We start from the raw sequence: 57,671 nt of genomic DNA, 5'->3' as shown, positions 1-57,671 counted from the left end.
TTGCACTTGCCAAAATGTCAAAATGGAAACTGCTGCAGGGATTCGCGGCTTCGTATATCTGGATTTTTCGCGGGATTCCGGTGCTTGTGCAGCTGATCTTTGTGTACACGGCGCTGCCCCAGTTCGGAATCAGGCTGACCGGGTTCCAGTCAGCGTTCGTCGCGCTCGCGCTGAACGAGGCGGCCTACATGGCGGAAATTGTGCGGTCCGGCCTGGCGTCAGTGGGCAAAGGGCAGCATCGCGCCGCCAATGCCCTCGGCATGAACAGCTGGCAGCGGATGCGCTACGTTGTTCTTCCCCAGGCGTTTCGGGTTATCGTGCCGCCGACCGCCAACCAGTTCATCGGCATGCTGAAGACCTCGGCGATGGCCTCGGTCGTTGGCTACACCGATCTGCTGCTGACTGCTCAGCAGACGGCCAGCGCCAACTTTGATTATGTGGACACGCTGATCGCGGCCGTCATTTATTACCTTGTCTTTACGGCGCTGTTCACGTTCATCCAATCTTACCTGGAGCGGCGGATGGATATAACCCGTTCCCGAAAACGCAAATCCCCATTGTTCTCGCTGATGAAGCGCGGAAAGTCAATTCTATAAGCCTGATAATGGAAGGAGGTCGGACACTGTGCTGCAAATCGAGCGGGTGTTCAAGCAATATCATGACGATCCGATCCTGAAAGAGGTCTCACTCAATATTCAAGAGGGCGAGCGGGTGGTTATTATCGGACCTTCCGGTTCCGGCAAGTCTACGCTGCTGCGATGCATGGCGGGACTTGAGCCCATCGACGGCGGACAGATTCGGTACAACGGACAGGACGTTAACGGATCGCGGCATGCAAGAGCGGAAATCGGCATGGTCTTTCAATCGTTTGATCTGTTCCAGCATCTGAACGCGATTCAGAATATTATGCTGGCTCCGAAGGTGGTGCGCGGCGAAAAAGAGCAGGAAGTTCGCTCGCGCGCGATTCAACTGCTGGAACGGGTACGTTTGAAAGACCGGGCAGAGCATTATCCCGAGCAGCTGTCCGGAGGGCAGCAGCAGCGCATCGCCATTGCGCGGGCGCTTGCCATGAATCCGAAGCTGATGCTGTTCGACGAGCCCACCTCGGCGCTTGATCCCGAGATGACGGCCGAGGTTCTGGACGTTATCTCGGATTTGGCCAAGGACGGCATGACCGTCGTCATCGTTACGCATGAAATGGAATTCGCGCGCCGGGTAGGCGACCGCATTATTTTTATGGACCAGGGACAGGTGGTTGAAGATCTGCCTTCTTCGCAGCTCGAACAAGCCGGCAAGCATCCCCGTCTTATGCAATTCCTTAACCAGATTACACAGTACTGAACATAACATGAGGCTGAAGTGTCAGCCTTTAATTGAACCAGGAATGAATCGTAAGGAGGGGAAACGCTTGGCGACGGTTAAACTGGCGCTGGTGCAGTTCGAAAGCGCGCTGATGGACATCGCCGCGAATGTCCGCAAAGGCCTGGAGTTCGTTGAGCAGGCATCGCGGCAGGGGGCCGATCTGATCGTGTTCCCGGAACTGTGCATCACTGGATATAATACCGACGTGATCGGCGACCGCTATCATGAGCTGGCCGAGGACACAGGCGGTTCGACGGTTCGGGCATTCCGCGAAGCTGCACAGACGCATAACATTAACATCGTGCTTGGGATGGCCCTAAAGCTGGACGAGGGCGGGACCGCCAATGGCGCCGTTATTATTAGGCGAAACGGAGAACTCGCGGGTACGTACAGCAAGGTTCATCTGTGGGAGGATGAGAGGAAGTTTTTTAAACCCGGGGACGTTTGTTCTCCGTATGAACTTGATTTCGGCAAGCTCGGCGTCCTGATTTGTTACGATGCTGGTTTCCCGGAGGCCGCGCGTACTCTAGCTCTGCAAGGGGCGAAGCTGATCGTCACGCCGTCCGCTTTTTCACTGGAAGACAAGCACAGATGGGATATTTATTATCCGGCAAGGGCGCTTGAAAATACCTGCTTTGTGGCTGGCATCAACGGCGTGGGCGGCAGTCTGCGGCTGTTCGGCAACAACAAGCTGGCGAATCCGAAGGGCGAGCTCATCGTCAGCGGCAATCTGAGTGAAGAAGACATGCAGGTGCTGGAGATCGATCTGGATGAAGCGGACGAATGCTCCAAGCTAACACCCTATTTAAGAGATTTAAGAATGGATACTTACGGCTATCAGGCTTGACAACGATGAGTTCAGGGAAAGGGGTAGACGATATTGAGCGCCACATCATTGGTATTTTCCAGGGATGAATTTGATTCCCGCCTGCAAAATGTACAACGCGAGCTTGAACTCAAGGGGCTCAGCGGCATGCTGATTCACACCCCTGAAAATATTTTTTATCTGACCGGCTATCAGAGCCCGGGCTATTATATGTACCAATGCCTGGTCGTGCCGGCTTTCGGCGATCCGGTGCTTGTGCTCCGGCGGGGCGAGCTGTCCAATGTTCAAACCTACAGTTGGCTGCCTGAAAGCCAGGTCAGAACCTATGACGACACGAATGACCCGGTTGCATTGACCGCGGATACAGTCAGAGAGATCGGCATCGCTCCCGGTGCGATTGGCCTGGAGACGGGCTCCTGGTTCCTGCCTGTCCGGAACTACCAGAAGTTTGAGAAAATGCTTGGCGATTTCCGGCTCATGGATGCCCAAGGGACGGTTGAAGCGTTCCGGGTCATCAAATCTCCGGCGGAAATTGCGTACATCCGCGAAGCCTGCGCCGTGGCCGACAGCTCGATGCAGGCAGGGCTTGACGCGATCCGGGCGGGAGTGAATGAAGACGAGGCTGCCGCGGCCATGTTCTCCGCCATGATTAGGTCTGGGGGCGAGTATTTGGGGATGGAGCCGTTTATTTCCTCCGGCTACCGTTCGGGCAACATGCATGCCGCATGGGGGCATAAGGTGATCGGCGACGGGGAGACGCTTCTGCTGGAAGTGGCAGGGGCCCGCAACCGGTACCACGGCGCGCTGATGCGGGCTGCCTATACCGGCACGCCAACCGATGAGATCAAGCGGGTGACCGAGGTGTGCATCGCTTCCTTGAACGCCGCGCTCGAAGTCATCCGTCCGGGCGTTACCGCCGGAGAGGTGGACGAAGCCTGCCGGGGAACGATCGAGCGTGCCGGACTGTATGAGCAGTTCCGCAAACGGACCGGCTACTCGATCGGCGTTGCTTTTGCACCGGACTGGGGAGAAGGCCATATTATGAGCCTTCAGCGGGACGATGACCGCGTGCTGCTGCCGGGCATGGTCTTCCACATTCCGCCGGCCCTTCGCGTTCCGAACCGCTACGGCGTCGGATTCAGCGAGACGATTCTGGTGACGGAGACCGGCTGCGAAGTGCTGACCAAGCTGCCCCGTGAGCTGACGATAGCGAAGGGGGGACAAGCATGAGCGGATCATTCGCAGGAAAGACCGCGCTCGTAGCGGCGGCAAGCAAAGGCCTTGGCCGCGCCGTGGCGTTCGAGCTGGCACGCGGCGGGGCGAAGGTGGCGCTGTTCAGCCGGAACGGCGAAGAGGCTAAAGCCGTGGCTGCGGACATCACCGCCGAAACGGGAATGCCCGCGCTTGGGCTTGCGGCGGATGTCTGCTCCGCTTCCGACCTGTCCCGCTGCGTGGAAGAGACCGTCACCGCTTTTGGCGGACTGGACGTTCTGGTTACCAACGCCGGCGGTCCTCCCGCCGGGAACTTCGAGTCGCTGAAAGAAGAAGACTGGCTGTATGCGTACGAGCTTAACGTGATGAGCGTGGTCCGCCTCGTCTCCTATGCGCTTCCGCATTTGAAGGCGCAGGGCGGCGCGATCGTTAACCTAGCTTCATCCTCGGTCAAGCAGCCGATCCCAGGGCTGACTCTCTCCAATGTGATGCGGACCGGCGTGGCCGGACTTAGCAAAACGCTGGCGGAAGAGCTTGCCCCGTACGGCATTCGGGTCAATATAGTGGCTCCGGGCCGGATCGATACGGATCGGGTCCGCTCCCTGGACCGCATCCGGGCGGACAAGGCAGGGGCTACCCCGGAAGCGATCAAGGCGCAGAGCGAGAAGCAGATTCCGCTCGGGCGCTACGGGCAGCCAGATGAGTTTGCCCGCGTGGTGGCGTTCCTGTGCTCGGACAGTGCAAGCTATGTCACGGGCCAGACGCTGCTCGTGGACGGCGGGATGGTGAAATCGCTATGAGCGAAGGCCTGCGCGCAGTGGAGCCGGTCATCCGCCCCGAACGGACCCTGGAACTTCTGGCCGACCTGATCCGCTTCCAGAGCGTGAACCCGAGCGGCACGGAGGGAGAGGCGGCTGAATATGTCGCCAAGATCATGCGGGAAGCGGGATGCGAGGTCGAGCTTCAGGAGATCGAGCCGGGCCGGCCGAATGTGATCGCCCGCCTGAAAGGCACGGGCGGCGGACGAACCGTTATTCTGAATACGCATATGGATGTCGTTCCTGCCGGCGACGGCTGGAGTTCCGATCCGTTCAGCATGCTCCGCAAAGGCGACCGGGTGTACGGCCGGGGCGTCATGGATGCGAAGGGGCCTTTGGCCGCCATGATGGCCGCTGTCGAAGCGATTGCCGCCTCCGGCGCGCAGCTGCCGGGGGATATCGTGCTGGCGGCGGTCGTGGATGAAGAGGCGGCGAGCCTTGGAGCCCGCAGGCTGCCGGACGATCTTCACGGCGACCTGGCGGTGATCGGTGAAGCGACGAACGGCAGCCTGGCGATCGCGCACCGGGGCAGCATACGTCCCGTGCTCGTCGCCGAAGGGGTATCGGCCCATTCGTCAACGCCTCACCTCGGCGTCAACGCCGTGTCCCTGATGGCGCGGACGCTTGTGGCGCTTGAAGACTTCGCCGAGGAGGAGCTGACGAAGCGGCTTCATCCGTTGACGGGGCAGTCGACACTGTCCGTCACGGTCATTAAGGGCGGAATCAAGGAATCGATGATTCCGGACCGCTGTGAGGCGCTGATCGACCGCCGGCTCATTCCCGGCGAGGCGGAAGAAGACGCGCTGCGGGAGATCGAGCAGATCATCGCCGGTCTTCCCGCGCTGGACGGCCGGGTCCACATCGACCGGCTCGTTCCGACAACAGGGGTGGCATCGGAGACCCGTCCCGATCATCCGATGGTGGGGCTCGCTTCAGCGGCGATCGAACGCGTATACGGACGCAGCCCCGAGCTAACGGGCCTTACGGCCAATTGCGACATGACCCACTTCGTCAAACGGGGAATTCCGTCGGTCATCTACGGGCCGGGCGATTTCAGTGTGGCTCACAAAATCGACGAGTGGGTAACCGTGTCCGAACTGGATAATGCAGCACGGGTCTACGCTTCCATTGCGATGGAAGTCGCAGGCTCGTAACCGATAAACAGAAGAGGTGATTGACGTTGTTGAACCAACATGTTCAGTTGGCGGATTGGGTAGAGCGTGTTCAGCCTTCTCCGACTGCGTTGCTGGAGTCCACAGTGGCAAGGTACCAGCGGGAAGGCCGAACCGTGTACCGCTTGGGACTCGGGCAGCCGGATTTTCCAACGCCTGACCGGGCCAAGGCGTCCGCGATTCAGGCGATACAAGACAATTTCACAGGATATACCGACACGAGCGGCATCCTGCCTCTGCGCGAAGCGATCTGCCGGGCGCTTAAGCGGGATATGGGGCTTAGCTACGACCCCGGAGACATTGTAGTCACCGTCGGCGGCAAGCATGCCTTGTTCAATGCGATTTGCACGCTATGCCGGCCGGGAGACGAAGTAATGATTCCAATTCCGTATTGGGTGTCGTTCCCCGAGCAGGTGAAATTCGCTGGCGCGAAGCCGGTCTTCGTTCAGACCAGCGCTTCCTCCGGTTATAAAGTGACGCCGGAGACGCTTGCGCCTCTGGTGAACGACTCGACCCGTCTGCTGATTCTCAACCAGCCGAACAACCCTTCCGGCGCAGTTTACAGCGCGGAGGAGCTGTCCAGGCTGGCCGAGTTCTGCAGGCAGCGGGATCTTTGGGTCATCAGCGATGAGGTGTATTCGGCGTTTGTGTTCAAGCTGGAAGGATATACGAGCATCGCGTCGTTTCCCGGTATGCGGGAGCGGACCGTCGTGATCAACGCGGTGTCCAAGTCGTACGGGATGACCGGCTGGCGCATCGGTTACTCTGCCGCTCCGGCCGCGGTCACCGAGGCGATGCTTCGCCTGCAGTCCCATACGACAAGCAACCCGTCATCCATCGCCCAGCAGGCGGCGCTGGCTGCCATTGACGGCCCGCAGGAAGATCTTGCGGACATCCGCGAGGAATACGCGGCGCGCCGCGGCATTCTGGTCGAAGGGGTTCGCCGGATCAAAGGACTGGAGTGCAGCGTGCCGGACGGCGCCTTCTATGTATGGGTTGACGCCTCCGCCTGGCGCGGCCAGACCCTGGAGGGACGGACCATTTCCACCGCCGACGACCTGGCGGATATTCTGCTGACGAAGGCCGGGGTTGCCGTGATGCCGGGAACCGGGTTCGGCAGCCCGTATCATATCCGCCTGTCTTACGCCGTTTCCCGTGAGGAGATGGAGAACGGAATCGCGGCGATGGAATCGATTCTTGGGAGCAAATAAAGGAGGAAGTCCACAACATGTCCACAACTGACTTGAAAGATAAGCTTAAAGGAATTTACGTACTGTCCATCACTCCGATGACAGATACGCTGGCTTTCGATCCGGCCGCGCTGCGGCGGAATATCGATCACTTCATTGCCTCAGGCGCTCATGGCATTATCGTCAGCGGTACATACGCGGAATACCCGAGTCTGACAAGCGATGAGCGGAAGCAGCTGTTCACCGCCGCCGCCGACGCGGTTGCCGGCCGGGTTCCGCTGCTGTGCTGCACGGCAGCCAGCGGCACCGGCGAAGCCATCGAGCTTGCGGATGCAGCCAAGCAGGCCGGCGCCGACGGCGTAATGGTGACGCCTCCGTACGTATCGGAGGTCCGTCCGCAGGATATTCTGTATCACTTCGAGCTGCTGAATGAATCGACCGAGCTGCCGATTCTTATCTACAACAGCGCGAGCATCGGCGTCCATCTGTCACCGGAGGAGATCGCCAAGCTGGCCAAGCTGGACAACGTCGCCGGAGTCAAGCAGGGCGCTACCGATCTGCATGCGCTGGTGCGGACCGTCGCTTACGCCGGTAAGGACATCTCGGTCATGTGCGGCTCGGACGGTCTCATCCTCGGTGGACTTGCCTCCGGCTTGCCCGGCTGCACATCCACGAACGCCAACTTCATGACTTCCGAGTTCGTCGCGCTGTACAACGAATTCCAGCAAGGCGAAAATGCCCGTGCCATTGAGCGGTACTACCGCTGGCAGCCGATCCGCGATCTGGCCCGCAAATACGGACAGCCCGCAATGGTCAAAGCCGCGATGGAGCTCATCGGACTGTCTTCAGGACCGGTCCGGGCGCCTTTCCGCACGCTGGGGGAAGAAGCCAGAGCGGATATCGCGCGCACTTTGAAGCAGACAGGCATCACCCTGTAAGTGCACCCTGTAAGTGCCTGACAAGATAGCCTCGCTGATAGCCAATTTGGCCTTCAGCGAGGCTTTTTTTTATAGGGAGGAAACTCATCAAGCAGCCAGAAACATGGGGCGAAAAATTGTGCAAAAAAATTATTGACTAAACAGTCTAAAAAAGATATGATGGAATCACAAGGAGGTGGTCAACTAATTGGGGTACAAAATTTTAACTCTAGATGCAAGGTATTATTTTTTTAAACATTACAGACTGAATAGTCAAAATAAAAGGAGGAAATAAAAATGAACAACAACAAACTTACTGCAGGAGCCATTCGCGAGCGGGCACAAGAGACATTTCGGAATCACTTGAAATATCTGTCTGGTGGAGATATTGAAGCATGGGTCAATCTTTGGCACGAAGACGGTATCCTGGAATTCCCTTATGGACCGGCAGGATTTCCCGAATTCAAACAAGGCAAAGCCGACATGTACGAATATATGCTGAACTTCCCGAAACACTTTGAGGTGCAGTTTACAGAGCTGGAGTTCCATCCGGCTGTCGACCCCGAGCTTGTCATTGCGGAGTTCAAATCCGCCGGGAAGCACAGAGAGACGGGGAACCCTTACAATCAGACGTATATCAGCGTGGTCGAAACGAAAGACGGCCTCATTACGCGCTACCGGGATTTCTGGAATCCGCTGGTCGCGATCGAATCGGTTGGCAGCATGAACGAAGTCGTTCAATTTTCCGGGAATTAAAAATAATATTGACTGAGTGATCTGGAAAAGATAAGATGAATGTCACAAGGGAGGAGTGCTCGTAAAAAATGGCAAGAAGTAAAGAATTTGATACATCGCTTGTTCTGCACAAGGCTATGGAGGTATTCGGGCACTACGGCTACGAAGGCACTTCGCTGCAAAATTTACTCGATGGGTTAGGCATAGCGCGCCAAAGCCTGTACGATACTTACGGAACCAAGCGGGATCTCTTCATCAAGGCTGTTAAACATTATGTAAATGAGAAATCGGATGCGGTCATTTCATATTTGGAACGTCCAGGTTCGGTTAAGCAGGCGATTGCTGATATTTTCCATGAAATTGTGGCTGTTCTGCAAGATGGGGAGCGCCGGAAGGAATGCTTCATTATGCACAGCGCCATTGATCAGGTTCCTCATGATCCGGAAATCGCAGCGTTTTTTGAACGGGATATGACACGTTTGGTAGAAGCCTTTTATGAAGCGCTGGTTCGCGCCCGAAATCAAGGTGAACTAAGCGGAAACCGTGATTTGCTTGCTCTTGCACGGTATTTGTACCATGAAAGATATTCGCTGACCCAAGTGGCTAAATTAACCACCGATCCTAAAGTTTTGGATGATATTGCTGCCGTTACTCTTTCTAAGCTGGACAATTAATGGAGCGTAAAAAAGACGCTTCATTATATTTTCGAATTTTTAGATCAAATGGTCTATAATGTGATGGGCTCTTATGTGAGTGGAATTCGGGGGTAGAGTCGACAATGTTGACCCTATTCCCGCTAAATTAATTAGACTGAAAGGTCTGATAACGAAAAGGAGCGGATTTCATGAATTCGACTAGACACAAAGGATTGGCTTTGACGATCCTGGCACTGTCCCAATTAATTTTGGCGCTTGATTACACAATTATTTTTGTAGCTCTGCCTTCACTTGCAGCAGACTTAGGCTTTAGCGCGAACCAGCTGCAGTGGGTCATCAGCGCGTTTTCCCTGGCCTTTGGAGGTTTCCTCCTTATCGGTGGCAGATTGTCTGATTTGCTGGGCAGACGGCGAATGTTCATCATTGCCATGGGGATCTTCGGTTTAGGCTCTCTGCTTGGCGGCCTGGCAGACTCTCAGCTGTTCCTCATAATCGCAAGGGGACTCCAAGGCATTGGCGGAGCGCTGCTGTCGCCGGCTACATTGTCACTGATCATGTCCAACTTTGAAGAAGGCCCAGAACGCAACCGTGCATTAGGCATTTGGGCGGCAATGGGTGGAGTGGGCATGTCCATTGGGTTATTGCTTGGCGGCGTGTTAACAAGCTTTATCGGCTGGGAAGCCACCTTTTTTGTCAATGTTCCAATTGCTATTTTCGTTATTATCCTCGCTCCGATCACGCTTGTGGAGAGCAAGGCGGCATCTGCAAAACGCCATTTTGACGCAATAGGCGCGATTTCCGTAACGGCCGGCATGATCTTGATAGTAAATTATCTTATTCAAGCCCCGGTCGTTGGCTGGATTCATCCATCAGCGATTATTCCTGGCATTGTTGGCGCTATTCTGCTTCTTCTGTTCGTGGTCATTGAAAAACGCACAAAAGATCCTTTGATCCCCTTCAGACTGTTTCGGATTCGGAGTTTGACTGGGGCCGCGATTACCGCAGCGTTGTTCTCCGCATCATTCGGTACGTTATACTATTTCCTCACGCTCTACACGCAAGAGGTGTTGCATTACTCAGCCATTCAATCCGGATTAAGCTTCCTGCCGCTGACCATTAGCGCTTTTGTAGGCGCGAAGCTGATTAACAAGATGCTGGCCAAGGTAGGTGTGGCAGGTACCATTGCAAGCGGAATGGGACTTGGCGCGATCGGGTTCATGATGCTTACCCGGCTCTCCGAGCACGGATCGGCATGGGGGATTATTCCGGGCACCGTTATTATTGGTATCGGTCAGGCCTTTATTTTTACAACAATGTTCATTGCGGCAAGCTCGGGAATTGATATGAAAGAGCAGGGGGTCGCATCCGCTATCGTCTCTACCGGGCAGCAAATTGGCGGAGCAATTGGATTGGCTGTCATCATGGCCATTATCTCTGCAAGCCTCGGCACTAACGCTACTCTGGAAACGATGGAGCCTTCGGATTTAACAGGATCGATTCACATGGCATTCATTATTGACGCGGTTACTGCGCTTCTAGGCATTCTCGTCTCGTTCCTGGCGCTTAAGCAAAAAAATGCCGCTGTTGTGAAGGCGAAGTCGGCGCATGAGTAATAAGGTGCTCAAATGACAACATAATTTCAATGATCACAAAAGGCCATGAATGTCTGCGCGAGTAGAGTTCAAGGCCTTTTCGGCGTAAGCCGGCAAGGGAAGACTAATCAATGGCTATCGACTGGCCCGCCGCGTCCCCGTTCACCACTTGACTTCGAGCTTACTCTAGGGACTATAATTGAGGTGACTTAACCGGAATCGGACGATTCACTCTAAAATAAGGAGGTCAGGTTGATGAGCCTCAACATGCAATACACGATCGGTCAAGTTGCTGAGAAGTCGAATTTGTCGATCCACACCTTGAGATATTATGAAAAAGAAGGCATTCTGCCGTTCATCAAACGAAACGAAAGCGGCATCCGCATTTATGAGGATGAACATATCGAGTGGCTGAACTTCATATGCTGCCTCCGTGATACGGGCATGTCCATTTCGCAGTTGAAGGAATTTGTCGAGCTTACCGTGAAAGGCGACGCAACCATTGAAGAGCGTATACAAATGCTTGAGCTGCAGAAGAAGACCATTCAAGATCAGGTCAATACTCTGATGTCCTATATCGGGATGATTGACTTCAAGATCGGCATGTACTCCGAGGCCAAAGACAAAGTCCAGAGCGCCGGACAAACAGGATGAACTTAAATCAAAAGGGATGAACCGAAGTGCTTCGGCTCATCCCTTTTTTTTCTGGCGCATTATTGCGGATTCATATAACGGTCTTCGATATAAACGGCAGGGTTCCATAGAGGATACTCCGGCTGCAGGCGGCTGGCTTGATCCAGACGGGACAGCTCCTCCTCATTCAAAACAATACCGGAAGCTCCAAGATTATCCCGAAGCTGATCGGGCCGCTTGGCGCCGACAATCACGCTCGTGACGGCCGGTTGATTCAGCAGCCAGGCCAGCGCGATACGGGCAACCGAGGTTTCCCGCGCCTTTGCGATTTCCTGCAAGACATCAATCAGGACATAGCCCTTCTCCCGGTCAACCGGAGGGAAGTCGAATTTGTTGCGCCGGTCATCCGCCCCGCCTTGATTGTCCCGGGTATACTTGCCCGACAGAAATCCGCCGGCCAACGGACTCCACACGAGGAGGCCCATCTTCTGATCCTGAAGCACGGGGAGGATCTCCCGTTCAACGTCGCGTCCAGCGAGCGAATAATACGATTGAGTAGTCTGGAAGGCATTAAGGCCCAACTGCCGGGAAATGCCGTTCGCCTTCACCATCTGCCAGCCCTGCAGGTTGGAGCAGCCGATATATCTTACTTTGCCGCTGCGAACGAGATCGTCCAGCGCACGCAACGTTTCTTCCCAGTCCGTAAGCGGGTCAGGGCCGTGAATCTGATACAGGTCGATATAATCTGTACCAAGACGCTTCAGGCTTTCTTCCGCCTGCCGGATGATATGGCCTCTCGATAATCCTGCGTCGTTCGGACCCGGTCCCATCCGGAATCTTACCTTGGTCGCGATCACCGCTTCATGCCGCTTGCCTTTGAGCGAACGTCCCAGAATCTCTTCCGACTCTCCAACGCCGTATACATTAGCGGTATCAAAAAAATTAATCCCTGATTCAAGCGCTTCATTCACAAGCAAACCTGCCGCTCGATCATCCAGAGCTCCCATTACCGAGCTCATTGGATCATTTTTGCCGCCGAACGTCATCGTACCCAAACAGAATTCCGACACCATCAGACCAGTACCGCCTAGCAGTTTGTATTTCACGCATCATCTCTCCTTGTTGGTTGATTATGTCTTTGCATAATCATCATAATGGCTAGAGTTTACTCTAGGTCAAGGAGGTATTTAGTCGGATTTATAACTTTGGAATTAACCCTCATTTTCCTGGCCATTGTCAATTTGCTTGATGACCTTAGCAGGGTTGCCACCAACGACTGCGTTATCAGGGACATCCTTGGTAACAACCGCTCCTGAAGCAATAACCGCGTTATAGCCTATCTTTACGCCCGGGTTGATAACCGCCCGCCCGCCAATCCATACGTTGTGGCCAATCGTGACCGGCTTGCCGAATTCCGCTCCGGAGATTCTATCCTTAGCCTCTAAAGGATGCGTCGCGGTATAGATATGAACGCCGGGAGCAAGGAAGCAGTTGTCGCCTATACGAATTTCACACACGCCCTAGAAGCACGCAATCGAAGTTCGCATAGAAGTTCTCACCGACATGGATGTTATAGCCGTAATCGCAGCGAAACGACGGCTCGATGTAGCCGTTTTTTCCCGTTGAGCCGAACAGCTCTCTTAGAAGCTCTATTCTTCGTTCATCCTCTGTTTCAAGCGATTGATTGAACAGCCGTGTCAACCGGCGTGCGTTCAAACGATCCTTCACCAGCTCCGGATCGGCGGCCAGGTAAAGCTCACCGCTTAGCATCTTTTCTTTTTCGGTTTTTGTTTGCATCAGGATATTCCTTTCCAAGATATTCGTTATCTTTTTTCAATGACTTGCAGCCGGTAGGTTAAGCTTTCCAAGGTCGCCGTCACAATGCCTTTCATATATTCCCGGTGTGTATCGTTCTGAATGAACACCTGCGGCATATGCTCTTCCGGAATGTCTTTCATGCAGCCTTTATAAAGTTCATCCAGCTGAGTCTCGCGGGGAAGTTCGCCTGTAATCGCAATAGTTATCGGATTGATAATGGCAATGATCGAGGTTAGCGTATTTACAGCCAATCGGACAAAGCCTTCATCAGTATTCAACTGCCGCAGCTGCTCCTCGCGTGAAATTCCAAATGGCAAAAAAGAAACTTCCCCACCGAATTTCGTATTACCGGACAAGATTTGCCCGTCCACGATAAAACCGGCACCGGGAAAATGGTTTTAGGAAACGAAACGACGGCAAAAGTCTTTTCTTCTTCGAAGTTTTGTAAATGGTAGAAACCGTAGACCGTCATGTTCATATCATTTTCGATGGTGACGGACAGTTCGTATTTTTCTTCAAAATAGGGTCCTAACGGTTTGCCTGCAAGGTCCGGAATATCGCAAACGCCGACTACTCCCTGGTGGACGACACCGGGTATTCCAATGCCGATTGCCTGTACATTATGGTTTTCGCCTACGAGCTCTCCGATAAGCTTATCAATCACATCAACGTCGATATGCTGCAGCTGCAGAGTGGACTCTTTGAGGGTTTCACCGACCAAATTCACGATACTGTAGCTGATCGAGTGGAGGCCGCCATCGGTCTTTACAAGCAAACATACGACGCAGCCAAATTCAGCGTTATACTTATACTGTTTGGCGGGCCTGCCGCCGCTCGGTCCTTCCGAATCGGTCTCGATCACTTCGCCGGCAGCGACAAGTTCGTTCAATATGGTACCGCATGTGGCAACGCTTAGCCTGGTCAGGCTTGCAATCGAAGCTTTGGTTCCGATGCCCTGCGCTTTTAACGCATTTTTCACCAGTTCTACGTTCATTTTTTTGACTTGAACAGACTTAGTGTCGCAGTCCCCCACCTCTAGCCAACAGCGAAGGTGGGGGTTAGACACGCCCGCTTTACCAAACATACGTTCCCGTGTTATGCTTGATCCATCAAACATGCGATGGAGGCGTATCTCATGAAGGTGGTCAAAACACTCAAACATCCGATTATATCTCACCACCGCATGCTGGATGCGACTCTCCATGTATACCAAGAGGCGCTGTCGTTTTTGATTACGGTCATTCAAGAGCAGTTTATGTCCTTGGCATCGTTATCCACCCAAGCGGTGGTGACGGCGGTAGAACGGCTGACTCATCGCACCAGACACAACCCGGATCCACTCTACGCCGAATTCGATCAACGCTTTTATAAATTTCCTTCGTACTTCCGCAGAAGTGCTATTGCCGAAGCGTTTGGCATTGTGAAAAGTCATCATTCCCGTTTTCAGCTTTGGCAAGCCGAGCGGCAACACGCCCAGCAAGAAGGGAAATGCTTTTCGAAGAAACCTCCGATACTCCAAGCCCAGCATCAAGCGTTCCCTTGCTTGTACAAAGGAAATATGTTCATTCGAACCTCTGATACGACAGCCAACATCAAGGTGTTTCATCAAGGTGATTGGGTATGGCTCCCCATTACCTTTAAAGGGCAGGATCTATTTAAACGTAACGTGTGGAGCATGAAAGAATGCAACCCCACATTGGTTCGGAAAGGAAAACGCTATGCCCTTCATATCGCCTATGAGGGGGATGTGAAGCTGACTCAGGCGAAACCTTCCAAGCAGCGGGTGTGTGCCGTTGATTTGGGGTTAACGAATTCAGCAGTCTGTTCCGTGATGGACGCAAGCGGCACTGTCTTGGCGAGGACCTTTATCAACCAAGCCAAAGAGAAAGACCGGATGCGCCAAATCACAGGCAAACTGAAACAAGCCCAGCGACAATCCGGTAGAGGGGCAAAACCGAATTTCTGGCGGCGGATGAACGGCTTACAGACGCATATCGTCCACGATACCGCGCATCAAATCCTCGCCTTTGCCCACAAGCACCGCGCAGAGGTCATTGTCATGGAGTATTTAGGCAAGATGCGTCTGCCTAAAGGAACATGGGGAGCCAAGCGGTTTCGTGCCAAACTCCAGTTTTGGGCGAAACGGCGCATCCAAACGAAAGTGACCGAAATGGCTCATTTCTTGGGGATGCGGGTTTCCATGGTCAACTCTGCAAATACAAGTGCGCTTGCTTTTGACGGTAGTGGGTTTGTACAACGCAACACAAAGCGTGATGTTGCTGTATTCGCAACAGGCAAAACGTATCACGCGGACCTCAATGCCTCGTATAACATCGGCGCACGATACGTGCTACGCAGTATACAAAAATCCACATCTGAAAAGACGTGGTTGTCCTTGGAGGCCAAAGACCCTTCATTGGAAAAACGAACGTATTGGACGTTGGCTTCCCTCATTCGGGTGCAACAGGCACTGAGTCTTTAGATCATGAAGCTCGCAGCGTGTGCAACCCTGTATCGATGCCAACAGAAGCCCCCACTTCAAGCGTAAACTAAGTGGGGGAGAGTTCACTCGTATTATGCGTAACAGGCTGCATGTCCTCACTCTTTTCATAATACTTTTTAAAACAGTTTTAATAACGGGGGTATAACGTTCCTAGATCCTTAAGTCGATATTAGGTTATCTTGCATGCATGCCATGCGGCATAGGGCGGCGTGAAGTACGATGCTATATAAGATGAACTTGAAAAATGTAATCAGAACAAGGAGTAACGAAGGGGAAGTTTGGAACTGTAGGAGCGATAGCGATCGCCTTTGTCTCCGGATTTCACCCGCGGATAGCGGTTTAATTAAGAAATCTAGGGACAACAGCGGCCGGAAGTCCAAACGTTCCTCGTAGTTGCGAATGGTATCTGATGGGAAAATCTTAAGTTCAGCTTATATAGTATAAAAAGTAAACCCGAGGGGAGAAAACATGACCACATCCAAAACTGTACTGGTCGTCAGCGTCTCGATCTTTCGTGAGGACGGCAAGGTGCTGGTGATCAAGGAAAATAAACCGTCCATACGGGATAAGTGGAACTTTCCATCCGGCCGGATCGAACCGGGAGAAGCTATTCCGGACGCCGCGCGCCGGGAAGTGAAGGAGGAAACCGGGTACGAGATCAGACTTACATCGGCGACGGGGATCTATCATTTTGTCAGCAGCTTGGGCGATCCCGTCATTTTGTTTCATTTTATCGGGGAAATTACCGGCGGCTCGCTCCAACTGGAAGAAAACATTGGTATAGACAGCAGATGGGCCGCTGTATCGGAAATATTGGAATGGAACCCCAGTGAATGGCGGGACGCCGGAGTTATCTTACAAATCGTCAACAACCTTATAGCGGGCAACGAGTATCCAGTGGCTCTGTATCATCCGAAATTATGCGGGGATGGATACTATCACTTGGGGGACGGCTTATGAAATAGGATAAGGACTCTGAATTAATTTTCGGATCATCTTGTATAGGCGTTCCCCGCACATGCGCTAAATCACATCATCATTTTCAGAAATACGATAAAATTTTCATAAAAATTGCTGGTTTTTGGTGGATTCCAAAATGGCGAAAGAAGAGATATTCAAGAGGAGGCAGCTTGATGATTAATGCAGAGACGCTTGCAGGTTATTATGAGAAGAAGGGCAGATTGCAGCAAAATTTTCTGACCAAACAGTTCCAGGCCGATCTTCCCCAGTTTTCGACACATGAAGAGGCAGCCGGCTGGTTCAAAGCGCTGTTCGGAGACGACTTTATTTTTGTAGAGAAGATGAAAGCCGCCAACGAAGCGGAATTCTACTACCTGTACGACATCATTCATGACCGCGAGAGATGGGAACGCAGAGAACGGGATATTAGAGAGAAGGGTTTTGCGAACGGATTGGGCATGCTGCTGTGCGCCCAGCGGGTCGATATTTATGAAGACGGCTCGGTAGAACTTGCATTTTAAAAAAATGGCCAAGCCCATTTCGGACAATCAACCGGTCGATGTACACTCGTGCATGGCTGGTTTTTGTTTGTTTGTCAGTGTTAAGATAGGATAAAAAAAAGTAGGGGTCATTATCTATGAAAATACTTCAAAGCATAGCTGTTGCTGGGATCAGTGTGTTATTGCTGGCCTCTGCCGGCTGCGGGAACCGGAAAGCTGGAGCCCCGGGACCCGGGGCAGAGGAGACTCCGGCTGTCGCGGCTGGGGAATCGGCAGCTCCGTCAAGCGAGGCATCCGGGTCCTTGGCGAGTCCAAGCGGTGCGCCGGACGCCAGCCCGGCTCCATCCGCTGCCGCACCGGCACCCTCGGCAAGCGCACCGGCGTCTCCAGACAAAGGGGCGTCAGGCGGGACGAGCGGCTCCGCGGCCCATGAAGACAAGGAAGTATGGGCTGCGGTCGATAAGGCGCTTGAGAGCGAGAACTATAGCTCCATTATCAAGATTTTCGAACAAGTGTCCAAACCAAGCGAAGATCTTACGGCGATGTACAACCTTGCCCAGTACAACATTTACGGACAGGACGGAGACGATGAGAAGTCGCTGGAATACTTGTACAAGATTCCGGCCGGCTATCAGGGAAGACACGCGGACCTGGTCGACTATTGGAAATTCCTTCATGAATCTTATGTCCAGGGCCGAACGGACAACATCACTTTTGAAGAATATAAGCAGAAATACTATCATTCCGGCAAAAGCACACACTAGCGCGGGAAGAGGGGGAGGAACGCAGTCTTCCTCCTGCCTTCTTCCTAAACCTCTTTACCCCGCGATTCACACTCCTAGCCTTATTCGGACTAGAGAAAAGAATGATTGCTGGTTCGCAAGTTGACTTTCGCTGCCTGCATGCGATACCATATGCATGAACATGCATTTTGCATATAAGGAGCGATTCCATTGATCGATTTATTTACTCCGTACAAAATTAAAGGACTTGAGCTCAAGAACCGGATTGTTCTGCCACCGATGTGCCAGTATTCGGTAACGAACAAAGACGGGATTGCTAATGAATGGCATCATACCCACTATGTCAGCCGGGCGGTTGGCGGGACGGGCCTCATTATTATCGAGATGGCCGATGTCGAGCCCGACGGCCGGATTACAGATTATGATCTCGGGCTGTGGTCTGATGAACAAATTCCGGCGCTTGCCCGCATAGTGGAGGACAGCCACCGGTATGGCGCAAAGGTCGGCATTCAAATTGCCCACGCTGGCCGCAAGGCTCAAGACGCGGCGATTCCCGTCTCCTCGTCGCCGGTTCCGTTCGATGAGCAGTCGAAGACGCCGCGCGAGCTGACGACTGAGGAAGTGAAAGAGATGGTAGAGAAGTTCCGGCTGGCGGCGCGCCGCGCGGTGCAGGCAGGCTTCGATACCATTGAGCTGCATGGCGCTCACGGATATTTGATCCACCAGTTCACCTCTCCGCTGACTAACCGGAGAGAGGACGAGTACGGGACGGATCTGACGAAATTCGGCCGTGAAGTCATCGCCGCGGTCAAGGGCGAAATGCCGGAAGACATGCCGCTCATTCTGCGTATTTCCGCTCAGGAGTACGTCGAAGGCGGTTATGGCATTAAGGAAAGCCTGGAATTCAGCAAGGCGTTCAAGGAAGCGGGCGTAGACATCTTCCATATCAGCGCCGGCGGGGAAGGGCCAATCACTGCAGCCGGCCGCCCGGGCACGCATGCCGCATACCAGGTGCCGCTTGCAAGAGCCATCAAGGAGGGCTTGGACGTTCCGGTCATCGCGGTCGGCCGTCTGGACGATCCCGCGCTTGCCAACGCGGTTGTCGGCAACGAAGACGCGGATCTGATTGCCGTTGGACGCGGCATGCTGAAGAACCCTTACTGGCCGCTTGCGGCTGCAGCCGAGCTGCGTAAGGAGACGGAAATTCCCAGACAGTACGAGCGCGGATTCGCTATCTGATGCGTTCGGCCCCTCAAGCCGTTCGTGTCAGGCAGCCCGCATAATCAAAACCCCGTTTCAAGATCATCTCTTGGAACGGGGCTTTTGTGTAAGTATGAAGTTCTAATTTGAAAAATAGTCGGCAATGCCTTTCGCGATGGCCTTTGCCGCTTTTTTCTGGTACGACGTCCTGCGGACGAGGGATTCATCGCCCGGGCTTGTGAGGAAGCCCAGTTCGACCAGGGCCGCAGGCGTTTCGTTCTCCCTCAGAATGTGATAATCGCCGAAGGATACCCCGTTGCTCTTCAGGCCGATGCCATCGCCCAGACGATGCTCGATGGAGCGGGCCAGCATCAGGTCATCGGACTCAGAGTAGAAGAACGTCAGCGTGCCCGATATCTTTTTGGGGGAGGAATTGTAATGCACGCTGATAAAAGCGTCCGCCGAGACCGCCGGGGCCAGCCGCGCCCGGCTGGACAGCGAAGGCCGCTGATCGCCCCGGGTACGCGTCATGGTCACATCCGCGCCGGCCGCCGTCAGGTAATCCCGTAGATACAGCGCTGTCTGCAGGTTGAGGTCCTTCTCCATCGTGCCGAAGGTCGTGCCGATCATCCCCGGATCGTCTCCGCCATGGCCCGGATCAACGACAATCCGCTTGCCGCGAAGGCCGGCCGACGCTGACCTGCTGGCGTTTACCGGGCGTAGCCCGGCAGCGGACGCCGATGAGCCGGCGGTAACGTACGGCTCCGCAATCCAGCCGGCGGCTCCGCTTGCGGTCCGTATGCTTAGCCAGCCGGACCGGCGGGAGAGAACGGTCACGACATCGCGGGCTTTAAGCGATCCAACGGCTTCATAGCCGGTTCCGGGACCGCTGCGGATGCGCAGCGAGTCGGCCGTAACCGTCGCCGTGGAACGGCCGCTGCCGGCCGCAAGCGTCTTCGGCGCTGTGGCGGATGTCCGCCCGGAGGCCACTGAACCGCCAGCCTTCTTCAGGTAATATCCGGCGACCCAGCCGGTCATATTTCCGGCTGAAATGCGGGCCCAGCCATGCTGCTCCTTGGTCACGGTGACGAGCGATCCGCCTTTGACCGATCCTTTGACCGCCGCTCCGTTGGCCGGTTCGCTGCGGACATTCAGAGAGGTAGCGTACACCTTGGCGGTGTAGCTGTCCGCCCGGACCGTGTACGAGCTCAGGGCGAGGCCGAGAATCGTTACGGACATCCCGGCGGCCAGCCAGGCAAGCCGCTTCAGCGCAGCGAACCCGCTGCGCTTATCGGAGCGATTGCCTCTGTCCCACTTGTCCGGGCCGGACCCGGGAAAACTATGTATATGCTTGTTCATATTTAGCCTCGCTTTATGATGAAGTTCCTGTTGATCTTTACCCTTTACCCGTCCCGGGGCAAAAGAAAACCCAAAGTTCGCCAAATTGATGCCAGCGTCTTAAAGAAGCGGGCCTAAGGGATCAGCCGAAATCCTGCCGCCGGGAGAGCCAGTCGTTAAGTGTGGGACGGGAATCAGGATGTACCGTTCTTGCGGGCGATTTCCCGGCGGACAACAGGCGCGACTTCCGACGCAAGGAGCTCGATGGCGGAGGCGACTTTGGAAAATGGCATGCCGCCGACATCCATTTGGGCCATAAAGCGGGTATGTCCGAACAGCTCATGCTGGTAAAGAATTTTCTCGATGATCTGCTGCGGACTTCCAACTGCCAGCGCTTCATCAGGCCGCGTGTACACTTCGAAATCCTCGCGTGTGAACCGGAACTCCTTTCCGGGCCGGGCCATGAAGCCGTTCAGATAGTTGAGATAATATGGGTAAAAATCGTCAAGCGCCTGCCCCGAGGTCTTGGCGACATATCCGTGACTGGTGACGGCTACCTTGAGATTCTTCTGCGGATGGCCGGCTGCGGCTCCCGCCTGGCGGTACAGGTCAGCCAGATGCCGGAACCGCTCCGGGCTGCCGGAAAGGATGGCGATCGCCATACCGGATCCAAGCTGTCCGGCTCTTTCCGCACTGGCCGGCGTGCCGCCGACGCCGATCCAGAGCGGAAGCTTCGCCTGCAGGGGACGGGGCGAAATTTCGGCGTCCTTCAGCGGCGGGCGGAAGGTGCCCTTCCAGTTCGCGATCTCCTGGTCGCCAAGCTGCTGAAGGAGATTGAGGTTCTCCGCGAACAGCTGCTGATAGTCGTTCAGGTCATAGCCGAATAGAGGAAAGGATTCGGTAAATGCACCGCGTCCGGCCATAATTTCGGCGCGCCCGTCCGACAGCAGGTCCAGGGTGGCGAAATCCTCGAACAGCCGCACCGGATCGAGGGTGCCGAGGACCATGGTTGTGCTGGACAGCTTGATCCGGCTCGTTACCTGCGAAATTGCGGCAAGCACGACGGGGACCGAGGAGACGGCAAAATCCAGCCGGTGATGCTCCCCTACGCCGAACACGTCGAGTCCGGCCTCGTCCGCCAGCTTGGCGGCGGCTACAATATCCTGAAGGCGGCGGTGCTGGCTTACGGTTTGTCCCGATACGGGATCGGCGACGATATCTCCGAGCGTATACACCCCGAATTCAAAGCTGCTTTCGGGCAGCACCGGTTCATGGTTGGGATTGGTCATGAAAAAAAGCTCCTTTTTCCGGGTCTGTGAACATGAATGGTTTTGATTATTATACCAGTTTCCGGGCGGGGCGCCGCAAGTTTCTTGCCCGCCGCAAATAAATCGTGATAAGTTTAGGAGGCGAAAGAAGCGGAGAAAAAAACGCCGGAAATAGAAGTAACGGCGAATGGATGGGAGCAGGAGCAGATGGCCTATAAAATTGTATTTTTCGATATCGACGGAACGTTGGTGAACGAGGAGAAGGAGATTCCGGCGGATACGCTTGAGGCCGTTTCCAGGCTAAAGGAAAACGGTGTGGAGCCGGTTATCGCCACGGGGCGCGCGCCTTATTTTATCAAGCCTTTGCTAAACAAGCTGGGTATTGACTCCTATGTATGCCTGAACGGGGCCTATGTCGTGTATAAAGGCAAGACCTTGCACAAGCAGCCTTTGGCCAAGGAAACGATCCAGGCGCTGATTGACCTGGCGGGCCGGCATAAGCATTCGCTGGTGTTCCAGGGCGAGCATACCTATTACGCGGACAGCGAGAACCACCCGTACATAACCGAATCCGTGAATACGCTTAAAGTGGAGCATCCGGGCTTTGACCCCGGCTTCTGGAAAAGCAACGAGATTTACCAGATGTTCCTCCACTGCGAGAGCCATGAGGAAGCCTTATATGAAGAGCTGCTGTCCCGTCTTCGGCTGATTCGCTGGCATCCTCTCGCTATGGACGTGCTTCCGCCGGGAAGCTCCAAGGCGAAGGGGATCGAGGCGATGCTGGACACGCTGGGCATCAGCCGCGAGGAGTCGGTTGCGTTTGGCGACGGCTTGAACGATAAGGAGATGCTGGAGTCAGCCGGGCTGGGCATCGCCATGGGGAACTCGCATGAAGAACTGATCCCCTATGCCGATTACGTGACCGACCATGTAGACGAAGGCGGCATTTATAACGGACTGGTCAAAGCCGGTTTGATTTAACAGGGGGAGGGGTTAGCTATGAAGCTGCTTCAATTTATCAAGGACGGACAGGTAAAACTTGGTGTGAAGACAGAACAAGGCATTATGGATGTGGAATTAACGGCCCGCGGCAGCGGGCTTGAGGCTCCCGTTCTAATGGAAGATGTGATTAGGGACAGCGAGGCGGTCGTTCCTCTGCTTCAGGATCTTGTTCGCGGCAATTCGGTGTGGCTGAAGGAAGAGGAAATTGTGTATGCGCCTTGCGTTACGCGTCCCCAAAAAATCATTTGCGTCGGATTAAACTACCGAAGCCATGCGGAGGAGTCGGGGCTGGATACACCCTCGTTTCCGGTGCTGTTCAGCAAATTCAATAACAGTCTGGCCGCCCACCGGGAGACGATTGCCCTGCCGCGCGGCGCGTCGCAGATCGACTACGAAGCGGAGCTTGTGCTGGTCATCGGAAAGCGGACGTCCGGGGTGACGAAGGAGGAGGCGCTTTCCTGCGTGTTCGGCTATGCGATCGGCAATGATCTGACCGCGAGAGAGTTGCAGTTCCGCACAGGCCAGTGGCTGCTTGGCAAATCGCTGGACGGGTTTGCTCCGGTCGGTCCTTCCGTTGTTACGGCCGATGAAGTCGATCCCGGCAGCCTGGACATCGAGTGCCGGGTGAACGGAGAGCTGCGCCAGTCTGCGAATACGCGGGACATGATCTTCGGCTGCGCGGAGCTGATCAGCTATATTTCGGAATATATGACGCTGGAACCGGGGGATCTGATCTTCACCGGCACGCCGGAAGGCGTGATTCTCGGGAAGCCGAAGGCAGATCAGACGTGGCTGCGTTCCGGGGATGAGCTGACGGTTAGCATCGAGGGATTGGGCACGCTGGAGAACCGGCTGGAGTAGATTTGAGTATCGGTATTCGAAGAAGGCTAGCGCTCCGGCGTCTTACCATCCGTACTGCATCTGCGGCGGCAGTTTCATTGCCGGGAGTGGTTTTCTTTTGGGCTACTAACGGAATAAAGCTTTAACGAGGTTAATCTTTTACGGCCTGTATAGTTTGGATTCCATTCGATTCTCCATAAGAACAGGGGAGATAACCATGCACAATGGATACTCGGGTCGCCTGCCGGAGCGGGCGCTGGAATGGATCGCGGGAGTGGGGAGCCGGCCCGTCGGCGTTAGGGAAATCCGGCTTCTTCCGGGCAGCACGTCTTCCGCTTTATATCAGGTGCGGTTAGAGAACGGCGCGCAATCGCAGGATGCGGTAATTCGCTTGTACGACAATGAGCAATGGCTGAGCCAGGAGCCCTGTTTGGCCGCCCATGAATCGGATGCGCTTGCCCGGTCCGGTCTGGGCCGGGTGCCTTCACCAAAGCTGCTGGGCGCGGATCTGGACGGCGGCGCTTGCGGTCTTCCGGCCGTGCTCATGACGATGCTGCCCGGAGAAGTCATTCTGAAGCCGCTGGATATGCAGAGCTGGCTGGAGGGACTGGCGAAAGCGCTGGCGGAGGTGCATGCCGTTCCGGCCGGCGATTTTCCCTGGACGTATTTCTCATATACCGATATCGATGCTCTGAAGCCGCCCGCCTGGACCGGGCGCCGGGATGGCTGGGCCGAAGCGGTGAGCTTCGTCAAGAATAACCGGCCGGAGTATGAGCCGCGTTTTATCCACCGCGATTACCATCCGGCCAACGTGCTGTGGCAGGGAGACACCGTCAGCGGGATCGTAGACTGGCCGAACGCATGCCTGGGACCGGCGGGAGCCGATGTGGGGCACTGCCGGCTGAATTTGGCGCAGCTGTATGGCGTGGAGGCGGCGGACGCTTTTTTGCAGGCATATCTTGATTATGCGGGAGACACGTTCAGCTATCATCCTTACTGGGATCTGCTGTCCCTGTTCGACGGTCTGGGAGAAGGCCCTCCGCAGGTGTACGGGGGTTGGGCGGCGTTTGGGATAACCGATTTGACCAGCCGGATCGTGACGGAGCGGATCGAACGCTACCAGGCGAGCTTGATAAAGCGATTGGGCGGATAAATGAACAGTGAAGAAAGTATGGAGGACATGCCGGTTTCCGGCTGCAACAGGCCTTTCCCTGGTTGACAGGGGAGGGCTTATTTTGGGTTCTGGGCAACCCGAAAGCAGCGCAAATTGTGTAAATTATCTTATTGACAAACTTTCCCGGGCACATTTAATATATGTATTAATCCTATAAACTTAGTAGGAAAAGTTGACCGGATCACCGGAGGCTCTGCAGAACGGCGCTGTGCTCTTTTTGGGTACTGCTGCTGTCATCTTCAGAGCCTTTCTTTGTTTGCTCCGGGTTTAGAGTGAGTCTGCTGCCTGCTGTTGATAAGTGTGAATAATATCACAATGAAAAGAGGTAAAAGCAATGACAAAGTACCTGTTTACATCGGAGTCCGTCACGGAAGGGCATCCGGATAAAATTTGCGACCAAATATCGGACGCCGTACTGGACTCGATCTTAGAGCAGGATCCAGACGGGAGAGTGGCCTGCGAGGTGGCGGTGACTACGGGGCTCGTCCTCATTGCCGGTGAAATCTCGACCTCGGCGAATGTCAATATTCCCGCGATCGCCCGCGAAACGATCGTGCAGATCGGCTACAACCATTCCGACCTCGGCTTTGACGGCAACTCCTGCGGTATTATCAGCTCACTCGACGAACAATCGGCCGATATTGCCAGAGGCGTGGACAACGCGCTGGAAACCAGAGAGATCGAGAATGGCGGCGAGATCGGAGCGGGCGATCAGGGGCTGATGTTCGGCTATGCCACGGATGAGACGCCGGAGCTGTTCCCGCTGCCGATTTCCCTTGCCCATCGCCTGGCCAGAAAGCTGACGGAAGCGAGAAAGAGCGGATTGCTGCCTTATCTGCGGCCGGACGGCAAGACGCAGGTAACGGTTGAATATGAAGATGACCGGGCCGTCCGGGTGGATACCATTGTCGTCTCGACGCAGCATGCCCCGGAAATCGGACTGGATCAGATTTGGAAGGATATTGTTCAGCATGTGGTGGAGCCTACGGTTCCGGAAAATCTGCTGGACGAGAATACCAAATATTATATTAATCCGACGGGACGTTTCGTTGTCGGCGGGCCAAACGGCGACGCCGGACTGACCGGCAGAAAGATCATCGTCGACACTTACGGCGGCTACGCCCGGCATGGCGGGGGCGCGTTCAGCGGAAAGGACCCGACGAAGGTGGACCGGAGCGCAGCTTACGCCGCCCGTTATGTAGCCAAAAATATCGTGGCGGCCGGTCTGGCCCGCAGAGCGGAAATTCAGCTCGCCTACGCCATCGGCGTGGCCAGCCCGGTATCCGTAACGGTGAACAGCTTCGGCACCGGAATCATATCCGACGACCGGATCTCGGAAATCGTGAAGGATACGTTCGATCTGAGACCGGGTGCCATTATCAAGGCGCTTGATCTCAAACGGCCGATCTACAGAAAGACGGCGGCTTATGGACATTTTGGAAGAAGCGATCTGAATTTGCCGTGGGAGCGTACGGATAAAGCGGAGACATTGAAAGCCGCAGCCGCGAAATTGACGGTTCAGGCAGTGGAAACCTCTTCCGCGAAATAATCACAGATCTGAAGCCGGAGCAGCAGCCGGCAGACAAGAGGATATGCAGACAGGAGGATAAAAAAATGGCTAAAAGGACCAAGCATATTGCAATCTACGGGAAGGGCGGCATTGGAAAATCGACGACCACATCCAACATCAGTGCCGCTCTCGCGGAAGCGGGTCACCGGGTAATCCAGATCGGATGCGATCCCAAGAGCGATTCCACCAATACGCTGAGAGGCGGCGACTATCTGCCTACGGTAATCGACAGCCTGCGAGACAGCGCCAATGTGAAGCTGCAGGACGTGTCCGCGGTTGGCTTCAAGGGCGTGCTCTGCATTGAGGCGGGCGGTCCGGTTCCGGGCGTCGGCTGCGCAGGGCGCGGCATCAACGCAGCCGTGGGCCTGCTGCAGGAGCTGAATGTCTTTGAGGAATACGAGGCTGATTATGTGCTGTACGATGTCTTGGGAGACGTGGTATGCGGCGGCTTCGCCGTACCGATCCGCGATGGCATTACCGACAGAGCTTATGTCGTCAGCTCCTCGGACTTCATGGCGATCTACGCCGCCAATAATCTGTTCAAGGCGATCGGCAAATACGCTCCATCCGGAGGAGCAAGGCTCGGCGGCATTATCGGGAACAGTATTTTGCCCGGGTATCCCGAGTCGCTAATTACGGATTTCGCGAGCCGGACGGGCGCATCGGTTGCAGGCTTCGTTCCCCGTTCGCCGGTAGTCGCCCAGAGCGAGCTGTACGGCAAAACCGTGATCGAAGCGAATCCCGGCTCCGAACAAGCCGATGTTTACCGGAAGCTGGCCGCGTATGTGGCGGAGAATGAGAACTTGTCCGTTCCAAGCCCGCTGAATGTCACCGATCTTCGTGACTGGGCCAGAAGCTGGGGAGATGCCATCAATCAGGAGGCGGCTTCCTTCTCTGCCGCTGGGCGCTGAGGAGACGAACCATGAACGAAATCAGACAACGGCTTCCCCGGACGAGGGAAAAACGCAGAGGGGTGCTTACCGCTTTCTACGGCGACAGCGCCGCTTTGGCGGATGAACTGGAGAAGGAAGAGACGAGACAACGAATCCGCACCTATTCGGAAACAGGAGACGACGAGGTGATAGGCGCAATCCGGCTTCTTGGCCGCATTCGCGGCAGCGTCACCATTATTCACAGTCCGCCGGGGTGCGGCGCGATCAAGCTTGAAGATGAGCTCAGGGCTGGAGGCAGCCCCTGGCTGATTACAAACATTGAAGAGAACGACTCAATTCTGGGGGCAGACGACAAGCTTAGGGAAGCGGTCGATCGGGCGTACCGGACCTGGCGTCCCGAGATCATTTTCATCCTGGCAACGCCGGTCGTAGCCATTAACAATGACGATATCCAGTCTGCCGCGACGGAGAAGGAGGATCAGTATGGCATTCCGGTAGTCCCGGTATATGCCGCGGGCTTCCGCTCCAAAACGGCCGTGTACGGGTATGATTTGGTGTTCCATGCGCTGGCCAAGTACGTATTGAAAAAAGATCCCGATGCGCTCCCTCTTCCGGCCGTTAACCTGATCGGCACAGCGGGAACGAAGACAAGTCATATTATCCGAGACTTGGACGGAGCGGGGATTTCGTATAACAACCTGTCTGGGAGTCTAACGATTGCAGCGCTGCAGCAATCGCTGAACGCCTTCGCCTCCATAGCCATAGATAAGGACGATTCCCGTTTCCTGCTGGAATGGCTGGAAGAGGCCCACGGGATCGTTCACCTGGAGGAAACGGCTCCGATTGGCCTTGCCGGAACGGAGCGGTGGCTGCTGGCCGCCGCCAGATCCGCAGGTGCCGCCGACTCTGCCGAACAGGCCCGCACTTATATCGAAGAGGCTAAAGCTGCGGCGGTTACAGCCTTGGAGTGGCACCGGCTGGACGGTGCCTCCGTCTTTATCGATCTTCCTCCAGAGCAAGCATTCGGAGTAGCCGAACTCGTGGAAGAGCTGGGCGGACAAGTGGCTGCTTTAAGTTTGACTCACGCCGACAGCTCGCATGTCGCAAGACTACGGGAATGGGCCGGCCGGAGTAATCCGCAGGTATTCATCCAGCAGGGGCAGCCTTTCGAGAAAGTCAACGCGCTGGGGAAATTAAAGCCCGATCTTTATATCGGGCGCGGTGAAGCGGCCGTATGGGCGGCCAGAGCGGGAATCGCGGCGGCGGCCGTCGATTCCGTGGACGTGTACGGCTTCGGGGGCGTTCAAGAGCTGCCCCCGCTTTTGGTCAAAGCGCTGCGCAACCCGTCGCTCAGCCGCTATTTAAGCGGCGGAAGCTCCTCTTACCGGGCGGGCTGGCTGAGCAAAAGCGTCAACTGGCATATCAAGCAGGAGGTGAAATAGGATGGGAGAGACAACGGCGGGAAACCGGAACAGCTGCATGCTGCATGGAGCTGTTCAGACGATCAAGTCGATAGAGGGCGCTGTCCCGATCATCCATTCCACTCTGGGCTGCGGCGTGCAGCAGTATGCCGGAGTCAGCAGCCTTAGCGGCGGCGGAGGGTCCGGCTACACGGGTGGCCTCGGTCTTCCTTCAACCAATTTTCTGGAAAGACAGGTTGTGTTCGGCGGAAGCTCAAGGCTTAGGGAACAGCTCAAAAATGCGGTGAAAATTAAGGAAGGCGACTTCTACGTGGTGCTGACCGGGTGTACGCCTGAGCTGGTCGGCGACGATGTCCCGGCGATGACCAAGGAGCTGCAGGAGCAGCAGTACAAAGCGATTCACGTCAGTACCCCCGGGTTTAAAGGAAGCGTCCATAACGGATATACGGCGGCGGTAACCGGCATACTGCGCCAATTCGACAAGCTGGCCGAGCCCTCTGGCAGCAAGAACGGCCGTCTGGTGAATCTGTTCGGCATCATTCCAGAGCAGGATGTATTCTGGCGCGGAAATCTGAAAGGTCTCAAGGACAGCCTGGAGGGCATCGGCGCAGCCGTAAATGTGTTGTTTGGGCCGGATGCGGACAAGGGAGAGTGGGCAACCCTTTTTGATGCGGCACTCAATGTTTCTTTCTCCCCGCACAGTCTTCCAATCTGCGAGTGGCTGGAAAGAAACGCGGGCATTCCTTACGTTCACTTCGACGGATATCCGGTAGGCGTCCTGCAGACGGGAGAATGGCTGCGCTGCATCGGGAAGCAGCTGGAACTGGAGCAGGAGGCGGTAGAGGCATGGATCAGTCTCAAGGAACAGAAGGAGCGGCACTACATTCTGCATTTTCTGGACGCATACTACAAGTACGGCTTTCAGAAAAAATTCGCCCTGGTCGGCGAGAGCGCATCCGTGCTCGGCATAGCCCGTTTTCTGACCGATCCGCTCGGCCTGCTGCCTTCCCTGATCGTCCTTACCGACGACATTCCGGAGCCGTCCCGCAGCACCATTATCCGTCAGTGGGAGGAATGGCAGCCGGGTTCGGAAGCTGAAATTGTATTTGAGAGCGACGCCAAGACCATTGAGGAACTGGTGCTGTACAAGGAGATTGAGCTGCTGCTCGGAAGCTCGATTGAGCGCCGCGCGGCGGAGCGAACAGGCATCCCGTTCGTTCCGGTATCGTTTCCGGTTTCGGACCGGATCGTGCTGACGAAAGGATACGCCGGCTTTGACGGCGTGTTCACGCTGCTGGAGGATTTGGGCAGCGGTATTCTGGGTGCGGATTCAGGACATTTGCCATATCAAACGGGTGCGGGGAGTGAACAGAATGAGCAGGGAGCAAGTCAGAAGCCAGCTTTATCAGGAATTAAAAATTAAAAATGAAGTGAATATCGAGGGAGTGGCGGCCGATCCGGCCATATTCCGCAATCTCGATCTGGGCGGAGAGATTCAGGAGCAGGTTCATTTATGCTTCGAAATGGACCACGAGACCCACGAGGGCTTCGACCTGCCCACCGGCTACACCACGCCCGGAGGTCTGCGGGTCGCCTTTCACTGGGACAGCAGATCGGACTTCCGGATTGTCCTTGACGGCGGCGAGTACGTGCTTACGCATAAAGGCAAAGAGCTGTTTCCCGTATCGTTCGACAAACGCCCCAAATATTATGGGTTGAACGCGTCCGACGGCACGCCATTCTCGCGGATTGCCGGGTACTCTCCGGGGTATACGGGGGGCGGAACGGTTTCCATTGCCTACAGCAATGAATGCTCGCTTAAGGAAAAGGGACAGGACTGCCTGTTCTGTAACATCAACGCGACCAAGGATACGTACTCGGAAATTCAGGGCATCAAATGGAAAAATCCGAAGCAAATCGGGGAAGCGGTAGCGGCCGCCTACCGGCTGGACGGGGTCACGCATACGAACCTGACCGGAGGCTTTGTGCCCGAGCGGCGGGAGGTCGATTATTACATCGACGTCGCCGAAGCAATTCAGGAGAGCACCGGCCTTCAGGATTTCAACGGCACCGCCGTTATCGGCGCGCCGCTGGATCTTGACATTATCGACCGTTACAAGGAAGCGGGCTTCCGCACGCTGGCGATGAATCTGGAGATGTGGGACCCGGCCTTCTACGCGGCCATTCTTCCGGGCAAGGTGGCGGAATGCGGCGGCCGGGAGCACTGGATCAAAGCGATAGAGTACGCGGCCAAGGTATTCGGCAAAGGCAAGGTCAGATCCGGCTTTGTTGCGGGCATCGAACCGAAGAAAGCGACGCTTGCGGGTGTGGAGTACTTCGCTTCCATCGGCGTGCTGTCCCTGACCGGGGCCTGGACGCCGAACCCCGGATCGGCGCTGGAAGGTCACCGGACCCCGCGCGCGGAATGGCATCTGGATATGGCTTATAAATGCCATGAGATTTTTAAGAGATATGGCTTTACTTACAAGGATTACTTCGATATCGCGCCAAGCCCGAATTTCCTGATTCACGATTTGTTCGCGATCGACGAGGAGCTTGTTCCCGCGTTTGGCGAGTATGCCGGAGTGAACGGGAAAGAGAGCGATCGGATAGCATAGCGGTGAACCAACTTTAGAAGAGGACTGCCTGATCAGGATCGGGCGGTCTTTTTCAAAATATAAGATTAATAAGCCGAGCGCTTTTGGCCGCTGTCGCGAATTTTATTTTTTTCGTTGACAGCCTCTTAAATTGGTGATACCTTAATAATCACAAATCGCATAAAAATACTATGAATTAAATCACAGTATGCCGACTGTTCATACAGAGGTGTTGCGTCCTGGAAGGCGCGATACCTCTGTTTTTTTTGTGCAAATTGGTTGTTAAGCTGTACGTTCATGCGGGTTCAATAGAAAAGGAGGAACGGTATGGGACAAACGCTGCTGGACATTTCCAATCTGAACAAGACGTTCGAAACCGCAGGCGGTCCGGTGCAGGCGCTGCATAATGTCGAGCTTCATGTGGAAGAAGGGGAATTTATTACCGTGATCGGTCCAAGCGGCTGCGGCAAAAGCACACTGCTGCGTATCGTCGCCGGTTTGGACGGGGGTTATAGCGGGACGGTGACGCTGGGAGGGGCGAGGATTGACGGTCCGGGCATTGACAAGGGGTTTATTTTTCAGGAGCATCGCCTCTTTCCCTGGCTGACCGTGGAGAAGAATATCGCTTCCGACCTGTCGCTGCGCGATCCCGGAGTTCGCAAGAAGGTGGATGAGCTGATCGAGCTGGTGAAGCTGAAGGGCTTTGAAAAGTCGTATCCCCGCGAACTGTCCGGCGGCATGGCCCAGCGGGTGGCGATTGCCCGGGCGCTCCTGCGTAATCCGAAAATTCTTCTGCTCGACGAGCCGTTCGGCGCGCTTGACGCGTTTACCCGGGCGCATATGCAGTCGGTTCTGCTGGATATCTGGCGGACCAACCGGACGACGATGATCTTTGTGACCCACGATATCGACGAGGCGGTCTTTCTGGGCAACCGGGTGGTCATTCTGGAACCGCGGCCCGGTAAAATCCGAAAAATCGTCCGCATCGATCTTCCGTATCCAAGGAAGAAAGCGACCGCGTCTTTTCAAGAGCTGCGGCTGAAGGTGCTCAGCGAGTTCGAAAAGGTGGAAGAGCTGGAGTTGACCGACGGAGCAGGGATTTGACCGGCCTTATATCCGATTTAATTGATTGGAATTATATATTTTGTTTGAAGAGAAGGAGGGAATGATCATGAGCAACCGTGCCGCCGCCATTGAAGCCGCAGGCAAGCCCGCAAGAGGGGCGCAGGTCCTGCTCGGTCTGCTGCTGCCGGTAACCGTTCTGGCGCTGTGGCAGGCGCTGGGGCATTACGGCTTGATCTCGGACCTGCTGTTTCCGACGCCGTATACGATAGCCGTCTCTTTTGCTTCGCTTGCGGCCTCGGGGGATTTATGGAGCAATCTCCTGGTCAGCGCCGTTCGGGTCCTGCTCGGTTTTTTGCTCGGCGGGGGGCTTGGGCTTACGCTTGGGATTCTGGTCGGACTGTTCAGACGCTCGGAGAAACTGCTTGATCCTTCGCTGCAGATGATCCGGATGATTCCAAGCCTCGCGGTAGTCCCGCTGTTCATCCTCTGGTTCGGCATTGGGGAGGAGTCGAAGGTGCTGCTGATTGCCAAAGCCGCGTTCTTCCCGCTCTATATTAACACCTTCATGGGAATTCGCGGTGTGGATAACAAGCTGTTCGAGGTGTCCCGGGTGCTTGGCTTCAGCAGAACGAAGCAGATTTTCAAGCTCGTGCTCCCGGGAGCGGTGCCGCATATTATGCTTGGCGCCCGCCTGTCGGCCGGACTGTCCTGGCTCGGTCTGGTCGTTGCGGAGCTGATTGCGTCCACCTCGGGGATCGGCTATATGATGTCGGACGCCCGCCAGTTTGCCGATACGCCGGTGGTATTCGTCGGGATTATCATCTTTGCAGTCTGCGGTCTGCTAAGCGATACGGCCATGCGTCTGATTGAACATCGGCTGCTCCGCTGGAAAGCAAGCTTATAGCGGGATAGAAAGGAGAGAATGAGAGTGAGTGAAGGAGCCAAAGTTATTGCCCAGCCCGGAACGGGCGTGAGGAAAGGAAGAAGCAGGCTCAAAGCGGTGCGCAGAACAGCGGCGGCATCCCGCCGGCCGGTTTCCTGGAAGCCGTATCTATCTGACCTCGGGGCCGGCGCGATACTGCCGGTACTGACGGTTGCGCTTTGGCAGACCGCCGGAAGCGCCGGCTGGGTATCGCCCGAATTTTTGCCGACACCGCTTACCATCGTCCGCTCTTTTGCCCGCCTGGCGGTATCGGGCGAGCTTGCGCATCATCTCGGGGTCAGCCTTGAACGGGCGCTCCTCGGCTTTCTGATCGGCGGAGCAGCGGGCCTGCTGCTTGGCATCCTGACGGGCCTGTTCCGCAGGGCCGAATATTTGCTTGACCCGAGCGTTCAGGTGCTGCGCCTCGTTCCCCATCTGGCGATTGCCCCACTGATCATCCTTTGGTTCGGCTTCGGGGAAGTGTCCAAAGTGGCCATTATCATCAGCGGCTCTTTTTTTCCGCTTTACCTCAATACCTTTATGGGCATCCGGCATGTCGACCATAAGCTGCTGGAGGTCGGAAGGGTGCTTGGCTTCAGCCCGTACCAGCGGCTGCGGCGGCTTATCCTTCCCGGGGCGCTGCCGAATATTCTTCTGGGCCTGCGCTTGTCGCTGGCGGTGGCCTGGATCAGCCTGGTCGTTGCCGAACTGATCGGCTCGCAGTCGGGAGTCGGCTTCCTTATTAATGAAGCGAAGCAGAACTCAAGTACGGATATTATCTTTGTCGGGATTCTCATTTTCGCCTTCGTCGGCAAGCTGATTGATTCGATTTTCCGGGTGCTGGAGCGCAGGTTTTTATTCTGGCGGGACAGCTTCCGGGGATAAATCTATTCCACAACCAAGATTTCGGAGGAGGTAACAGCAATGAATGAAACGGTAAAAAAGGGTTCACTGGAGTTAAAAGCGGATGTGCTCGTAATTGGTGGAGGTCCGGCCGGCACTTGGGCCGCGCTGACCGCTTCGGCCAAAGGGGCCAAGGTTGTGCTGGCCGACAAAGGCTATTGCGGCTCCAGCGGAGCTACCGCTCCGTCCGGTACGGGCGTCTGGTATGTGGAGCCTGATAAGGAGCTTCGCGAGAAAGCGAAGGCAAGCCGTTTCATTCTGGGCGGCAGTCTGGCGGAGAACAGCTGGATGGACCGGGTGCTTCAGCGGACGTATGAGAATATGAACCGGCTCAGCTTGTCGGGATACCCATTCCCGGTGGATGAATTCGGCAATCCCCACCGCCGCAGTCTGCAGGGGCCGGAATATATGAGGCTGATGCGCAAGCTGGTGAAAAAGGCGGGCGTTACCATTCTCGACCACAGCCCGGCGCTGGAGCTGCTGGCGGACGGGCACGGCGTAGCCGGCGCATCCGGCGTGCAGACGCAAAGCGGGGAACCGTGGAGGGTCATCGCCGGAGCGGTTGTAATCGCAACCGGGGGCTGCGCGTTCCTGAGCAAGGCGCTAGGCTGCAACGTGCTGACCGGAGACGGGCTTCTGCTCGCCGCCGAGGCGGGCGCTGCGATGTCGGGGATGGAGTTCTCCAACGCCTACGCCATCTGCCCGACATTCTCCTCCGTAACCAAGACGGCGTATTACAGTTATGCCAGCTTTTATTATGAGGACGGAACTGTTGTGGAAGGTGCGGGTTCCAAGAAAGGGCGCTCCGTCATTGCCCGGAATCTCTTGGCGGGGCGAAAGGTCTTCGCCCGGCTGGATCAGGCGCCAGAGGATTTGCAGCCCCTTCTGCGGGTGGCGCAGACGAATTTCTTCCTGCCCTTTGACCGGCTCGGCATCAATCCGTTCAAAGACGCCTTCCCTGTAACGCTTCGGCTGGAAGGCACCGTCCGCGGCACCGGTGGCATCCGGATTACGGATGAGTCTTGCGGGACGGGCGTGCCCGGGCTCTACGCCGCCGGGGATGCCGCAACCCGCGAGCTGATCTGCGGTGGCTTCACCGGCGGCGGCAGCCACAATGCCGCCTGGGCCATGTCCTCCGGCTCCTTCGCCGGAGAGGGAGCCGCCGGCTATGCGCTGAGCCTTGGCCGGCATGCAGCGGGACGCGCGCCGGTCGGACTTTCCTCCTCCGAGCTGACGGACAAGAAAGCGAAGCCCGCAGCAGGCTCGCGGGCACAGGAATACACCGCTGCCGTTCAGGCGGAGGTTGCGCCTTATGACATCAATATGTTCCGAACCGGGGAACGCCTGGAGGCTTCCCTCGGACGGCTCGACCGGCTGTGGAAAGAGCAGCGCGGTCAGGAAGTGGAGCTCACTGCCGAAGGCGTGAAGCTTCGGGAAACGGCGGCCATGACAGCGACGGCCCGCTGGATGTACTCCTCAGCGCTCGCCCGGACGGAAACAAGGGGCATGCATAAACGCGAGGACCACAAAGGAATCGATGACAACCAGCATTACCGGTTAATCAGCGGCGGATTGGATACCGTCTGGGTGAAGCCCGAGTTTTCGGCAAAGGAGCGTGTACTGTCGTGATTGAAGTCATCAGTGCGGACCGGTGCGTCGGCTGCAATCAATGCGTGTCGGTCTGCCCGACCAACGTGTTCGATCAGTCAGGCGGCAAGGTTCCTGTCATTGCAAGGCAAAGCGATTGCCAGACCTGCTTTATGTGCGAGCTGTACTGCCCGGTGGATGCCCTGTATGTAGCGCCGGATTCGGAAGCTGCGACAGGCATTACGGAAACGGAGGTTGCGGAGCAGGGGCTTCTTGGCGGGTACCGGGAGAAAGTGGGCTGGGGAAGAGGAAGAACGCCTGTAGCCAGCCATAGCTATATGGTTCAGTTATCGCAACGGGCAGCATTCTAGCTGCTCAAGGCTCGCAGGAGCAAATACCTACTATAAGGGGAGAATAGAGGATGGCAAAGGTGTATAGAGAGATTCAGGGGGGCTGGGCACGGGGCTTTCGCTTCGTGCTTCTCGCAAGTATGGTCATGATGATGCTGGCCGTTTCCGCTTGCGGAAGCGGCGGGAATTCCGCAGGCAGCAGTGCGGGAGAGGCGGATAAGGCAGAGGCAGCGGGCAGCGGGAACAGCGCCAAGACCAGTGTTCCTTCGGTGCTGAATTACGGCTTCATCGGGGCCAACAAGCTGAATCTTCCCGGCGGGGCGGAAGGCTGGGGCTTCTATAAGGGCATCATTCAGGAGGAGCTCAAGAAACACGGCATTACAGAAGTGAAGCTGACCAGCTTCCCGAACGGACCGGACCAGACGGAATCGCTGATCAGCGGCCGGCTCGATTTCGGCTCGCTTGGTGATACACCCGCCATTATCGCTTATGCCGGTGGTGCCAAGACCCGCCTGATCGGCCAAGGATCTGCCCATACGGTCGGCTATATCATTGGCAAGAAGGATGGCCCGAAGACGGTAAAGGATCTGCAGGGCAAGACCATAGCCACCCAGAAGGGATCTTTCATGCACCGCTATCTTGTGGGACTGCTTAAGCAAGAAGGGGTGACGGATTACAAGCTCGTGCATATGCTCATTCCTGACGCTACCGCGGCCCTGGCACGCGGCGACATTGATGCGACGACCAACACCGGCGTTCAGGCGGTCAAGCAAATTTCCGACGGGTATCCGGCTTTGGACGATGCCTCCAAGCACCCTGATCTTCTTGGCTCCAGCGTGACCGTGGTTTCAGAGGATTATCTGGCGAAATTCCCGGATTTCCCGAAGATCTGGAACGAGGCGCGCGAGAAAGCGCTGGCCGATCTGAAGCAGCATCAGGACGAATATTACAAGTTCCTTGCCGAGATCGGGAACACGACGCCGGATATCGTCAAGCAGGTAAGCCCGATCGAAGACTTGAAGGATACCGCTTTTACAGATGACGGACTTTCGCTGCTTGAAGGCACGAAGAACTTCCTGGTGGAAGAGAAGCTGGCCAAAAAAGATTTCAACATCAGCGATTGGCAGCTGAAATAGCATTCTCTTCGGTTCGAAATCAGGATCGAATACAAAGGACAGGCCGGATTTTGCCGGCCTGTCCTTCTGTGTATGCGGTAACCTCCTCGTATTTTGTCAAACGGAAAGAGGCATTTGGAAGCATGGACCTCGCCCCGGAAACCAGGTGTATTTTTCTATATACGAAGCGCCCGGAAGATATTATACTAAGTTAGCATACCGTTTTTTCAGCAGACGGACTGCCTCCCCCAGGGCTTGCCAAGAAACTAGAGAAATTGATGCTGGAGGAAAATGTATGAGTACTATAGACCTGGCGGGACAGCTTTCCAGTTACACGGGAAGATTGCTTAGAGAGCGGTTCGGGAGAGGTCCCGAGTCCGTATACGCTTCAATTGCGAAGCCATGCATTGCGCTGCACATCCGAAATTTTATGGGACCGGTAGAGCGTTTCTTGCTCAGTAAAGAGGAGGAGCAGGCCTTTCGCTACACTCGAGAGCTGCTGATGAAGTCTCTTCTTCCCGAATTGTCCTCCTATATAAAGAGCGAGATGAAGATAGAGGTTACTGAGATTTTTTATGATTGGGGTATACATAACGCATCAGGTATGATTGTGGCTCTGATCAAGGGCGGTGAGGCCTTCACGGACGACTACGAGGGACAGGACGAGGTTCATAACCAGATTAATGAAGTAAGCCGCAAGGTACAAAGGTTCCCGGACCGGACAACCTCATGGTGGATTAATCCCCGCACCCTGATCGTCAAACGCGAAGGTATTCTGATTCCGCTGGAGAAAGAGCTGATCGATCTTGGCTACGAGAATACACTAAAGACGACCAAGCGAAAGATGGAGAAGCGTTATTTGGAGACCACCACCATTGCGGATCTGTTCGGCAAGGAACTGGCCGATATTTATGTGGACTGGGATTTCAATAAAGATAACAGCGTTATCGCGTTTACGTTCAATTCATAGATGGTTCAGGCGGGAATGAGTCGGACATGCAAATGAGCCGAACATAAGCCGAAGGAAGGGGATAGTCCCCTTTCTTCGGTTTTTTCATTTTTACGGAAATCCTGGAATGGCCGGGACCGCTGTAAGGGGGGAAGTGAATGGAAGAACGTTCGCAAAAGGTCCTGTATGTGGAAGACAATCCGCTGAATATGGCGCTGATGCATCATCTTTTCAAAAAAAATCTGCCTGACGTCCTGCTTCTGGAAGCCGAAACGGGGGAACATGGAATCGAAATGGCAAAGCAGCAGCGGCCGGACCTCATCATTCTGGATATTGGCCTTCCGGGGCTGAACGGATTTGAGACGCTGGAACACCTGCGGCACGGGGAATACACGCGCCATGTTCCGGTCCTGGCCATCAGCGCATTTGCCCAATTGTCCGATATCGCCAAAGCTCGGCAGGCGGGGTTTGCGGGGTATGTTACCAAGCCGATTCATGTAAGAACATTCACGGAAATCGTACTTAATCTGCTTGCCGGGGGAGCAGGCCGTTTTACCGGCTGCTGAACATCATCTGGAACAAGAAAGCTCTGGGGGAGCGCATGATGATAAACCGCAGGCAGCAGGCTCGGATTGGCTGAAAGGAACGGGATTTGCATTTGACTTTCGCCCGGATATACAAGATATTAATAATAAAGTTTTTAAACGATAAATTTCAACATATTTTTTCATTCCACAGACGGGCAGGTGGAGCAATTGCTGAGAAAATATACGGATGGCTATTCCCGTTTTGAACAGGCTTTCTTGACGGCGGCTGTCGGAGAAGGCTTTCTTTCCGTTGATGCGAAATGGACAGACATCAACTCTGCCGTTACCGGCATTCTTGGGCTTAGCGAACAAGAACTGCTTGAGCGCAGCTTCACGAGCGTAATCCTCCCGGATGATGTACCTGCAGCGGAACGGATGATTCGGCTTCTAAATGAAGGAACTGCAACCTTCCAGGAACAAGAGCTTCGGATGGTTTCAAAGGAAGGGGAGCCTGTATGGGTGCGGCTGCGGCTGACGTTAATCGAAGAGTCCGAGGTTCAGTCGTCCCGGTATTTCATTGTCAATCTGCTCCCTGTCTCCAAACCGGATGCCCCGTACCCAAAGGGACTGCCTGGCGATGACGAGCTGTACCGCTCCATTGCCGCCAATATGCGAGATATCATCTATTATACTTCGATTGACCGGGTGTGCCTGTACTGCTCCCCTTCCATTTCTGAATTACTCGGGTATCAGCCGGAGGAATTGCTCGGGAAGCGAAACTATGACCTTTTGCATCCGGACGATGAGCAGCTTGTCACCGGCCCGGAGCTGATGAAGCGCCAAAGCGTCCAGCTGCGCGTGCGGCATAAGGACGGCCGCTACATATGGCTTGATTTCACGATTCGTATTGTGGAGGATGGGGATAGCCGAAATGTGCTGGCCGTCGGACGCGATATGACAGAGCGCAAAGTCGTGGAGCGGCAGCTGCAGGAAATGCTGGAGAGGTACACCTCGCTGAAAAAATACAATCACGATGCGATCATCTCGATCGATTTGCTGGGGAATATGATCAACGGGAATGAGCGGGTCTGTCAGATGACAGGATACAGCATCTCGGAGCTGACCGGAATGAATGTGTCGATGCTTGTCGGAGAAGAGCATGTAGACGGCATTCTCGCTTTTTCGGCAGAGCACACGTTCAAAGAGCCGGATATCGACCGTATTCGCCATAAGGACGGCCATTATGTCGAAGTCATTGCGACGGTGGCGCCCATTATTATTAGCAATACCATAACGGGTTACTATATTATCGCCAAAGATATAACCGAGCAGAAGAAGCTCCTGATCGAAAAAGAACTCGCCGAGAGCATGAATCAGGCCAAAAGCGAGTTTCTGGCGGTCATGAGCCATGAAATCCGCACTCCGATGAATGGAGTGATCGGCATGGCGGACCTGCTGCTGGATATGAGTCCGCCCGACTCTACCATGCGGGAGTATCTGGAGATCATTCGAAAAAGCGGCGACACGCTGCTCTCGATCATCAACGATATTCTCGATCTCTCCAAAATCGAAGCGGGACGCACCGAATTGCAGGAGGAGCGTTTTGAACTGAGGCCTTGCATCGAATCAGCGGTTATGGTGCTTGCCCATAAAGCGGAGAGCAAGGGACTGACGCTGCGGATTTCAGTCGATCCGGAGATACCGGAATTTGTAAGAGGGGACAGCGAACGCCTGAAGCAGATTCTGATGAACCTTGTGGGCAACGCCGTCAAATTTACCAATACCGGGGGAGTGACCGTCCAGGTTCGGGCGGCAGAAATCATCGGCCGGGATCAGGTAAAGCTTGAAGTCAAGGTATCCGATACCGGCGTCGGCATCCCGGAGAATCAGCGGGAAAGGCTGTTCGAGCCGTTCTACCAGCCGGATCGCTTTATGCAGCGGCAGTATGAGGGAACGGGACTGGGACTTGCCATCGCGAAAAGACTGGTCGGCTTGATGGGCGGCAGCATCAGACTTGAGGATTCGGAGCAAGGAACGACCTTCGTGTTTACGGTCGTCTTCCGGAAGGCTGAGCAGGGCAGGATCCGGCTGGTAAAGGATACGCCGCGCGAAGGAGGATCGGACCGCTCTCTGCGGATTCTGGTAGCCGAGGATAATGAAATCAACCAGATTGTTCTGAGGAAAATGCTGGAGAAACGGGGGCATTCCGTATCCATCGTTTCCGACGGGCTGCAGGCCGTTCACGCATTGAACGACGAGATGTACGATCTGGCTTTTATGGATGTCCAGATGCCGGGCATGAATGGGCTGGAAGTGGTCAAGGTTGTCAAGGACACGCTCCCGAAGGAGAAGATTCCGGTGATTATTGCGATTACAGCCAACGCCTTGAAGGATGACCGGGAGCGTTGTCTGGCGGCGGGGATGGATGAATATATCAGCAAGCCGGTAAGAAGCGAGACGATCCGGAAAATGATCGGGAAGTTTTTTTAAGAAGCAGCGGGAGAGCTGAACCGGGAACCCGGCAGCACTGAAAGTTAAGCGAAGAGACGAGTAACGGTTAATCGTTATCGTCTCTTTTTTTGGTAGCTTGCACATGAAAAAAGCCAAACATAGGCATTCTAAATTCAGCATGCAATTTACTTCAAGCGAGGATGGAATTATGGACAATCAATCGTCTTCAAAAGGCGGCGGAAAGCTCAAGTGGTGGCAGTTGTCCCTGCTCGGAGTGGCGGGAACGATCGGCACGGGCTATTTTCTCGGTTCCGGCCTTGCGATTAAGATTGGCGGACCGTCCGTACTGATTGCTTATCTTCTGGCTGCAGCCGGAACCTACGTCGTCTTCGACGCGCTGTCCCGAATGACCGCTGATCATCCCGAGCAGGGCTCTTTCCGTTCTTATGCCCAGAAGGCGTTCGGGGGATGGGCGGGATTCGGGAGCGGGCATGTGTATTGGTGCTCCGAGCTGCTCATTATGGGGAGTCAGCTGACGGCGCTGTCCATATTCTCAAGGTTCTGGTTCCCTTCCGTTCCGATGTGGATTTTCGCCGCCGGTTTCGGGTTGCTCGGTCTGATTATTGTCTTTTTCGGCAATAAGGGCTTTGACCGGGTGGAGCATGTGCTTGCCGTAGTCAAAATGGCCGCGATCGTCATGTTTCTGGTACTGGCGGCGGGGCTGCTTATGGGGTGGATCGACGGAGGGCGGTTTAAGCCGAATCTGCCGCTGACGGCCAAAGAATGGTTTCCAAGCGGCGGAATGGGGCTGTGGTCGTCTTTTATCTTTGCCTTTTACGCTTATGGCGGAATTGAGGCGCTCGGCATTATGTCTTACCGGCTCCAGAAGCCGGAGGAAGCCCCGAAAGCGGGGAAGATCATGCTGCTGCTGCTCGCGGGCGTGTATGTCCTGTCGATCGCCCTGGCGATCATCATGGTGCCCCATTCCCGGTTTAATTCGAAGGAGAGCCCGTTCGTGCTGGCCTTAAGCAGCGACCATCTGGCTTTTGTTCCCCATGTCTTTAACGGGGTGCTGATCATTGCCGGCTTCTCCACGATGACTGCATCGCTCTATGCCGTCACTTCCATGATCATCACGCTTGCGCAGGAGGGGGACGCCCCCAAGCTGTTCTCGCGGAAGCTGAAGAATAAATATCCGGTGCCAGCGCTGAGCCTGATTGCGGCAGGTCTAACGGCGACCATCGTCATGTCTCGCCTGATGCCGGGAAAGGTGTATGAATACATCACCACGGCTGCGGGCCTTATGCTGCTCTACAACTGGTCGTTTATTTTGCTGTCCTCGGCCAGGCTGCTAAAGCCTTTCAGATTCAGCGGAGTCAAGCGCTGGTGCGGGCTCATACTGATCGCTGCGGCGGTCGCCGGGACGATCTTTCATCACGAGAGCCGGCCGGGCTTCATCGTCAGCCTGCTGCTTGTGGCCCTTATTGCCGGCTGCGACGCAATTGTCCAGTATATGCGCAAAAGGCGCAGCGGCGACGAAACAGAGGAGGACAAGCCGGAAACACCGGCTGCTGCTCCCCGGCATGGGCGGTTAAGCGGTGGACCCAGCTTCCGGATCAAGGGCATTTGGCTGCGAAAATCGCGGCTTTAGTGGAAAAAGATAATCCTGACCGCTTCCTTCCCGAAGTACAGTCCGAAGCCGATCAGCGCCAATCCGGATAGGATGGACAAGCTTTTTAATACGCGGGCGGTCAAGAATCTGCGAAAAAAGCTGGCCGCTCCTGCCATGCTGATATCCCAGAGAAGAATCCCGAGCACGATGCCGCCGCTGTAAAAGAGAAGCTGACGCATCGGGTACTCCGCAGCCGCTTTGGCCAGTACAGAACCGTAAATGCCGAGCCAGAACAGGATCGACAGCGGATTGAACAGGGACATCAGAAATCCGGAAAGCAGCGATTTGCTAAGGCTGGCATCATCTCTTGTCTGCCCCGGGTACGTGTTGCGGCCGGCATCCTTCATGCTCTCGATTCCGGTGTACACCAGCACCAAAAAACCGAACAGCCAAAGAAAAGCTTTGACATACGGGGACTCCAGCAGTTGAATGACGCCGAAATAGACAAGCAGCATATATAAAATGTCCGCGCAGATGGCCCCGAGCCCAACAAGCCAGGCATGCCAGAAGCCGCTCCGGATGCCTTTGTCCAACTGTGCGGCGTTAATGGGCCCGATAGGTGCCGAGAGCGATATGCCAAGAAAAATGTAGCCGATAAAAATGTCCACGGTTTCGTCTCCTCTTTCAGCCGGATGGGTCGCGTACAACTTATCCTATTCGGCGGAGTGGACATGTACTACATTTTTTGGAAAAAGGACTTGAGATAAAGTTTTGCAGTATTAATGCTTTAATGCGTTGGTCAGAGCCATTGCATCGGGCGACAATATCCATTAAGATACCAGAAGAAACGACTCGCTGCCGTCTGAACGGCACCAGTAATCATAAAGCAAAGACGTTGACGAAGAGAGTAAGCGGTAAACCTGCGGGTCCGAACAGGGAAGGCACGCCAAAGACTGAGAGCTGCCCCGGATACGATTGCCGCCGAAGTTCACTTCGTAGTCGGTTCCTGAAGTGCCTTTTTACTTGGCATGCGTAGGGAATTCCGCGCCCCGCGTTACCGGGTTAAAGACAGAGCTGAATTCCTTCGCCTTTGAAGAACGGCTCTAAATAAGGGTGGTACCACGGCTCCTCGTCCCTTGACGGAGAGCTTTTTTGCGTTGTTATAAAAGAATAAGAAGGAGTGTAGAAATAGTTATGAGTAATGCAGAATTGGAAAACCTGAGAAACCGGCTGGATGAGATCAACAGTGAGCTGCTTGCGCTGATTTCGGAGCGGGCGGAGATTGTCCGTGAAATTGGAGCTGTCAAAGAGAAGCAGGGCGTACCGAAATTCGATCCCGAACGGGAAAAGAAGATGCTGGATAAGCTCGTTGCAGAGAACAAGGGACCGTTCACGGAAAGCACGATCCGCACGCTGTTCAAGCAGATCTTCAAGGCATCGCTTGATCTGCAAAGCGCCGAGCATAAGAAGAGCCTGCTTGTCAGCCGCAAGACCCGCAAGGAAGACACGGTTATTCTCCTTCCAGGAGACGTTGTCGTTGGCGGCAGCGCTTCGGTGATGGTTGCGGGTCCTTGCTCGATCGAGAGTGAGCAGCAGACCCGGGCGGTAGCTGCGGCGCTGCAAAAGGCGGGCGTTCGCGTAATGCGCGGCGGTGCGTTCAAGCCTCGCACCTCGCCGTACGATTTCCAGGGTCTCGGCATGGACGGCCTGCGCATCCTGCGCGAAGCTGCGGATGAATACGGCCTGCTGACCATCAGTGAAATCGTGGACCCGGCGCATATCGAGCCTTCGCTCGATTATGTCGACATCATTCAGATCGGCGCGCGCAACATGCAGAACTTCGAGCTGCTAAAGGCGGCGGGCGAAGTGAACAAACCCGTACTGCTGAAGCGCGGACTCGCGGCGACGATGGAGGAGTTCCTGCACGCGGCCGAGTACATTATGTCCCGCGGCAATACGCAGGTCATGCTGATTGAACGCGGTATCCGCACCTATGAGAAATGGACGCGCAACACGCTCGATATTTCCGCCGTGCCGATTCTGAAGCAGGAGAGCCATTTGCCGGTGCTGGTCGACGTTACCCATTCCACCGGACGCAAGGACATTCTCGCACCATGCGCAAAGGCTGCCCTTGCGGCGGGAGCCGACGGCATTATGGTCGAGGTTCATCCCGATCCGGCGACGGCGCTGTCCGACGCGGCGCAGCAGCTTAATTTCGACGAGTTCAACACGTTCTTCGACGAAGTGAAGGCGTCCGGACTTTACCGCCAATAATGCCCGAGAGAGCGTGCCGAGACCGCACTTTAGAAGCCGGCGGATGAAGGTTTCCCGATTTTGTCATGAATACTGGGCCGGACTCCCTTTCAAGCCGCCGCTCCCGATGTTAAAATTTGAGGTAACAACCTTGGGAGGGATCTACTAATGCGCGTGCACGATATTACTTTGACCCGCGACTTCTCCTCCGATGACCTCAAGAGCATATCGATCAAAGCGGGACGTTACCTCTCCGAGATTATACTGCTGAAGCCGGATGCGGTCATCGATGCGAAAAGCTTGCTGGGAATGATGCTGTATCCGCTCAAAAAAGGCTTTGTCATCACCATCCGCACCAAAGGCAAGGACGAGGAAGAAGCGCTGGACTTTATGTGCGAGATTATGGATTCCCGCCAAAGCGGCGATGTCGTCCTAAAGGCGGGGGGAATGGTCTAGATGCTGATTTGTAACAGCAGGAAGCCAGGCGTGACTGCTCTATAACCCGTAAGGCGCAAGCCCATGAGCGACATCGCCCATGAGCTTGCGCTTTTTGCGTTCGGGGAATGGAGGCGGACATATCGGGCTGAATGTTGAGCAAAGGCTTCCGGCCTTCAACAACCGGCCTGTGCCGTTTAATTTCTGGCCGACTTGCGACCTTTTACTCATCCCGGACGTATACTTGGTTATAGCGGAAGGCCGGCAGAACCGGGCAGAGTGACTTTGGACGCCGAAACAGCATCCCGCTTCGGGGCTTCCCGCAAAACATTAGGGGGAATGTTTGTGAATATGGCAACTAATCCAAAGCTGCGGTCGTTTCGTTCCGGAAGAATTATCGGCGCTGTCGCGGCTGGGCTTATCGTGCTGCTGATCGGGGGGAATGCATTTTCCACGGTCGAATACGGGCACGTAGGGCTGTACAAGACGTTCGGGAAGCTGAACGACAATGTTTTATCGCCGGGGATTCATTTCAAGCTTCCGTTTATCCAGACCATCATCCAGGTCAACACGCAGGTAACCAAGGCGGAAACCGACACCTCGGCTTCGTCGAAGGATCTTCAGCCCGTATCAACGCATGTAGCGGTGAACTATTCGGTGAACAAGGAGTCGGCGTACAATCTGATGAACAATATCGGCGGCAACTTCGACTCGGTGATCATCAATCCGGCCATTCAGGAAATCGTTAAGGAAGTTACGGCCAGATACCCTGCGGAGGACCTTATTACCCGACGCGATGTGGTTGCCGGCGAGATTAGCGATCATTTGAAGAACCGGCTGGCAAAATACGATTTGATTGTGAACGACATCAACATTGTTAATTTTAAATTCTCCGAAGCGTTTAACGATTCGATTGAAGCAAAGCAGGTAGCCCAGCAGCAGGCGCTGAAAGCGGAGAACGATCTGAAGCGGATCGAAATCGAGGCTAAGCAAAAAGTCGCCCAGGCTCAGGCCGAGGCCCAGTCGCTAAAGCTGAAGAAGCAGGAAGTTACGCCCGAACTCGTCCAGCTGAAGCAGATTGAGGTCCAGGAAAAAGCGCTGGATAAATGGGACGGGAAGCTGCCGTCCGTTACCGGAGGCGCGACTCCGTTTATTGACCTCAATTCTCTGGCCGGAAAATAATCCTCTACAAGTCCGGTGCGTTTTTGCCCCGGCGTTGACCCTGAACAAAGAACCTCCGATAACGGCTAGACGCCGTCGGAGGTTCTTTGTCAATAGTTGTAGAAGGCCATTTAATATTGAAAAAGAACGGTCGGAAGCTGCCAGCCGGCTCCCACCGACCAGAAGAAAATGTAATCGCCCCGTTTGATGCTCCCCTGTTCAATGCCGCGCTGCAGCGCAATAAAAGGGCTGCTTGTCCCCGTATAGCCAAACTCGTCTCCCACATAGATGAATTTATCCATATCGGCGCCCAGCTTTTCGCAGATCAGCTCGATATTTTTCAGTGAGAACTGCGACAGGCAAAAGGCCGCAATGTCGTCCAGAGTCAACCCGTTACGCCGCATCACTTCCTCGATATCGGCCGCTGCCGGTTCAACCACGCAGGTGCCGTCAAACGGCTTCCAGGAAATCCGTATTTGCTCAGGTGTCATTTCGGGATTATAAATATTGGACAGGCCGCATGCCGGGAACATGATATTCTCGCAGTCATCGGAATCGGTATAGTACAAGGAGTCAATGAAGCCCGGCCGCTCGGCGCGGCGCTCCAGAATGACGGCTGCCGCGGCATCTCCGAAATTGGGTAATGTGATTTCATCTTCGGGGTTGCAGTTCACCGAGCTAAGGTCGCTTCCTACGACCAGAGCATAGCGAACATGGGGGTTCGACTGCATATAACGGCTGGCCTGTTCTACCGCAGCCACCATGCCGGCGCAGTTCGCGTTGGAGTCGAGTGTAATCGTGCGGGATTTGCCGCGAAGCCTATGATGCAGCAGCAGTGCGTTGGTAGGATATGTATATTCCGGCGTCTGGGACGAGAAGACAATCATATCAAGATCCTCGCTTGCAAGTCCGGCATCCGAAAGCACCTTCCTCGCAGCCTGATAACCCATGGTCAGCGCGTTCTCTCCTTCGGCGGCGATATATCTTTGCTCTCTGCCCATCACTTGCAAAAAGCGGGCAATATCCTTGCCTCTGCTTTTAAAATGATCCAAATAATAATCGTTGTGCACGACTTTTTCCGGGTGATAATAGGCGGCCTGGCGAATCGCAATATGCTCCAGAGGAAACACCTCCCTAGACCTCTCTGATCTCGTAATTCGCAAGGTTAGTCGTACGCGCTATACGGCCAAGCTGCATTTTGAGAACAGGATTTTTGGCAATCGTAAAGACGACGTTCTTGAAGCCCGATTCCTTGTACATCAAGTAGCACTGTTCCAGCATGGGGACGACCCCGGGAGCGGTGACGTTCAGCGTCGTGCAGTCCAGCACGATATCGTAATCTTTAGGATTGAACTTGCTTACGGAATCGTTGTAGGCAGCGACGAAACGTGCGGCGTCCTCCTGTGAGAAAGAACCTTCTACGACAACATTTAGCGCGCGCGAAGCCGGATTGGTTTCGAATTTAAAGCTTCCCATTTGGTGTGTCAATCTCCTCTCTCTAGTAAAAATAGAATCAAAAATTGGAATATGTCGAAAATTTGAGGATACTTGCTACATTATACCTATATTTTCTAATTCGGAAAAGACAACAATTAACAAAAAAATTCATTGCAGTCGAAATTTTGCTAATTCCTTTGGGCCGTTTTATCCATCGCTTTTGATAATCCGGGATTAAGTACCTGGCGAGCTATCCTTCAAAGCCGTCCGCTATGCAAAAAAGCGCCTAGTTGGTATGATTACAGGGAGTGAGCAAATCACTATCTACGTTATGGAGGAAATTGCATATGAGTGAAACCAACCTGACTCGGATGATCGATCATACGCTGCTTAAAGCGGATGCCCGTAAAGAAGATATTGTAAAACTGGCCGAGGAAGCCAAAAGCTACAAGTTCGCCTCCGTATGCGTCAATCCGGCCTGGGTTTCCGTCGCCTACGAAGTGCTGAAGGATACGCCGGAGGTGAAGGTATGCACCGTAATCGGCTTTCCGCTGGGAGCTTCTACGCCGGAGACCAAGGCTTTTGAAACGGCGAACGCTATCGCTAACGGAGCGGAAGAGGTCGATATGGTCATCAATATCGGCGCGCTTAAAGATGGCGACGACGAGCTGGTGAAGCGAGATATCGCCGCCGTGGTGGAAGCCGCCCGCGGAAAGGCGCTGACCAAGGTCATTATCGAGACCAGTCTGCTTACGGAAGAAGAGAAGGTCCGCGCCTGCAAGCTGTCGGTGGCAGCCGGAGCCGATTATGTGAAGACATCGACCGGCTTCTCCACCGGCGGCGCGACCAAGGAGGATATTGCGCTCATGCGCAGAACCGTTGGGCCGGACATCGGGGTCAAGGCCTCCGGCGGCGTTCGCAGCGCGGAAGACGCCCTGGCGATGGTCGGAGCGGGAGCCAGCCGGATCGGAACGAGCGGCGGCGTCGCGATTGCCAAAGGCGAGCAGAATATTGCCGGATATTGATCGTTTTACGTGCTGGACAAGCTGTGGCTATAAGAGGAAAAACCTCTTTGGCCGCGGCTTTTTTTTATAATTTGTAACTTTTCTTATAATTCTCAGCGGGATAATAAGAATAAGTCTTTTCAAACGGAATTCTTTGTGAGAGAATAGGGAAAAAAAGGGAGGAATCGAATATGCCAGAACAAAACAGCCTTTCATTTGAAACCCTAGCCGTCCATGCCGGACAGCAAATCGACCCGACTACATTTTCCCGCGCCGTTCCGCTGTATCAAACCACCTCTTACGGCTTCCGCGATGCGGAGCATGCTGCCAATCTGTTCGGGCTTCAGGAATTCGGAAACATTTATACGCGTCTGATGAATCCGACGACCGATGTGTTCGAGCAGCGGATTGCGGCGCTGGAAGGCGGCGCGGCGGCTCTTGCGACCGCTTCGGGCGCTGCTGCGATTTCCTTCTCTATTCTGAACATCGCCGGAGCCGGAGACGAAATCGTATCCTCTTCAAGCCTGTACGGGGGGACCTACAACCTGTTCTCCACGACGCTTCCGAAGCTTGGCATCAAGGTTCATTTCGTCGATTCGGCCAACCCGGAAAATTTCCGCAGCGCCATCACCGAGAACACCAAGGCGCTATATGCGGAAACGATCGGCAACCCGCGGGGCGATGTGCTGGATATCGAAGCGGTGGCAGCTATTGCGCATGAGCACGGCATTCCGCTCATCGTCGACAATACGTTCCCGAGCCCGTATCTGCTTCGGCCGATCGAGCACGGAGCCGATATTGTCGTTCATTCGGCAACGAAGTTCATCGGCGGCCACGGTACCTCCATCGGCGGCGTAATCGTGGACGGAGGCAAATTCGACTGGAAAGCCAGCGGCAAATTTCCGGGTCTGACGGAGCCCGACCCCAGCTATCACGGACTGGTCTATACCGATGCCCTGGGCCCCATCGCCTATATTATCAAGGCGCGCGTCCAGCTGCTTCGCGATATCGGCGCTTCGATCTCGCCGTTTAACTCCTGGCTGCTGCTGCAAGGCCTCGAGACGCTGCATCTGCGGCTGGAGCGCCACAGCCAGAACGCTCTCCAGGTGGCCAAATTCCTGGAAGCCCACGAGGATGTGGAATGGGTAAGCTACCCGGGGCTGCCGAGCCATCCTTCCTATGAGCTCGCGCAGAAGTATTTGCCCAAAGGCCAGGGAGCGATCCTGACGTTCGGCATCAAGGGAGGAAGCGAAGCGGGCCGCAGAGTGATCGAGAATGTGAAGCTGTTCTCGCATCTGGCGAATGTCGGCGATTCCAAGTCGCTGATCATTCACCCCTCCAGCACAACTCATCAGCAGCTTTCCAGCGAAGAACAGCTGTCGGCGGGCGTGACCCCCGAGCTGATCCGCCTGTCGATCGGCACGGAAGCGATTGACGACATTATAGGCGATTTACAGCAGGCGATTGCAGCCAGCCGAGGAGTAATCGCCGGATAAGATAGACGCCTGCCGGCCGGATGTTAGATCACCCTTAAAGGGAAGACCCGTACTTGCATATTTCATGCTCCGTCTCCGTATTCATGTAGAGAGACCGCAAGAAGGATAACAGCCGGATAGCCGCTTAGGCGGCGTCCGGCTACAAACCATAACCGATAAGGTAGGTGCAAAGATGGGGGATAAACAACGGCAGGATAGTGTACGAAAAGGCGTGGAATACCCGTATTCATCCGGAACGGCTGCGGAAATGCCAGCTGGCGCAGAAGACCCGTATCTGCCGCCTTCTTTACGCGGAGCCCGTCCGGCTTTCCTTGTACTCCCGGAGGGCAGGGAGGATCGGCCGTTAACCCGCGAATCGGGCTCGGCTCCTGCAGGGCCCTGCCTGGTCCGAAGCGAGGACTGGCTGACGCCTTTATCTTCATTGTTTGGCGATTGGCTGGCCGGCGGGGCAGGACCGGAAGCGGATCTGGCGCTTCGCCGGGTCCATTACCTGCTGCGCGACGAAGCCGCCTCGCTGCTGGGATCGGCGGACGGGGAATGGGTGGCGGTAAGCCTGCCCGTCGTCCCGGAACTTGACTCCCGCCCAGACCGGCTCGCCGCGCTTCAGGACACATTGTTGGAAGCGCTCTTCACGGCGCTGGAGGACCGGCAGCGCGAGGGCGGCGACTGCCGCCTGGATCTGCTGGCGCCGTATCCCGCCAGCCCGGCCGAATTCGCCGCTGCGCGCGAATTCATGGAGTCGGTGGCCGAGCAGACCCTCGGCCACCGCTTCGCGGCGGCGTGCCGCATCGGGGCGCTGATCGCCCCGGATGTCCATCCCGCCGCCGCGGCGGAAATCGGGCGCATCGCCGATTTCCTCGTGCTGGACGGCGCGGCGGACCGGTCCGCGCCGGAGGAGAGCGCCGCGGGTTTCGCTCCCGAGGCGGAGCGCATTCTCGCCGCCGTGCGGAGCATCAAGCCGGCGGCGGTCGTGCTCGCCGCGGGCGGTCCGGCGGCGGCGGAGCTGGCCGATCTGTACCGGATCGGGCTGAACGGGATTTTTTGCGGCGCCGCCCATCGGACCGAAGCGTTGCTTCGGGCGGCCTGCCTGGTCTGGATGGACCGGCATGAGAGCACGGATGCGGCCTCCGGCAGACTGTAACAAGCGGTTCCAGGAACCTCGGTGATCATATTTTCCTTCTGCGTACATTTCAAAGGGCAGGAGCTGTCCCCAACGTCATTTTTGGAGGTTTGGCCCCTTGCTATAAACGAGAATTTTGGCTGTCTCAAATGGCCTCATCCTCCACGTGATTGTGGAGGCTTGAGGTCATTTTTGCGTTCTTCCATCGGGTCAGGACAGATACTTCCGGGACCGCCTTCATTTAAGCCTAAGCGTAGGGAGGGGAGTGTTCAAACGGAGTTTAGGCGCTTTTAGTTAAGGCAGCCGCCGCATTGCAAGCGCCTCTCAGAAGCGTGTTTTTTGGGAAGCTCCGCAAAATTCGGGCTTGTACACCGGTTTACATTTTCCAGGGCGGGGTATATGATTACTATAAAGTTGCATCAAGGAAAACATTTTGTAGCGAAGAAACAATGATTATCATTCTCATTTACCATGCTGTCCCGGCGGAGCCGGGGCAGCATGTGTCATTTTAAGGGCTGTAAGAATGGCTTTCATTATCATTAGCCCTAAAGTCCAATATCCAAATCAATTCATAAGGAAGGTGTCTGCGATGCAAGAAGCTACGAAATCCATGCCGCGCATCTCGTCGTACGACGAGCAGTTCAAGAAACCGGGAGCGCCCAAAGGAAGAAAATTCGATCCGAAGGCGATGCTTCAAAATACGGAAATGCAAGCGGCGCTTGGAAGCGGGCTGCTTATGCTTCTGGCCTGGAGCCTCAGCGGCTGGTCGCCGGCGCTGTCCATCTGCCTGTATGTTGTCTCCTATACGTTAGGCGGCTGGATCAAAGCGAAAGAGGGAGTGAAAACCCTCGTCAAGGAGCATGACCTCGACGTTAACCTGCTGATGATCGCGGCGGCGCTTGGGGCGGCGTCGATCGGATATTGGAACGAAGGGGCGATGCTGATCTTTATCTTTGCCCTTAGCGGTGCTCTGGAGAGTTATACGATGGACCGCAGCCGCAAGGACATCTCTTCGCTGATGGCGCTCAAGCCGGCGACAGCGCTGCGCATTGAGCAGGGAGCCATGAACGAAGTGGCGATAGACGACTTGGCTATCGGCGATTTGCTGTTGGTGCGCCCGGGCGAGCTGATTCCCGCTGACGGAACCGTGTACCGGGGTGAATCGTCGGTCGACCAGGCGTCGATCACAGGCGAATCGGTACCTGTTGAGAAGTATTACGGGGATGAGGTATTCGCAGGTACGTTAAACGGCGAAGGCGCGCTGTATATCGAAGTCACGAAATCAGCAGAGCATACGCTGTTTTCCAAAATCGTCAAAATGGTGGAGGACGCCGAGTCCGAGGTTCCGGAGAGCCAGCGGTTCATCAAGAAGTTCGAGGCGATTTACGCCCGGATCGTAGTCGCGCTGACGCTTGCACTCATTTTCCTGCCTCCTTTTGTCCTGAACTGGTCCTGGAGCGACACGTTCTATAAAGCGATGGTCTTCCTCGTTGTCGCCTCGCCGTGCGCCCTGGTATCGTCCATTATGCCCGCGATGCTGTCCGCGATTTCTCGGAGCGCGCGCAAAGGCATTCTGTTCAAGGGCGGAGCGCATCTGGAAAATATGGCGCACACCGCTGTCGTCGCTTTTGACAAAACGGGGACGTTGACGGAGGGCAAACCGGAAGTTACCGATTTTATCGTCGGTGAAGGATACCACCGGCTGGAGCTGCTGAGAGTGAGCGCCTCCATCGAGAGCATGTCCCGCCATCCTCTGGCCGAAGCGATTGTACGCGAAGCCGAGAATGAATGCCTGGAGATGTGGAGCGTACAGGATTCCCGCTCTCTGACCGGGTGGGGGGTCGAAGGCGTCATTGCCGGAAAGCTGTGGAAGGTCGGCAAATCCAATATTCTGGATGAAGCGGGCACAGAGGACGGTAAGCCTGCGCTGCGGGCAGAAGATCTGGCATTCTGGAGAGAGCAGCGTGCGACCCTCGAGAAGGACGGCAAGACTGTATCCGTTATTCTGGACGGAGACCAAATCGCCGGCATGGTCGCGCTTATGGATACGATGCGCCCGCAGGCGGAGGAAGCGGTCCGTAAGCTGCAGGAGCTCGGCATCAAGGTGGCGATGCTGACCGGCGACCGGGCGGCCACGGCTCAGGCCATAGGTGTGAAGACGGGCGTCGATCTCGTCTTTGCCGATCTGCTGCCGGAAGACAAAGTGAAGCATATCGCCGCGCTGCGTGAGCAGTACGGCCATACGGTCATGGTCGGCGACGGGGTTAACGACGCGCCGGCACTCGCGCAGGCGACAGTAGGCATGGGGATGGGCATGAAGGGCAGCGGCGCGGCGCTTGAAGTCGCGGATGTGGTGCTGATGAACGACAATATTGAAGAGATTGCGTCGACCATATCGCTCGCCCGCCGCTCCCAGCGGATCGTGAAGCAGAATATGACATTTGCCATCAGCGTCATCGCACTGCTGATTATCAGCAACTTTACCGAGGGAATCGCGCTTCCTTTCGGCGTCGTCGGCCATGAGGGCAGCACCATTCTCGTCATTCTGAACGGACTGCGGCTGCTGCGGTAATGAATCGATGGAGCAAAAGTTTTTAAAAATTAAATTGTTCACAAAATAGTTCCCGGATGACAAGTCTGGCATATTGACAATTTCACCCGTATCAATCATAATAAATTCTAGATTATAATAATTCTAAATAAGAGGAACACCCTGCCGTCCTTTGTGCTCAAGCTTCCGAACCCGGCGATCCCGTATCGCCTTCAGGCGTTCTTTTCCCGTAGAAATATAAGGCCAAGGGTAAGCGCGCAGCTTATAGATTGTACGATTTTACGAGCTCGCACTTCTATCGTTCCATAATTAAGGAGGATGTACTTATGTATAAATCCATTATTGTCGGTACCGGACCGGCCGGACTGACTGCCGCAATCTACCTGGCACGCGCCAATCTGAATCCGCTGGTTATCGAAGGACCGCAGCCGGGAGGCCAGCTTACCACGACGACGGAGATCGAGAATTTTCCGGGATTTACGGATGGAATTCTAGGTTCGGAACTGATGGACAACATGCGGGCTCAGGCTGAGCGTTTCGGAGCGAAATTTGTCAGCGGCTGGGTCAACAGCGTGGAGCTGGGCGAGCGTCCCTTCAAGCTGAACGTTGAAGAACTGGGTACGCTTGAGACCGATACACTGATCATCTCCACCGGTGCTACAGCGAAATACCTGGGCATTCCCGGTGAGCAGGACAATGTGGGCCGGGGCGTCAGCACCTGCGCAACCTGCGACGGCTTCTTTTTCCGGGGCAAGGAGATTATTGTGGTGGGCGGCGGCGACTCCGCGCTGGAGGAAGCTGGCTTCCTGACCCGTTTCGCCTCCAAAGTAACGCTGGTGCACCGCCGGAACGAACTTCGCGCATCCAAGATTATGCAGGACCGTGTCCGCGACAACGAGAAAGTGGAATGGGGTCTGAACCGCACACCGCTTGAAGTTCTGGCGGGAGATACCGGCGTAACCGGGCTGAAGGTGCTGAACAACGAAACCGGCGAAGAAGAGATCATCCCGGCAAGCGGCGTGTTCGTGGCGATCGGCCATCATCCGAATACGGCTTTCCTCGGAGGACAGATTACTACGGACGCGAACGGTTATATCGTAACGACACCGGGCACTTCCGAAACGAACATTCCGGGCGTATTCGCCTGCGGCGACGTGCAGGATACCCGGTACAGACAGGCCATTACGGCCGCAGGCAGCGGCTGCAAGGCGGCTATGGACGCCGAGAAATACATTGAGAGTCTTGAGCACAGCGCGGTTATGCTTTAATTTTCATCAGAGCGCGTAAGGTGTTATAATAACAAAAAAAGAAATACTTGGGAGGTAACCTACTATGGAAAAAGTTGTGGTGTACACATCCACGAATTGTCCGCACTGCCGTCAGGTGAAGAGCTTTTTGAGCGAGAAGGGCATCTCTTACGAGGAGCGCAACATCGAGCAGAACGACGAATATGCGCAGCAGGTATGGGATATGGGCATGCGCGCCGTGCCTGTAACGGTGATCGGCGAACATAAAATCGTAGGCATGAACAAAACGCAGTTTGACAAGGTCCTTGCGGCTGCGCAATAATACAGCGATGTAGGGCATGGCAAGAGGCGTCTTTCGGTAACGAGAGGCGTCTTTTTTGCGTTTTTTTAGGTGGAAATTTCAGCAAAGACATGCGTAAAAATAAAGCGGAATTCTTCCCTTCTATTCCTCAAAATGAAGTCCATTTGCGTGCCTGAGCTGGAAATTCTCCCCCATATATCGGTGTTTCAAAGGGATACGAAGGAGTATCAGGAAATAAGCTGGAGTAATTCCGGTTCATTCGTGAAATCGGCGCTTTTTTCATAAATAAAAGGGAGGTTTTCCCGTTCGTGTTCGTGGTGGCTGCAAGGGGGGGCCGGTCGTGTTATTGGCAGCTAATGGGGGGCCTCTCGTGTGGAAGTGGTAGCTGTAAAGGAGAGCCTGTCGTGTAGTAGCTGCAAAAATGGAGAGCTTGTCGTGCTAGTGGCAGCTAAAAGGGGGACCGGTCGTGGTTGTAATAGCTGCCATTGAGGTTATCCCGTTCAGTTAAGCGGCAGCCTCGAGGTTAATATCCTTCCTTCGTTTGCCCCGATCGGGCACTAGGCCGCAAGAAGAGACATTACGATCTGAAACAGTGCATACACGGCGATGCCGCCTCCGATCAGCAGGAGTCCCGCTCTTCTTCTGGACTGAAAGAGGCGCAGTACTCCGAGGCTGATCATAGGGGCGATGACGACCAGAAACAGCAGGACGGTGATGAACATCCGGATCGAAATGTCGGACGTATCGACATAGGTCATGTGCGTTCGCTCCCATTCGCTTGCAGGCTGCGCTCCCGGCTTGTATAAATTTTCAGCTGCTCCACCAGAGCTTCAACCGTCAGCCGATGAGTGGATAATGGCGTGCCATCGCACGCCGCCCCAAATACGCCGTAAGGAGTGGGAGAGTAGGGGATCAGCGCATTGCGGTTGATCGGGTCTGCTATCTCTTTGCTGATTTGGTGGAGCGCGGAGGCGGCTTTGTCGACATTCTCGGTAATACTTTGAACATAGGGACATTGGAACGCGCGCAGAAGAGTCAGCTGCTTGTAACGGTTTAACTGCTCCTCCCAGTCACAGGGGAAGAAAGGGTCATACGCGTTCGAATGAAGCTTGAGCGCGAGAAGCTCGTAGCTTCCCGGCACCTTGTCCACCGCTTTGAAGCCGTTGTTCAGGAAGATTTCCTTGTAGGCTGTCCACGAATCTCCCGAATGGACAACCACGGCGATTCCTTGCTTGCCGAGTCTCTCCGATTCCTCCAGACAATAGCGGATCAACCGGTTGTCGTACCCGTCACCGGGGGAGGCCCATAAACAATGGATCATCATATATAAATCGGCATGGACCATTCTTGAAAAATAGTAAGACTCCGCAAATTCGATAAATCCGCGCAGCCTTCCGTCATCCGTTACTTTTGCATAGCTTATATACTTTTCCAATTCGGGGCTTAACCAGTTGTTTTTCCGCTGGCAGCTTTCGGAATTGGGATTGTTTTGAAAGCAGTAGCTTCCTTCCTTCTCGAGCTTCTCTCGTGATAAGGCTACAAGCTGTATCATGTCCGGTTCCGTCTCCTTTCCCATCCCAGGAAAACTTCCTTCTTTTATTATCGACAAAAAACTCCAAATTTGGAATGACAAATCTGTGCATGTTTTTCAAACATTCTGAAGCGATTCGTTCACATCAGGCGCTGCAAGGGGCACTCGGGTGTTTCGTCTGCCGCCCCGGCCCTTATGAAGGAAGCCGGCACCGCCGATAATAGAGTAACGAGCCGCAAGTTTTTGTGAATTTTGGAGCTTAAGTAGCATTGGAAAGTGGCCTGCCCGCATGTAATATATGGAAGAGTGCTTTGAGGATGAATTGGAATGACGGGTATTTTCAGGCATTGAGGGGGGCTGAAGAAAGATGGGCAAATTGACTAAAACGGTGCTGCTGTGCATGCTCGCCGCCGCTGCCGTGCCGCCGGCCGTGTATTGGGGGATGGATTACGCCTATGCTGCAGCAAGCGGTAGCGCAGTGCGTTCCGTCGGCGATATGACCCAGCGTCTGAGCGGAGCGATGAACAGCCGCAAGGAGAGCGTCACGTTTACATATGAGGGCAAGACCTCAAGCCTGAAGTCGCAAATTCAAACGGCGCTGGATCAGGTGATGTCGGGCGATCCCTATTTGAATTACATCGTGGACAGCTACAGCTATTCCTACCGGGGCGGGGCACGCTCTGCGGCCGTAAGCATCCGGCTTTCCTACCGCGA

At 55.1% G+C, this 57,671-nt stretch carries 53 protein-coding genes and 2 pseudogenes (2 of these 55 cut by a window edge); 45 read left to right on the top strand and 10 right to left on the bottom strand.

Annotation, left to right across the window (positions count from 1 at the left end; translation table 11 throughout):
* The 12 genes from PSAB_RS21260 to PSAB_RS21205 form a co-directional block, all read left to right on the top strand.
* Positions 1-596, top strand: the 3' portion of a protein-coding gene (locus PSAB_RS21260; protein ID WP_025336588.1) for an amino acid ABC transporter permease. It extends 121 nt beyond the left edge of the window; 596 of the gene's 717 nt are visible here — the last part of the coding sequence; its start codon lies beyond the left edge, outside the window; its stop codon occupies positions 594-596.
* Positions 597-624: 28 nt separating this feature from the next.
* A complete protein-coding gene (locus PSAB_RS21255) occupies positions 625-1,341 on the top strand; it encodes an amino acid ABC transporter ATP-binding protein (protein ID WP_025336587.1) in 717 nt (238 codons plus the stop codon).
* 67 nt (positions 1,342-1,408) lie between these two features.
* Positions 1,409-2,209, top strand: coding sequence for a nitrilase-related carbon-nitrogen hydrolase (locus PSAB_RS21250; RefSeq protein ID WP_025336586.1), 801 nt, complete (start codon positions 1,409-1,411; stop codon positions 2,207-2,209).
* A 33-nt stretch (positions 2,210-2,242) separates the two neighbouring features.
* Positions 2,243-3,418: a M24 family metallopeptidase gene (locus PSAB_RS21245; RefSeq protein WP_025336585.1), complete on the top strand. Its 1,176-nt coding sequence runs from the start codon at positions 2,243-2,245 to the stop codon at positions 3,416-3,418.
* Complete coding sequence (locus tag PSAB_RS21240; RefSeq protein ID WP_025336584.1) at positions 3,415-4,200, top strand: SDR family oxidoreductase; 786 nt, start codon at positions 3,415-3,417, stop codon at positions 4,198-4,200. Before PSAB_RS21245 ends, PSAB_RS21240 begins: the two co-directional genes overlap by 4 nt.
* Entirely contained in the window at positions 4,197-5,372 is a 1,176-nt protein-coding gene (locus PSAB_RS21235; RefSeq protein ID WP_025336583.1) for a M20 family metallopeptidase, read from the top strand. Before PSAB_RS21240 ends, PSAB_RS21235 begins: the two co-directional genes overlap by 4 nt.
* Before the next feature lie 26 nt (positions 5,373-5,398).
* Complete coding sequence (locus PSAB_RS21230; protein WP_051529801.1) at positions 5,399-6,601, top strand: pyridoxal phosphate-dependent aminotransferase; 1,203 nt, start codon at positions 5,399-5,401, stop codon at positions 6,599-6,601.
* Positions 6,602-6,618: 17 nt separating this feature from the next.
* Entirely contained in the window at positions 6,619-7,518 is a 900-nt protein-coding gene (locus PSAB_RS21225) for a dihydrodipicolinate synthase family protein (protein WP_025336581.1), read from the top strand.
* Between the two features lie 276 nt (positions 7,519-7,794).
* Positions 7,795-8,253, top strand: a complete 459-nt coding sequence (locus PSAB_RS21220; RefSeq protein WP_025336580.1) for a nuclear transport factor 2 family protein — start codon at positions 7,795-7,797, stop codon at positions 8,251-8,253.
* A 68-nt stretch (positions 8,254-8,321) separates the two neighbouring features.
* On the top strand, positions 8,322-8,906 hold the full coding sequence (locus tag PSAB_RS21215) for a TetR/AcrR family transcriptional regulator (protein ID WP_025336579.1): 585 nt from the start codon (positions 8,322-8,324) through the stop codon (positions 8,904-8,906).
* A 170-nt stretch (positions 8,907-9,076) separates the two neighbouring features.
* Positions 9,077-10,501, top strand: coding sequence for an MFS transporter (locus PSAB_RS21210; protein WP_025336578.1), 1,425 nt, complete (start codon positions 9,077-9,079; stop codon positions 10,499-10,501).
* A gap of 234 nt (positions 10,502-10,735) precedes the next feature.
* A complete protein-coding gene (locus PSAB_RS21205; RefSeq protein WP_226991734.1) occupies positions 10,736-11,134 on the top strand; it encodes a MerR family transcriptional regulator in 399 nt (132 codons plus the stop codon).
* Positions 11,135-11,193: 59 nt separating this feature from the next.
* On the opposite strand, the gene PSAB_RS21200 is transcribed toward PSAB_RS21205, so the two are convergent.
* From PSAB_RS21200 to PSAB_RS21190, 3 genes and pseudogenes are all read right to left on the bottom strand, one after another.
* On the bottom strand, positions 11,194-12,219 hold the full coding sequence (locus PSAB_RS21200; RefSeq protein ID WP_025336576.1) for an aldo/keto reductase: 1,026 nt from the start codon (positions 12,217-12,219) through the stop codon (positions 11,194-11,196).
* Between the two features lie 105 nt (positions 12,220-12,324).
* A pseudogene (locus PSAB_RS21195) lies at positions 12,325-12,910 on the bottom strand (maltose acetyltransferase domain-containing protein).
* Positions 12,911-12,936: 26 nt separating this feature from the next.
* Positions 12,937-13,925: pseudogene (locus PSAB_RS21190) on the bottom strand (ROK family protein).
* Positions 13,926-14,066: 141 nt separating this feature from the next.
* Here PSAB_RS21190 and PSAB_RS21185 point away from each other — a divergent pair.
* From PSAB_RS21185 to PSAB_RS21165, 5 genes are all read left to right on the top strand, one after another.
* Positions 14,067-15,413: an RNA-guided endonuclease TnpB family protein gene (locus PSAB_RS21185; protein WP_025336575.1), complete on the top strand. Its 1,347-nt coding sequence runs from the start codon at positions 14,067-14,069 to the stop codon at positions 15,411-15,413.
* A gap of 489 nt (positions 15,414-15,902) precedes the next feature.
* Complete coding sequence (locus PSAB_RS21180) at positions 15,903-16,394, top strand: NUDIX hydrolase (protein WP_025336574.1); 492 nt, start codon at positions 15,903-15,905, stop codon at positions 16,392-16,394.
* 173 nt (positions 16,395-16,567) lie between these two features.
* Complete coding sequence (locus PSAB_RS21175; RefSeq protein WP_025336573.1) at positions 16,568-16,915, top strand: hypothetical protein; 348 nt, start codon at positions 16,568-16,570, stop codon at positions 16,913-16,915.
* A gap of 116 nt (positions 16,916-17,031) precedes the next feature.
* Complete coding sequence (locus tag PSAB_RS24765; protein WP_025336572.1) at positions 17,032-17,658, top strand: hypothetical protein; 627 nt, start codon at positions 17,032-17,034, stop codon at positions 17,656-17,658.
* A gap of 189 nt (positions 17,659-17,847) precedes the next feature.
* On the top strand, positions 17,848-18,876 hold the full coding sequence (locus tag PSAB_RS21165) for an NADH:flavin oxidoreductase/NADH oxidase (protein WP_025336571.1): 1,029 nt from the start codon (positions 17,848-17,850) through the stop codon (positions 18,874-18,876).
* Positions 18,877-18,978: 102 nt separating this feature from the next.
* Here the strand turns inward: PSAB_RS21165 and PSAB_RS21160 are convergent, their stop codons facing one another.
* A complete protein-coding gene (locus PSAB_RS21160; RefSeq protein ID WP_051529800.1) occupies positions 18,979-20,196 on the bottom strand; it encodes an N-acetylmuramoyl-L-alanine amidase family protein in 1,218 nt (405 codons plus the stop codon).
* Positions 20,197-20,369: 173 nt separating this feature from the next.
* Positions 20,370-21,464 (bottom strand): LLM class flavin-dependent oxidoreductase, encoded by a 1,095-nt coding sequence (locus PSAB_RS21155; protein ID WP_025336569.1) that lies wholly within the window; start codon positions 21,462-21,464, stop codon positions 20,370-20,372.
* A gap of 186 nt (positions 21,465-21,650) precedes the next feature.
* On the opposite strand from PSAB_RS21155, the gene PSAB_RS21150 reads away from it, so the two are divergent.
* The 18 genes from PSAB_RS21150 (at position 21,651) to PSAB_RS21065 (ending at position 42,460) form a co-directional block, all read left to right on the top strand.
* Complete coding sequence (locus PSAB_RS21150) at positions 21,651-22,424, top strand: Cof-type HAD-IIB family hydrolase (protein WP_025336568.1); 774 nt, start codon at positions 21,651-21,653, stop codon at positions 22,422-22,424.
* A gap of 18 nt (positions 22,425-22,442) precedes the next feature.
* On the top strand, positions 22,443-23,306 hold the full coding sequence (locus PSAB_RS21145) for a fumarylacetoacetate hydrolase family protein (protein WP_025336567.1): 864 nt from the start codon (positions 22,443-22,445) through the stop codon (positions 23,304-23,306).
* A gap of 196 nt (positions 23,307-23,502) precedes the next feature.
* The gene (locus PSAB_RS21140) at positions 23,503-24,438 is read left to right on the top strand and encodes an aminoglycoside phosphotransferase family protein (protein ID WP_025336566.1); all 936 of its coding nucleotides are present in this window, start codon (positions 23,503-23,505) and stop codon (positions 24,436-24,438) included.
* Positions 24,439-24,793: 355 nt separating this feature from the next.
* The gene (gene metK / locus PSAB_RS21135; RefSeq protein WP_025336565.1) at positions 24,794-26,008 is read left to right on the top strand and encodes a methionine adenosyltransferase; all 1,215 of its coding nucleotides are present in this window, start codon (positions 24,794-24,796) and stop codon (positions 26,006-26,008) included.
* 65 nt (positions 26,009-26,073) lie between these two features.
* Complete coding sequence (locus tag PSAB_RS21130; protein ID WP_025336564.1) at positions 26,074-26,940, top strand: nucleotide-binding protein; 867 nt, start codon at positions 26,074-26,076, stop codon at positions 26,938-26,940.
* Positions 26,941-26,951: 11 nt separating this feature from the next.
* Positions 26,952-28,364, top strand: coding sequence for a nitrogenase component 1 (locus PSAB_RS21125; protein WP_025336563.1), 1,413 nt, complete (start codon positions 26,952-26,954; stop codon positions 28,362-28,364).
* Between the two features lies 1 nt (position 28,365).
* Positions 28,366-29,766 carry a nitrogenase component 1 gene (locus PSAB_RS21120; protein WP_025336562.1) on the top strand — a complete coding sequence of 467 codons (1,401 nt, stop codon included), beginning with the start codon at positions 28,366-28,368 and terminating at the stop codon, positions 29,764-29,766.
* Positions 29,717-30,961 (top strand): radical SAM protein, encoded by a 1,245-nt coding sequence (locus PSAB_RS21115; RefSeq protein ID WP_025336561.1) that lies wholly within the window; start codon positions 29,717-29,719, stop codon positions 30,959-30,961. The genes PSAB_RS21120 and PSAB_RS21115 overlap by 50 nt, the downstream gene beginning before the upstream one ends.
* A gap of 306 nt (positions 30,962-31,267) precedes the next feature.
* On the top strand, positions 31,268-32,044 hold the full coding sequence (locus tag PSAB_RS21110; RefSeq protein WP_025336560.1) for an ABC transporter ATP-binding protein: 777 nt from the start codon (positions 31,268-31,270) through the stop codon (positions 32,042-32,044).
* A gap of 67 nt (positions 32,045-32,111) precedes the next feature.
* Complete coding sequence (locus tag PSAB_RS21105) at positions 32,112-32,909, top strand: ABC transporter permease (RefSeq protein ID WP_025336559.1); 798 nt, start codon at positions 32,112-32,114, stop codon at positions 32,907-32,909.
* A gap of 18 nt (positions 32,910-32,927) precedes the next feature.
* A complete protein-coding gene (locus PSAB_RS21100; RefSeq protein ID WP_084266587.1) occupies positions 32,928-33,812 on the top strand; it encodes an ABC transporter permease in 885 nt (294 codons plus the stop codon).
* A 39-nt stretch (positions 33,813-33,851) separates the two neighbouring features.
* Positions 33,852-35,459 (top strand): FAD-dependent oxidoreductase, encoded by a 1,608-nt coding sequence (locus tag PSAB_RS21095; RefSeq protein ID WP_025336557.1) that lies wholly within the window; start codon positions 33,852-33,854, stop codon positions 35,457-35,459.
* A complete protein-coding gene (locus PSAB_RS21090; RefSeq protein WP_025336556.1) occupies positions 35,456-35,788 on the top strand; it encodes a 4Fe-4S dicluster domain-containing protein in 333 nt (110 codons plus the stop codon). The genes PSAB_RS21095 and PSAB_RS21090 overlap by 4 nt, the downstream gene beginning before the upstream one ends.
* A 50-nt stretch (positions 35,789-35,838) precedes the next feature.
* A complete protein-coding gene (locus tag PSAB_RS21085) occupies positions 35,839-36,903 on the top strand; it encodes an ABC transporter substrate-binding protein (RefSeq protein WP_025336555.1) in 1,065 nt (354 codons plus the stop codon).
* 274 nt (positions 36,904-37,177) lie between these two features.
* Complete coding sequence (locus PSAB_RS21080; RefSeq protein ID WP_025336554.1) at positions 37,178-37,852, top strand: Na-translocating system protein MpsC family protein; 675 nt, start codon at positions 37,178-37,180, stop codon at positions 37,850-37,852.
* Between the two features lie 137 nt (positions 37,853-37,989).
* Positions 37,990-38,397 carry a response regulator gene (locus tag PSAB_RS21075; RefSeq protein WP_025336553.1) on the top strand — a complete coding sequence of 136 codons (408 nt, stop codon included), beginning with the start codon at positions 37,990-37,992 and terminating at the stop codon, positions 38,395-38,397.
* 189 nt (positions 38,398-38,586) lie between these two features.
* Positions 38,587-40,848 carry a PAS domain-containing hybrid sensor histidine kinase/response regulator gene (locus PSAB_RS21070; protein WP_025336552.1) on the top strand — a complete coding sequence of 754 codons (2,262 nt, stop codon included), beginning with the start codon at positions 38,587-38,589 and terminating at the stop codon, positions 40,846-40,848.
* Between the two features lie 169 nt (positions 40,849-41,017).
* Complete coding sequence (locus PSAB_RS21065) at positions 41,018-42,460, top strand: amino acid permease (protein ID WP_025336551.1); 1,443 nt, start codon at positions 41,018-41,020, stop codon at positions 42,458-42,460.
* On the opposite strand, the gene PSAB_RS21060 is transcribed toward PSAB_RS21065, so the two are convergent.
* Complete coding sequence (locus PSAB_RS21060) at positions 42,457-43,089, bottom strand: LysE family translocator (protein WP_025336550.1); 633 nt, start codon at positions 43,087-43,089, stop codon at positions 42,457-42,459. The genes PSAB_RS21065 and PSAB_RS21060 overlap by 4 nt on opposite strands.
* 526 nt (positions 43,090-43,615) lie before the next feature.
* Between PSAB_RS21060 and PSAB_RS21055 the strand changes: the two genes are divergently transcribed.
* From PSAB_RS21055 to PSAB_RS21040, 3 genes are all read left to right on the top strand, one after another.
* Positions 43,616-44,695: a bifunctional 3-deoxy-7-phosphoheptulonate synthase/chorismate mutase gene (locus PSAB_RS21055; protein ID WP_025336549.1), complete on the top strand. Its 1,080-nt coding sequence runs from the start codon at positions 43,616-43,618 to the stop codon at positions 44,693-44,695.
* 147 nt (positions 44,696-44,842) lie between these two features.
* Positions 44,843-45,130 (top strand): HPr family phosphocarrier protein, encoded by a 288-nt coding sequence (locus PSAB_RS21050; RefSeq protein ID WP_025336548.1) that lies wholly within the window; start codon positions 44,843-44,845, stop codon positions 45,128-45,130.
* 330 nt (positions 45,131-45,460) lie between these two features.
* Entirely contained in the window at positions 45,461-46,291 is an 831-nt protein-coding gene (locus tag PSAB_RS21040) for a prohibitin family protein (protein ID WP_025336546.1), read from the top strand.
* Positions 46,292-46,401: 110 nt separating this feature from the next.
* Here PSAB_RS21040 and PSAB_RS21035 read toward each other — a convergent pair whose 3' ends face one another.
* On the bottom strand, positions 46,402-47,391 hold the full coding sequence (locus PSAB_RS21035) for a ketoacyl-ACP synthase III (RefSeq protein WP_025336545.1): 990 nt from the start codon (positions 47,389-47,391) through the stop codon (positions 46,402-46,404).
* A 13-nt stretch (positions 47,392-47,404) separates the two neighbouring features.
* Positions 47,405-47,746, bottom strand: a complete 342-nt coding sequence (locus PSAB_RS21030; RefSeq protein ID WP_025336544.1) for a hypothetical protein — start codon at positions 47,744-47,746, stop codon at positions 47,405-47,407.
* A 308-nt stretch (positions 47,747-48,054) separates the two neighbouring features.
* On the opposite strand from PSAB_RS21030, the gene deoC reads away from it, so the two are divergent.
* The 6 genes from deoC to PSAB_RS21000 all read left to right on the top strand — a co-directional run bounded on the left by deoC (position 48,055) and on the right by PSAB_RS21000 (position 55,447).
* Complete coding sequence (gene deoC / locus PSAB_RS21025; RefSeq protein ID WP_025336543.1) at positions 48,055-48,732, top strand: deoxyribose-phosphate aldolase; 678 nt, start codon at positions 48,055-48,057, stop codon at positions 48,730-48,732.
* A gap of 170 nt (positions 48,733-48,902) precedes the next feature.
* On the top strand, positions 48,903-50,207 hold the full coding sequence (locus PSAB_RS21020; protein ID WP_025336542.1) for a homocysteine synthase: 1,305 nt from the start codon (positions 48,903-48,905) through the stop codon (positions 50,205-50,207).
* Positions 50,208-50,379: 172 nt separating this feature from the next.
* Positions 50,380-51,348, top strand: coding sequence for a hypothetical protein (locus tag PSAB_RS24760; RefSeq protein ID WP_025336541.1), 969 nt, complete (start codon positions 50,380-50,382; stop codon positions 51,346-51,348).
* A 568-nt stretch (positions 51,349-51,916) separates the two neighbouring features.
* A complete protein-coding gene (locus PSAB_RS21010) occupies positions 51,917-53,899 on the top strand; it encodes a heavy metal translocating P-type ATPase (RefSeq protein ID WP_025336540.1) in 1,983 nt (660 codons plus the stop codon).
* Between the two features lie 305 nt (positions 53,900-54,204).
* A complete protein-coding gene (trxB, locus tag PSAB_RS21005; protein ID WP_025336539.1) occupies positions 54,205-55,146 on the top strand; it encodes a thioredoxin-disulfide reductase in 942 nt (313 codons plus the stop codon).
* A 64-nt stretch (positions 55,147-55,210) separates the two neighbouring features.
* Complete coding sequence (locus PSAB_RS21000) at positions 55,211-55,447, top strand: glutaredoxin family protein (RefSeq protein ID WP_025336538.1); 237 nt, start codon at positions 55,211-55,213, stop codon at positions 55,445-55,447.
* Between the two features lie 536 nt (positions 55,448-55,983).
* Here the strand turns inward: PSAB_RS21000 and PSAB_RS20995 are convergent.
* A complete protein-coding gene (locus tag PSAB_RS20995) occupies positions 55,984-56,184 on the bottom strand; it encodes a hypothetical protein (RefSeq protein ID WP_025336537.1) in 201 nt (66 codons plus the stop codon).
* Complete coding sequence (locus tag PSAB_RS20990) at positions 56,181-57,002, bottom strand: hypothetical protein (RefSeq protein ID WP_025336536.1); 822 nt, start codon at positions 57,000-57,002, stop codon at positions 56,181-56,183. Before PSAB_RS20990 ends, PSAB_RS20995 begins: the two co-directional genes overlap by 4 nt.
* Positions 57,003-57,324: 322 nt before the next feature.
* Here PSAB_RS20990 and PSAB_RS20985 point away from each other — a divergent pair, with 322 nt between their 5' ends.
* Positions 57,325-57,671, top strand: the 5' portion of a protein-coding gene (locus PSAB_RS20985; protein ID WP_025336535.1) for a transglutaminase domain-containing protein. The gene runs 778 nt beyond the window's last position; only the first 347 of its 1,125 coding nucleotides appear in the window; its start codon is at positions 57,325-57,327; the stop codon falls past the right edge of the window.

Origin of the sequence: Paenibacillus sabinae T27 (assembly GCF_000612505.1) — a bacterium.
Lineage (GTDB): Bacteria > Bacillota > Bacilli > Paenibacillales > Paenibacillaceae > Paenibacillus_AQ > Paenibacillus_AQ sabinae.
This window is presented reverse-complemented; position numbering and strand designations above follow the sequence as displayed.

What these genes read in the sequence shown, in the direction of transcription:
- PSAB_RS21240 (WP_025336584.1), top strand. Translation starts at nt 3,415, where the DNA reads ATGAGCGGATCATTCGCAGGAAAGACCGCGCTCGTAGCGGCGGCAAGC.
- PSAB_RS21235 (WP_025336583.1), top strand. Translation starts at nt 4,197, where the DNA reads ATGAGCGAAGGCCTGCGCGCAGTGGAGCCGGTCATCCGCCCCGAACGG.
- PSAB_RS21225 (WP_025336581.1), top strand. Translation starts at nt 6,619, where the DNA reads ATGTCCACAACTGACTTGAAAGATAAGCTTAAAGGAATTTACGTACTG.
- PSAB_RS21220 (WP_025336580.1), top strand. Translation starts at nt 7,795, where the DNA reads ATGAACAACAACAAACTTACTGCAGGAGCCATTCGCGAGCGGGCACAA.
- PSAB_RS21215 (WP_025336579.1), top strand. Translation starts at nt 8,322, where the DNA reads ATGGCAAGAAGTAAAGAATTTGATACATCGCTTGTTCTGCACAAGGCT.
- PSAB_RS21210 (WP_025336578.1), top strand. Translation starts at nt 9,077, where the DNA reads ATGAATTCGACTAGACACAAAGGATTGGCTTTGACGATCCTGGCACTG.
- PSAB_RS21205 (WP_226991734.1), top strand. Translation starts at nt 10,736, where the DNA reads ATGAGCCTCAACATGCAATACACGATCGGTCAAGTTGCTGAGAAGTCG.
- PSAB_RS21185 (WP_025336575.1), top strand. Translation starts at nt 14,067, where the DNA reads ATGAAGGTGGTCAAAACACTCAAACATCCGATTATATCTCACCACCGC.
- PSAB_RS21180 (WP_025336574.1), top strand. Translation starts at nt 15,903, where the DNA reads ATGACCACATCCAAAACTGTACTGGTCGTCAGCGTCTCGATCTTTCGT.
- PSAB_RS21175 (WP_025336573.1), top strand. Translation starts at nt 16,568, where the DNA reads ATGATTAATGCAGAGACGCTTGCAGGTTATTATGAGAAGAAGGGCAGA.
- PSAB_RS24765 (WP_025336572.1), top strand. Translation starts at nt 17,032, where the DNA reads ATGAAAATACTTCAAAGCATAGCTGTTGCTGGGATCAGTGTGTTATTG.
- PSAB_RS21160 (WP_051529800.1), bottom strand. Translation starts at nt 20,196, where the DNA reads ATGAACAAGCATATACATAGTTTTCCCGGGTCCGGCCCGGACAAGTGG.
- PSAB_RS21155 (WP_025336569.1), bottom strand. Translation starts at nt 21,464, where the DNA reads ATGACCAATCCCAACCATGAACCGGTGCTGCCCGAAAGCAGCTTTGAA.
- PSAB_RS21150 (WP_025336568.1), top strand. Translation starts at nt 21,651, where the DNA reads ATGGCCTATAAAATTGTATTTTTCGATATCGACGGAACGTTGGTGAAC.
- PSAB_RS21145 (WP_025336567.1), top strand. Translation starts at nt 22,443, where the DNA reads ATGAAGCTGCTTCAATTTATCAAGGACGGACAGGTAAAACTTGGTGTG.
- PSAB_RS21140 (WP_025336566.1), top strand. Translation starts at nt 23,503, where the DNA reads ATGCACAATGGATACTCGGGTCGCCTGCCGGAGCGGGCGCTGGAATGG.
- metK (WP_025336565.1), top strand. Translation starts at nt 24,794, where the DNA reads ATGACAAAGTACCTGTTTACATCGGAGTCCGTCACGGAAGGGCATCCG.
- PSAB_RS21130 (WP_025336564.1), top strand. Translation starts at nt 26,074, where the DNA reads ATGGCTAAAAGGACCAAGCATATTGCAATCTACGGGAAGGGCGGCATT.
- PSAB_RS21125 (WP_025336563.1), top strand. Translation starts at nt 26,952, where the DNA reads ATGAACGAAATCAGACAACGGCTTCCCCGGACGAGGGAAAAACGCAGA.
- PSAB_RS21120 (WP_025336562.1), top strand. Translation starts at nt 28,366, where the DNA reads ATGGGAGAGACAACGGCGGGAAACCGGAACAGCTGCATGCTGCATGGA.
- PSAB_RS21115 (WP_025336561.1), top strand. Translation starts at nt 29,717, where the DNA reads ATGAGCAGGGAGCAAGTCAGAAGCCAGCTTTATCAGGAATTAAAAATT.
- PSAB_RS21110 (WP_025336560.1), top strand. Translation starts at nt 31,268, where the DNA reads ATGGGACAAACGCTGCTGGACATTTCCAATCTGAACAAGACGTTCGAA.
- PSAB_RS21105 (WP_025336559.1), top strand. Translation starts at nt 32,112, where the DNA reads ATGAGCAACCGTGCCGCCGCCATTGAAGCCGCAGGCAAGCCCGCAAGA.
- PSAB_RS21100 (WP_084266587.1), top strand. Translation starts at nt 32,928, where the DNA reads ATGAGAGTGAGTGAAGGAGCCAAAGTTATTGCCCAGCCCGGAACGGGC.
- PSAB_RS21095 (WP_025336557.1), top strand. Translation starts at nt 33,852, where the DNA reads ATGAATGAAACGGTAAAAAAGGGTTCACTGGAGTTAAAAGCGGATGTG.
- PSAB_RS21085 (WP_025336555.1), top strand. Translation starts at nt 35,839, where the DNA reads ATGGCAAAGGTGTATAGAGAGATTCAGGGGGGCTGGGCACGGGGCTTT.
- PSAB_RS21080 (WP_025336554.1), top strand. Translation starts at nt 37,178, where the DNA reads ATGAGTACTATAGACCTGGCGGGACAGCTTTCCAGTTACACGGGAAGA.
- PSAB_RS21075 (WP_025336553.1), top strand. Translation starts at nt 37,990, where the DNA reads ATGGAAGAACGTTCGCAAAAGGTCCTGTATGTGGAAGACAATCCGCTG.
- PSAB_RS21065 (WP_025336551.1), top strand. Translation starts at nt 41,018, where the DNA reads ATGGACAATCAATCGTCTTCAAAAGGCGGCGGAAAGCTCAAGTGGTGG.
- PSAB_RS21055 (WP_025336549.1), top strand. Translation starts at nt 43,616, where the DNA reads ATGAGTAATGCAGAATTGGAAAACCTGAGAAACCGGCTGGATGAGATC.
- PSAB_RS21050 (WP_025336548.1), top strand. Translation starts at nt 44,843, where the DNA reads ATGCGCGTGCACGATATTACTTTGACCCGCGACTTCTCCTCCGATGAC.
- PSAB_RS21040 (WP_025336546.1), top strand. Translation starts at nt 45,461, where the DNA reads ATGGCAACTAATCCAAAGCTGCGGTCGTTTCGTTCCGGAAGAATTATC.
- PSAB_RS21030 (WP_025336544.1), bottom strand. Translation starts at nt 47,746, where the DNA reads ATGGGAAGCTTTAAATTCGAAACCAATCCGGCTTCGCGCGCGCTAAAT.
- deoC (WP_025336543.1), top strand. Translation starts at nt 48,055, where the DNA reads ATGAGTGAAACCAACCTGACTCGGATGATCGATCATACGCTGCTTAAA.
- PSAB_RS21020 (WP_025336542.1), top strand. Translation starts at nt 48,903, where the DNA reads ATGCCAGAACAAAACAGCCTTTCATTTGAAACCCTAGCCGTCCATGCC.
- PSAB_RS24760 (WP_025336541.1), top strand. Translation starts at nt 50,380, where the DNA reads ATGGGGGATAAACAACGGCAGGATAGTGTACGAAAAGGCGTGGAATAC.
- PSAB_RS21010 (WP_025336540.1), top strand. Translation starts at nt 51,917, where the DNA reads ATGCAAGAAGCTACGAAATCCATGCCGCGCATCTCGTCGTACGACGAG.
- trxB (WP_025336539.1), top strand. Translation starts at nt 54,205, where the DNA reads ATGTATAAATCCATTATTGTCGGTACCGGACCGGCCGGACTGACTGCC.
- PSAB_RS21000 (WP_025336538.1), top strand. Translation starts at nt 55,211, where the DNA reads ATGGAAAAAGTTGTGGTGTACACATCCACGAATTGTCCGCACTGCCGT.
- PSAB_RS20995 (WP_025336537.1), bottom strand. Translation starts at nt 56,184, where the DNA reads ATGACCTATGTCGATACGTCCGACATTTCGATCCGGATGTTCATCACC.
- PSAB_RS20990 (WP_025336536.1), bottom strand. Translation starts at nt 57,002, where the DNA reads ATGGGAAAGGAGACGGAACCGGACATGATACAGCTTGTAGCCTTATCA.